53 protein-coding genes (1 of these 53 running past the window's edge) are annotated in these 56,129 nt (G+C 67.2%); 30 read left to right on the forward strand and 23 right to left on the reverse strand.

Annotation, left to right across the window (positions count from 1 at the left end):
- Positions 1 to 252: 252 nt before the first annotated feature.
- Positions 253 to 1,026 (forward strand): NAD kinase, encoded by a 774-nt coding sequence (locus tag WDC87_RS12810; RefSeq protein WP_069139728.1) that lies wholly within the window; start codon positions 253 to 255, stop codon positions 1,024 to 1,026.
- 47 nt (positions 1,027 to 1,073) lie between these two features.
- Entirely contained in the window at positions 1,074 to 2,018 is a 945-nt protein-coding gene (locus tag WDC87_RS12815; RefSeq protein ID WP_005417414.1) for a 5'-nucleotidase, read from the forward strand.
- Between the two features lie 60 nt (positions 2,019 to 2,078).
- Here WDC87_RS12815 and WDC87_RS12820 read toward each other — a convergent pair whose 3' ends face one another.
- The 12 genes from WDC87_RS12820 to asnS all read right to left on the reverse strand — a co-directional run bounded on the left by WDC87_RS12820 (position 2,079) and on the right by asnS (position 12,566).
- Positions 2,079 to 2,630 (reverse strand): DUF2939 domain-containing protein, encoded by a 552-nt coding sequence (locus WDC87_RS12820; RefSeq protein WP_072168155.1) that lies wholly within the window; start codon positions 2,628 to 2,630, stop codon positions 2,079 to 2,081.
- Positions 2,631 to 2,672: 42 nt separating this feature from the next.
- Entirely contained in the window at positions 2,673 to 3,665 is a 993-nt protein-coding gene (locus WDC87_RS12825) for an aldo/keto reductase (protein WP_088497049.1), read from the reverse strand.
- Positions 3,665 to 4,351 carry a DUF2461 domain-containing protein gene (locus WDC87_RS12830; RefSeq protein WP_053500718.1) on the reverse strand — a complete coding sequence of 229 codons (687 nt, stop codon included), beginning with the start codon at positions 4,349 to 4,351 and terminating at the stop codon, positions 3,665 to 3,667. The genes WDC87_RS12825 and WDC87_RS12830 overlap by 1 nt, the downstream gene beginning before the upstream one ends.
- Entirely contained in the window at positions 4,348 to 5,787 is a 1,440-nt protein-coding gene (gene sbcB / locus WDC87_RS12835; protein ID WP_252744951.1) for an exodeoxyribonuclease I, read from the reverse strand. The genes WDC87_RS12830 and sbcB overlap by 4 nt, the downstream gene beginning before the upstream one ends.
- Complete coding sequence (locus WDC87_RS12840) at positions 5,787 to 7,154, reverse strand: NAD(P)/FAD-dependent oxidoreductase (protein ID WP_252744952.1); 1,368 nt, start codon at positions 7,152 to 7,154, stop codon at positions 5,787 to 5,789. Before WDC87_RS12840 ends, sbcB begins: the two co-directional genes overlap by 1 nt.
- Positions 7,155 to 7,186: 32 nt before the next feature.
- Positions 7,187 to 8,461 (reverse strand): kynureninase, encoded by a 1,275-nt coding sequence (gene kynU / locus WDC87_RS12845; protein ID WP_252744953.1) that lies wholly within the window; start codon positions 8,459 to 8,461, stop codon positions 7,187 to 7,189.
- A 138-nt stretch (positions 8,462 to 8,599) separates the two neighbouring features.
- Positions 8,600 to 9,121, reverse strand: a complete 522-nt coding sequence (locus tag WDC87_RS12850) for a 3-hydroxyanthranilate 3,4-dioxygenase (RefSeq protein WP_072168182.1) — start codon at positions 9,119 to 9,121, stop codon at positions 8,600 to 8,602.
- Positions 9,122 to 9,141: 20 nt separating this feature from the next.
- Positions 9,142 to 9,804: a carbonate dehydratase gene (gene can, locus WDC87_RS12855; protein ID WP_005417406.1), complete on the reverse strand. Its 663-nt coding sequence runs from the start codon at positions 9,802 to 9,804 to the stop codon at positions 9,142 to 9,144.
- Between the two features lie 71 nt (positions 9,805 to 9,875).
- Positions 9,876 to 10,514 (reverse strand): FMN-binding negative transcriptional regulator, encoded by a 639-nt coding sequence (locus WDC87_RS12860; RefSeq protein ID WP_252744954.1) that lies wholly within the window; start codon positions 10,512 to 10,514, stop codon positions 9,876 to 9,878.
- Positions 10,515 to 10,521: 7 nt separating this feature from the next.
- The gene (locus WDC87_RS12865; RefSeq protein ID WP_005417404.1) at positions 10,522 to 10,836 is read right to left on the reverse strand and encodes a hypothetical protein; all 315 of its coding nucleotides are present in this window, start codon (positions 10,834 to 10,836) and stop codon (positions 10,522 to 10,524) included.
- 5 nt (positions 10,837 to 10,841) lie between these two features.
- Entirely contained in the window at positions 10,842 to 11,141 is a 300-nt protein-coding gene (locus tag WDC87_RS12870) for a hypothetical protein (RefSeq protein ID WP_005417403.1), read from the reverse strand.
- A 30-nt stretch (positions 11,142 to 11,171) separates the two neighbouring features.
- Complete coding sequence (gene asnS / locus WDC87_RS12875) at positions 11,172 to 12,566, reverse strand: asparagine--tRNA ligase (RefSeq protein ID WP_049415614.1); 1,395 nt, start codon at positions 12,564 to 12,566, stop codon at positions 11,172 to 11,174.
- A 128-nt stretch (positions 12,567 to 12,694) separates the two neighbouring features.
- Here asnS and WDC87_RS12880 point away from each other — a divergent pair, with 128 nt between their 5' ends.
- The 6 genes from WDC87_RS12880 to zipA all read left to right on the forward strand — a co-directional run bounded on the left by WDC87_RS12880 (position 12,695) and on the right by zipA (position 19,012).
- Positions 12,695 to 13,033, forward strand: a complete 339-nt coding sequence (locus WDC87_RS12880; protein WP_072168148.1) for an iron-sulfur cluster assembly accessory protein — start codon at positions 12,695 to 12,697, stop codon at positions 13,031 to 13,033.
- Between the two features lie 195 nt (positions 13,034 to 13,228).
- Positions 13,229 to 13,666 (forward strand): 30S ribosomal protein S6, encoded by a 438-nt coding sequence (gene rpsF / locus WDC87_RS12885; RefSeq protein WP_005410228.1) that lies wholly within the window; start codon positions 13,229 to 13,231, stop codon positions 13,664 to 13,666.
- An 11-nt stretch (positions 13,667 to 13,677) separates the two neighbouring features.
- Positions 13,678 to 13,908: a 30S ribosomal protein S18 gene (gene rpsR, locus WDC87_RS12890; RefSeq protein ID WP_002804494.1), complete on the forward strand. Its 231-nt coding sequence runs from the start codon at positions 13,678 to 13,680 to the stop codon at positions 13,906 to 13,908.
- A gap of 104 nt (positions 13,909 to 14,012) precedes the next feature.
- Positions 14,013 to 14,462 (forward strand): 50S ribosomal protein L9, encoded by a 450-nt coding sequence (rplI, locus tag WDC87_RS12895; RefSeq protein WP_065178618.1) that lies wholly within the window; start codon positions 14,013 to 14,015, stop codon positions 14,460 to 14,462.
- A gap of 259 nt (positions 14,463 to 14,721) precedes the next feature.
- On the forward strand, positions 14,722 to 18,225 hold the full coding sequence (gene smc, locus WDC87_RS12900; protein WP_252744955.1) for a chromosome segregation protein SMC: 3,504 nt from the start codon (positions 14,722 to 14,724) through the stop codon (positions 18,223 to 18,225).
- Positions 18,226 to 18,271: 46 nt separating this feature from the next.
- Positions 18,272 to 19,012, forward strand: coding sequence for a cell division protein ZipA (gene zipA / locus WDC87_RS12905; protein WP_061480035.1), 741 nt, complete (start codon positions 18,272 to 18,274; stop codon positions 19,010 to 19,012).
- Between the two features lie 93 nt (positions 19,013 to 19,105).
- Here zipA and WDC87_RS12910 read toward each other — a convergent pair whose 3' ends face one another.
- Positions 19,106 to 20,230 carry a pyridoxal phosphate-dependent aminotransferase gene (locus WDC87_RS12910; protein ID WP_252744956.1) on the reverse strand — a complete coding sequence of 375 codons (1,125 nt, stop codon included), beginning with the start codon at positions 20,228 to 20,230 and terminating at the stop codon, positions 19,106 to 19,108.
- 264 nt (positions 20,231 to 20,494) lie between these two features.
- Here WDC87_RS12910 and ligA point away from each other — a divergent pair, with 264 nt between their 5' ends.
- The 10 genes from ligA (at position 20,495) to WDC87_RS12960 (ending at position 33,262) form a co-directional block, all read left to right on the forward strand.
- The gene (gene ligA, locus WDC87_RS12915; RefSeq protein ID WP_111201554.1) at positions 20,495 to 22,960 is read left to right on the forward strand and encodes an NAD-dependent DNA ligase LigA; all 2,466 of its coding nucleotides are present in this window, start codon (positions 20,495 to 20,497) and stop codon (positions 22,958 to 22,960) included.
- A gap of 49 nt (positions 22,961 to 23,009) precedes the next feature.
- A complete protein-coding gene (locus WDC87_RS12920; protein WP_151355339.1) occupies positions 23,010 to 23,495 on the forward strand; it encodes a GNAT family N-acetyltransferase in 486 nt (161 codons plus the stop codon).
- Positions 23,492 to 24,448 carry an EF-P lysine aminoacylase EpmA gene (gene epmA, locus WDC87_RS12925; protein WP_151355340.1) on the forward strand — a complete coding sequence of 319 codons (957 nt, stop codon included), beginning with the start codon at positions 23,492 to 23,494 and terminating at the stop codon, positions 24,446 to 24,448. Before WDC87_RS12920 ends, epmA begins: the two co-directional genes overlap by 4 nt.
- A 138-nt stretch (positions 24,449 to 24,586) precedes the next feature.
- A complete protein-coding gene (locus tag WDC87_RS12930; protein WP_072168143.1) occupies positions 24,587 to 25,315 on the forward strand; it encodes a DUF3011 domain-containing protein in 729 nt (242 codons plus the stop codon).
- 47 nt (positions 25,316 to 25,362) lie between these two features.
- Positions 25,363 to 26,427, forward strand: a complete 1,065-nt coding sequence (gene mtnA / locus WDC87_RS12935) for an S-methyl-5-thioribose-1-phosphate isomerase (protein ID WP_111201551.1) — start codon at positions 25,363 to 25,365, stop codon at positions 26,425 to 26,427.
- 215 nt (positions 26,428 to 26,642) lie between these two features.
- Complete coding sequence (gene gyrA, locus WDC87_RS12940; protein WP_252744957.1) at positions 26,643 to 29,357, forward strand: DNA gyrase subunit A; 2,715 nt, start codon at positions 26,643 to 26,645, stop codon at positions 29,355 to 29,357.
- 130 nt (positions 29,358 to 29,487) lie between these two features.
- Entirely contained in the window at positions 29,488 to 32,016 is a 2,529-nt protein-coding gene (locus WDC87_RS12945) for a membrane-bound PQQ-dependent dehydrogenase, glucose/quinate/shikimate family (RefSeq protein WP_252744958.1), read from the forward strand.
- Between the two features lie 40 nt (positions 32,017 to 32,056).
- Positions 32,057 to 32,377, forward strand: coding sequence for a lysozyme inhibitor LprI family protein (locus tag WDC87_RS12950; protein WP_252744959.1), 321 nt, complete (start codon positions 32,057 to 32,059; stop codon positions 32,375 to 32,377).
- Positions 32,378 to 32,429: 52 nt separating this feature from the next.
- Complete coding sequence (locus WDC87_RS12955; RefSeq protein WP_252744960.1) at positions 32,430 to 32,930, forward strand: hypothetical protein; 501 nt, start codon at positions 32,430 to 32,432, stop codon at positions 32,928 to 32,930.
- Positions 32,931 to 32,977: 47 nt separating this feature from the next.
- On the forward strand, positions 32,978 to 33,262 hold the full coding sequence (locus tag WDC87_RS12960; RefSeq protein ID WP_072168137.1) for a hypothetical protein: 285 nt from the start codon (positions 32,978 to 32,980) through the stop codon (positions 33,260 to 33,262).
- Between the two features lie 294 nt (positions 33,263 to 33,556).
- Here WDC87_RS12960 and WDC87_RS12965 read toward each other — a convergent pair whose 3' ends face one another.
- Positions 33,557 to 33,964, reverse strand: a complete 408-nt coding sequence (locus WDC87_RS12965) for a DUF3037 domain-containing protein (RefSeq protein ID WP_061480045.1) — start codon at positions 33,962 to 33,964, stop codon at positions 33,557 to 33,559.
- Positions 33,942 to 34,718 carry a HipA family kinase gene (locus WDC87_RS12970; RefSeq protein WP_072168136.1) on the reverse strand — a complete coding sequence of 259 codons (777 nt, stop codon included), beginning with the start codon at positions 34,716 to 34,718 and terminating at the stop codon, positions 33,942 to 33,944. The genes WDC87_RS12965 and WDC87_RS12970 overlap by 23 nt, the downstream gene beginning before the upstream one ends.
- 239 nt (positions 34,719 to 34,957) lie before the next feature.
- On the opposite strand from WDC87_RS12970, the gene WDC87_RS12975 reads away from it, so the two are divergent.
- The 5 genes from WDC87_RS12975 (at position 34,958) to WDC87_RS12995 (ending at position 40,891) form a co-directional block, all read left to right on the forward strand.
- Positions 34,958 to 35,287 carry a hypothetical protein gene (locus WDC87_RS12975; RefSeq protein WP_088497063.1) on the forward strand — a complete coding sequence of 110 codons (330 nt, stop codon included), beginning with the start codon at positions 34,958 to 34,960 and terminating at the stop codon, positions 35,285 to 35,287.
- Between the two features lie 168 nt (positions 35,288 to 35,455).
- Positions 35,456 to 37,918: a prolyl oligopeptidase family serine peptidase gene (locus tag WDC87_RS12980; RefSeq protein ID WP_252744961.1), complete on the forward strand. Its 2,463-nt coding sequence runs from the start codon at positions 35,456 to 35,458 to the stop codon at positions 37,916 to 37,918.
- A gap of 180 nt (positions 37,919 to 38,098) precedes the next feature.
- Positions 38,099 to 39,916, forward strand: a complete 1,818-nt coding sequence (locus tag WDC87_RS12985; protein WP_252744976.1) for a M3 family metallopeptidase — start codon at positions 38,099 to 38,101, stop codon at positions 39,914 to 39,916.
- A 317-nt stretch (positions 39,917 to 40,233) separates the two neighbouring features.
- Positions 40,234 to 40,500, forward strand: a complete 267-nt coding sequence (locus WDC87_RS12990; RefSeq protein ID WP_188240829.1) for a hypothetical protein — start codon at positions 40,234 to 40,236, stop codon at positions 40,498 to 40,500.
- A gap of 70 nt (positions 40,501 to 40,570) precedes the next feature.
- The gene (locus tag WDC87_RS12995; RefSeq protein WP_072168131.1) at positions 40,571 to 40,891 is read left to right on the forward strand and encodes a hypothetical protein; all 321 of its coding nucleotides are present in this window, start codon (positions 40,571 to 40,573) and stop codon (positions 40,889 to 40,891) included.
- Positions 40,892 to 40,904: 13 nt separating this feature from the next.
- Here WDC87_RS12995 and WDC87_RS13000 read toward each other — a convergent pair whose 3' ends face one another.
- The gene (locus WDC87_RS13000) at positions 40,905 to 41,888 is read right to left on the reverse strand and encodes a hypothetical protein (protein ID WP_252744962.1); all 984 of its coding nucleotides are present in this window, start codon (positions 41,886 to 41,888) and stop codon (positions 40,905 to 40,907) included.
- 138 nt (positions 41,889 to 42,026) lie between these two features.
- Here WDC87_RS13000 and WDC87_RS13005 point away from each other — a divergent pair, with 138 nt between their 5' ends.
- From WDC87_RS13005 to WDC87_RS13015, 3 genes are all read left to right on the forward strand, one after another.
- On the forward strand, positions 42,027 to 42,992 hold the full coding sequence (locus WDC87_RS13005; protein ID WP_252744963.1) for a DUF2268 domain-containing putative Zn-dependent protease: 966 nt from the start codon (positions 42,027 to 42,029) through the stop codon (positions 42,990 to 42,992).
- 49 nt (positions 42,993 to 43,041) lie between these two features.
- Entirely contained in the window at positions 43,042 to 43,824 is a 783-nt protein-coding gene (locus tag WDC87_RS13010; protein WP_227836990.1) for an SGNH/GDSL hydrolase family protein, read from the forward strand.
- 141 nt (positions 43,825 to 43,965) lie between these two features.
- Positions 43,966 to 44,643, forward strand: a complete 678-nt coding sequence (locus WDC87_RS13015) for a hypothetical protein (protein WP_252744964.1) — start codon at positions 43,966 to 43,968, stop codon at positions 44,641 to 44,643.
- A gap of 3 nt (positions 44,644 to 44,646) precedes the next feature.
- On the opposite strand, the gene WDC87_RS13020 is transcribed toward WDC87_RS13015, so the two are convergent.
- A complete protein-coding gene (locus WDC87_RS13020) occupies positions 44,647 to 45,192 on the reverse strand; it encodes a thioesterase family protein (protein ID WP_088497069.1) in 546 nt (181 codons plus the stop codon).
- A gap of 69 nt (positions 45,193 to 45,261) precedes the next feature.
- On the opposite strand from WDC87_RS13020, the gene WDC87_RS13025 reads away from it, so the two are divergent.
- The 4 genes from WDC87_RS13025 (at position 45,262) to WDC87_RS13040 (ending at position 47,921) form a co-directional block, all read left to right on the forward strand.
- Positions 45,262 to 45,837: a TetR/AcrR family transcriptional regulator gene (locus tag WDC87_RS13025; protein WP_111201545.1), complete on the forward strand. Its 576-nt coding sequence runs from the start codon at positions 45,262 to 45,264 to the stop codon at positions 45,835 to 45,837.
- A 53-nt stretch (positions 45,838 to 45,890) separates the two neighbouring features.
- Entirely contained in the window at positions 45,891 to 46,274 is a 384-nt protein-coding gene (locus WDC87_RS13030) for a nuclear transport factor 2 family protein (protein ID WP_088497071.1), read from the forward strand.
- A 153-nt stretch (positions 46,275 to 46,427) separates the two neighbouring features.
- Positions 46,428 to 47,207, forward strand: coding sequence for a hypothetical protein (locus WDC87_RS13035; RefSeq protein WP_252744965.1), 780 nt, complete (start codon positions 46,428 to 46,430; stop codon positions 47,205 to 47,207).
- A 195-nt stretch (positions 47,208 to 47,402) separates the two neighbouring features.
- A complete protein-coding gene (locus WDC87_RS13040) occupies positions 47,403 to 47,921 on the forward strand; it encodes a hypothetical protein (RefSeq protein WP_188240834.1) in 519 nt (172 codons plus the stop codon).
- Positions 47,922 to 47,967: 46 nt separating this feature from the next.
- On the opposite strand, the gene WDC87_RS13045 is transcribed toward WDC87_RS13040, so the two are convergent.
- From WDC87_RS13045 to hutI, 6 genes are all read right to left on the reverse strand, one after another.
- Positions 47,968 to 50,076 (reverse strand): TonB-dependent receptor, encoded by a 2,109-nt coding sequence (locus WDC87_RS13045; protein WP_252744966.1) that lies wholly within the window; start codon positions 50,074 to 50,076, stop codon positions 47,968 to 47,970.
- A gap of 194 nt (positions 50,077 to 50,270) precedes the next feature.
- Positions 50,271 to 51,707 (reverse strand): serine hydrolase domain-containing protein, encoded by a 1,437-nt coding sequence (locus tag WDC87_RS13050; RefSeq protein ID WP_252744967.1) that lies wholly within the window; start codon positions 51,705 to 51,707, stop codon positions 50,271 to 50,273.
- A gap of 110 nt (positions 51,708 to 51,817) precedes the next feature.
- A complete protein-coding gene (gene hutU / locus WDC87_RS13055) occupies positions 51,818 to 53,485 on the reverse strand; it encodes a urocanate hydratase (protein ID WP_252744968.1) in 1,668 nt (555 codons plus the stop codon).
- Positions 53,482 to 54,336: an N-formylglutamate deformylase gene (gene hutG / locus WDC87_RS13060; protein ID WP_252744969.1), complete on the reverse strand. Its 855-nt coding sequence runs from the start codon at positions 54,334 to 54,336 to the stop codon at positions 53,482 to 53,484. The genes hutU and hutG overlap by 4 nt, the downstream gene beginning before the upstream one ends.
- Entirely contained in the window at positions 54,333 to 55,874 is a 1,542-nt protein-coding gene (gene hutH, locus WDC87_RS13065; RefSeq protein WP_252744970.1) for a histidine ammonia-lyase, read from the reverse strand. Before hutH ends, hutG begins: the two co-directional genes overlap by 4 nt.
- On the reverse strand, positions 55,871 to 56,129 hold the 3' portion of the coding sequence (hutI, locus tag WDC87_RS13070) for an imidazolonepropionase (RefSeq protein WP_252744971.1). Its footprint extends 965 nt past the window's final position; only the last 259 of its 1,224 coding nucleotides appear in the window; the start codon falls outside the window, past its right edge; the stop codon is at positions 55,871 to 55,873. The genes hutH and hutI overlap by 4 nt, the downstream gene beginning before the upstream one ends.

Genomic DNA, 56,129 nt, shown 5'->3' on the forward strand with positions numbered 1-56,129 from the left:
CCCCCCCCCCCCCCCCCCCCCCCCCCCCCCCCCCCCCCCCCCCCCCCCCCCCCCCCCCCCCCCCGCCCCCCCCCCCCCCCCCCCCCCCCCCCGCCCCCCCCCCCCCCCCCCCCCCCCCCCCCCCCCCGCCCCCCGCCCCCCCCCCCCCCCCCCCCCCCCCCCCCCCCCCCCCCCCCCCCCCCCCCCCCCCCCCCCCCCCCCCCCCCCCACGACCGGGTATGCTCTTGCTGGCACACCCACCCGGATCCACCGATGAGCGACACCCCCCGCATCGCTTTCCTGGCCAGCAGCACCGAACCTGCACAGATGGCCCGCGCGGCGATGATCTCGCGTTATGGCGATCACGCGCCCGAGCAGGCCGACGTGCTGTGCCCGCTGGGTGGCGACGGTTTCATGCTGCAGACCCTGCACCGGCACGGGCACCTGGGCAAGCCGGTGTTCGGCATGAAGCTGGGCACCGTTGGCTTCCTGATGAACCAGTACCGCGGTGACGATGACGTGCAGGCCCGCATTGCGCGTGCCGAGCCGGCCAACCTGCGCCCGCTGGAAATGGTGGCGCTGACCGAGTCCGGCACCAGCACCGGGTCGCTGGCCTACAACGATGTCTCGCTGCTTCGGCAGACCCGGCAGGCGGCCCATATCGGCATCGACCTCAACGGCCAGGAGCGGGTGGCCGAGCTGATCGGTGACGGCGTGCTGGTGGCCACCCCGGCCGGCAGTACCGCCTACAATTATTCCGCGCACGGCCCGGTGTTGCCGCTGGGGTCGCATACCATCGCGCTGACGCCGCTGGCTCCGTATCGGCCGCGACGCTGGCGCGGGGCGATCCTCAAGGCCGACACCGAAGTGCGCTTCCGCGTGCTCGATCCCTACAAGCGTCCGGTCAGCGTCACCGCTGATTCGCACGAGACCCGCGATGTGGTCGAGGTGACCATCCGTGAGTCGAGGGACCGTCGTGTGACCCTGCTGTTCGACCCGGAGCACAACCTGGAAGACCGGATCCTGAGCGAACAGTTCGTTTTTTGAGGACAATGGGCGGCCGGCCCCGCCGACCGCTTGAAGGACCCCCACCGATGGGCGACAACTCCCCCCGTTTGCTGACCGTCGCGGTCACCTCGCGCGCGCTGTTCGACCTCGAGGAAAGCCATGCGCTGTTCGAGAGCGATGGCGTGGCGGCCTATGCCGAGTTCCAGCGCCAGCATGAGGACGACATCCTCGGCCCCGGCGTGGCCTTTCCCGTGGTGCGCAAGCTGCTGGCACTGAACCAGGGTGCCAGCCCGGAGAACCCGCGGGTCGAGGTGATCCTGCTGTCGCGCAACTCGGCCGATACCGGCCTGCGCATCTTCAACTCGATCCAGCATTACGGCCTGGGCATCATCCGTGCGACGTTCACCGCTGGCGAGCCGACCTGGCCGTATGTGAAGCCGTTCGGCACCGACCTGTTCCTGTCGGCCAACCCGGAATCGGTGCGCAGTGCGCTGCGCCATGGCATCGCGGCGGCGACCATCCTGCCCAAACCACCGGGCGAGACCGCTGCGGCAGCGGCCGACCAGATCGATACCGGTCGCCCGGCCGGCCAGCTGCGCATTGCCTTCGACGGTGACGCAGTGATCTTCGGTGACGAGAGTGAGCGCATTTCGCGCGAGCAGGGCGTGGAAGCCTTTGGCCGCCACGAACGCGAACGCGCCCGCGAGCCACTCAGTGGCGGCCCCTTCCGCGGCTTCCTGTCGGCCCTGCACACGCTGCAGGAAGTGTTCCCGGCTGGCGACAGCGCGCCGATCCGTACCGCATTGGTGACCGCGCGGTCGGCCCCGGCGCACGAGCGGGTGATCCGCACCCTGCGGGAGTGGGGCGTGCGCCTGGACGAAGCGCTGTTCCTCGGCGGCCGGCACAAGGGGCCGTTCCTGCAGGCCTTCGGTGCCGACATCTTCTTCGATGATTCGCAGCACAACATCGACAGCGCCCGCGAGCATGTGGCTGCCGGCCACGTACCGCACGGCGTCGCCAACGAGGGATAGGGCGGATTTGACCGGTAGGTGCCAATCTTGGTTGGCGCTGCCGTCAGGCCACGGGTCTGATCAAGGGCTGCCCGACATCCCCAACTGCAGGTCCACCACTTTCCAGCGCAGGCCCTGCGGCTCCAGCACCACCTTCGTCGGTGGCTGGCCGGGGCCGCGATCCACATTGATCACGAAGCGATCGAACGCCTCGAAATGGTGCTCGGCGTGTTTCAACGGCCGCGCAGGTTCGGTCGCGCCGAAGGCGTCGCCACCCTGCAGTTCATTGCGGCCACGCTTCCACAGCACGTGGCCCTGCAGCATCGCGCCGATCCCGGTCGGGGTCACCATGGTTTCCACCGCGGCCCCCCCGAGCTGGTCGCCCAGGCCGTAGAGCAGGGCTCCGAACGGGCTGGCCGCCACGTCCGGGCCCGCCTGGCGCACCAGGTAATCATTGAGCTGCGCACGCAGGCTGCTGCGCACGCGCGGGAAATCGACGTAACGCTCCAGGCGCGCGGTGTCGCGCTGTTCGATGGCCTTGGACAAGCCATTGACAGTCAGGTACGGGCCGCCGAACCACCAGGCCGCCAAGGCCAGGACCAGCAGCACAAGCAGTGCGGTGAGCTTCTTCATGCCGGACAGACTGCCGCAACGGCGGCAGTGCCGGGTGAAGACTCACTGACTGGGCGAACCACGGCCATCACCGAAGGCATCGACCAGCTGTTGCCGTTCCGCCGGGCTCAGCGCCTCCACGCGCGTTGCCAAGACCTCGTCCAGGCTGCGGATGCGGGTGGTGCCGAGGATGCCGCTGGCCACACCGGGATGCCCCAATGCGTAGGCGAAGGCGGTCTGGGCCGGACGCTGGCTGTGGATCGTGGCCACCGCGCGCCGCATCTGGCGGGCACTGCGCATCAGATGGCGGCTGCTGGGTTTCAGCCAGGCGCGCGCCAGGTACCAGCCATCGGCCAGCCGTGGCAGGCGCGGGCGTGCGGGCAGCAGATGGCCCTGCGCCAGCACGGTGCCGGCCAGCACGCCGATGCCCACTGCCTGCAGCTGATCGATAAGCGGTTCGCGGTCCTGCTGTAGGGCGTTGTAGTCCAGCAGCACCACATCGAAGGCATCTGGATGGGCGATCATCCAGCGCAGGGTCGAGGCCGAGTGGGTGTTGATGCCGGTGAATCGGATCAACCCACGTTCGCGCAGGCGCTGCAGTGCCGCCAGCAGGTCGTCACTGATGTCGTGTTCGCTGGCGTCATGCAGCTGGTAGACATCAAGATGGCCCAGGCCGAGGTTGCGCAGCGACGCCTCGCAGCTGGCGGTGATGGCCGCGGGCGAGAAATTGCGTTGCTCGGCGACGCTGATGCCGGCCTGGCCGGTCAGCGTGCCGCCCTTGCTTGAGATCACCAGTGAATCGCGCGGGTACTGCTTCAGCAACGGGCGCAGGATGCGGCCCAGGCGCGGCTCGGCATGGAAGCCGGAATAGTTGTGACCGGTATCGAGCAGGTTCACCCCGTGGGCAAGCGCATGCTCGACCACAGCAGCCGCCTCATGCTCGGGGAAGCGGCGATGACCCCAGAAGCCGGAACAGCCCAATCCGATCGGTGAAACGGCCAGGCCGGTGCGGCCGAGCACGCGCCGCTGGCGGGCCAGCGGAAGATTCTGCGACATCAGAATTCCAGGTCCAGCGCAGCGCACAGGTAGTCGACGAACGGGCCGAGCGCGGCCAGGTCCTTGCCCAGCGTGGACAGCAGGCGTGGGCCGGTCATGGTGGCGTCGTCCAGCGAGCGCCACATCACCCAGTTGCGGTGCTTGAGGTCGTCGATGAACTCGAAGTCGGCCGGGAAGCCACGCGGGGGCCGCACCAGCTTCTCGCTCTCCTCGAAATCGAAGCGCTTGCGCAGGGCCGGCGCGTGCGCGGCGGCCTTCCAGCTGCCCGGGTTGTCGAGGATGAAGTGGCGCACGCGGCGCTGGGTTTCCGGTTCCGGATGCCACAGGCCGGCGCCGACGAAGCTCTCGCCGGGTTGCAGGTGCACATAGAAGGACGGCGCGGCCACCTCGCGGCGCCGCTCGTGGAACAGGCGCGCACCCTGCCAGGTCTTGTACGGTGACTTGTCGTTGGAAAAGCGCGCGTCACGGTGGATGCGGAACAGGGAGCCGCCGACGCCGCGGGTATCGGCGCGGAAGTGCTCGCTGACCTCGGCCAATGCCGGCTGCAGGTCGCCCAGCAGGCGCAGGAACGGCTGCCGAACGTGGTCTTCATACTGCTGGCGGTGGTCGTTGAACCAGGTCTTGTCGTTGTGCCGCGCCAGGCTGCGCAGGAACTTGAAGCTGGCGTCCGAGAAATAGGTACTCACAAGGTCTCCTGCAGGTGCTGGCCCCAGTCGCGCAGCGATTGCAGCAGGGCCTGGCGCCGCGCGTCGTCGGGCGACTCGGCGGCCAGCGCATCGAGCTGTTGCTGGTACTGGGGCAGGTTGAGTTCGCCCAGGCCGCCGTCGCCGAGCAGGCGCTGGCGCCGGTAATCCTGCCAGCGCTGGCGTTCAGCCGGCGCGAGGCTGTCGGGATGATTGCGCGCACGGTAGCGGAACAGCAGCTCCGGCAGGCGCGGGTCGCGGAAGCGGCCTTCCAGCGCGGCCAGCTGCTCCGGCGCGGTGGTGCGTGCCAGCGCCAGCAGCGGCTTGTCGCCATTGCCGAGGAAGCCGTCATACAGCGAGGCATCGACATCGGCCACGGTCGCGACGCGGGGCTGGTTGTAGACCTGGCGTGCCTTCTCGGCCAGCTGTGGAGCGAACGCGCGCAGCCGTTCCACCTTGGCTTCGATCGCGGCCACGTCCAGGCCGAGGCGCGCATGGTCATCGGCGCGCAGGTGGTTCCATGCGATCAGTGCCGGCACCTTGTTCAGGTGCACTTCCTTCAGCGGCACGCGTGCCACGCCTTCGGGCAGCTCGCTGGCCCGCATGTACAGGCGCTGTGCGATCACCTCGGCCGGCAGGTCGAGCAGGTCGTCGATCTCGCCCTCCAGGTCGAACACGATCACCCGGTTGTTGATGGTCGGGTGCACGGCCAAGGGCAGAACCGGTGCGGCGCACAGGCGGCTGGCAGGGTAGCGCATGGAAATGTGCAGAACCGGCTTCATCGCCGCCACGTCCAGCAAGCCGCCGACGAAGCGCTTGTCGCGCAGCTTCAGCGCGTACTCCCACAGCCGCGGCTGCGACTGCTTGAACAGCCGTGCCATGCCGATGGTGGCGCGCACGTCTGACAGCGCTTCGTGCGCATCGCCTTCGCGCACGTTGTTGGCCTCGGCCAGGTGCTCGAGCTTGAACGAGGTGGCGCCGTCCTCGCGCAGCGGCCACCGGATGCCGTCCGGGCGCATCGCGCGCATCAGCCGCAGCATGTCCAGCAGGTCCCAGCGCGAATTGCCGTTGCGCCACTCGCGTTCGTAGGGATCGTGGAAGTTGCGGAACAACCCGTAGCGGACGAACTCATCGTCGAAGCGCAGCGTGTTGTAGCCCAGTGCGCAGGTGCCGGATCGCGACATCAGTTCGTTGATGCGGTCGAAGGCTTCTGCCTCGCTGATGCCCTCGGCCAGGGCCTGCTGCGGGGTGATGCCGGTGACCAGGGTGGCCATCGGCGAGGGCAGCAGGTCATCGGCCGGGCGCACGAAGAAGCTGACCGGCCTGTCGATCTCGTTGAGGTCGGCATCGGTGCGGACCGCGGCGAACTGAGAGATGCGCGTGCGCCGCGGGTCCTGGCCGAAGGTTTCCAGGTCGTAGAACAGGAAGCTGTCGGCCATCAGTGCGCACCCTCCAGGACCGGCAACTGCGCGTGGACCTGCGCTTCCAGTGCGGCCCAGTCGATGTTGTCCAGTGAATCGTGACCGGCGGTGGCTGCAGCCAGCAGGTCGCGCTGCAGTTCGGTGCGGCGCAGCGCCTCGGCGTAGGGCGTGTGCAGGAAGGTGACCATCGTGTAATGCGGCACGAAGCGGGTCGGCCAGCGCCGCTGCAGTTCCTGCTCCAGCTCGCGTTGCAGCAGGAATGCAGGGTCGGCCACGCGGTCGCGCATCTCCAGGTAGTTCTCAAGCGCCATCTGCTGGATGGCACGTGCATTCGGTTTGCGCTCGGCCTCGAACGCGGCGAACGCACCTTCCAGATCATCCGCTTCCATCAGATGGCGGGACAGAGCCACGCAATCCTCGAACGCGCAGTTCATGCCCTGGCCGTGGAACGGCACCATCGCATGCGCAGCGTCACCGATCAGCACGGCGCGGCCCTGCTGATGCCAGCGGTCGAGGGTGAGCGTGCCGAGCAGGCCCGGCGGGTGCTGTTCCCAGTCCACGCGCAGGTTCGGGATCAACGGCAGCGCGTCGGCGAACTCGCGTGCAAACAGGGCCTCGGCCTGCGCACCGGTATTGACCGTGGCGAAGCTGGGATCGCCCTGGTTGGGCAGGAACAGGGTGACCGTGAAAGTGCCTTCGTGATTGGGCAACGCGATGCACATGTAGTGGCCGCGCGGCCAGATGTGCAGCGCATTGCGCTCGATGCGGAAGCCGCCATCGGCAGCCGGCGGGATCTCCAGTTCCTTGTACGAATGGTCAAGGAAGGCGATGTCCTCGCCCAGCGGCGCACGACGGTTCATCGCCGCGCGCAGTGCCGAGCCCGCGCCGTCGGCGCCGATCAGGGTGTCAAAGCGGATGTCGTGCGGGCTGTCGTCACGGTCATCGATGAAACGCGCGTAGCCCGCATCGAAATCCACGGTATGCAGGCGACGATGGAAATGCACGGTGGCACCGGCCTGTTCGGCCAGTTCCAGCAGCGTGGTGTTCAGATCGCTGCGATGGATCGACCAGATCACCTCGCTGTCGTCGCGGCCATAGCGCTGCAGCTGCGGTTCGCCGTCGCGTGGATGCACCATGCGCCCGCGCATCATCACCGCGCGCGCCATCACCTCGTCTTCCACGCCGGCCTGGCGCAGTGCATTGCGCCCGCGCTCGGCCAACGCCAGGTTGATCGAACGACCGCTCTCGTAGTCGGCAATGCGGGGATCGCCACGGCGTTCGTACAGGGTGATGCGCCAGCCTTGCCGTGACAGCAGGATGGCCAGCAGGGACCCGGCAAGGCCGGCACCGATAATGCTCAACGAGCGGGAGGCGTGTGCGATCAACGAACTGTCCAGCAGCAGGGGGAGGGGCCGGCTTACAGGCCGGCCCAGGCTTCCACTTCCTCGACGAAATGGTGCACGTCCAGGTAGCGGTTGTAGAGCGGGGTGGGCGAGATGCGGATCACGTCAGGCTCGCGCCAGTCGCCGAGCACGCCGATGCCGCGCAGGTGCTCGAACAGTGCACGGCCACGCTCGCGGCCACCGATCACGCGCAGCGACAACTGGCAGCCGCGGCGCTGCGGATCGGCCGGGGTAATGATGTCCAGCACCTGCGGCAGGCGTGCGCGGACCAGTGCTTCGAGCAGGCCGGTCAGCGCCAGCGATTTGCTGCGCAGCGCCTCCATGCCGGCACGCTCGAACAGGTCCAGCGAGGCACGCAGTGGTGCCAGGCCAAGGATCGGTGGATTGCTGAGCTGCCAGCCTTCGGCACCGATGGCGGGGGTGAACTGGGGCGCCATCTGGAAGCGGGTCGATTCCTCATGGCCCCACCAGCCGGCAAAGCGCGGCAGGGTGGTGTCGCGGTGGTGGCGCTCGTGCACGAACGCACCGGCCACCGCGCCTGGGCCGCTGTTGAGGTATTTGTAGTGGCACCACACGGCGAAATCGGGCGCCACGTCATGCAGGCGCAGCGGCAGGTTGCCAACCGAGTGCGCCAGGTCGAAGCCGATGCGTGCGCCCTGCAGGCGTGCGGCGCGGGTGATCGCATCGAGGTCGAAGGCCTGGCCGGTGCGGTACTGCACGCCGGGCCACAGCACCAGCGCCAGGCGCGGGCCGTGCTCGGCGATGGCGCGTTCGATCGCGGTCAGCGAAATCGTGCCGTTGGCTTCGTCCGGCTGCACTTCCACCAGACACTCGGCCGGGCCGAAACCATGGAAGCGGATCTGAGCTTCCACCGCGTGGCGGTCGGTCGGGAATGCGCCGGCTTCCATCAGGATCACCGGGCGCTGCGTGGTCGGCCGGTAGAAGCTGACCATCATCAGGTGCAGGTTCACGCTCAGCGTGTTCATCGCCACCACCTCGCTGGGCAGTGCGCCAACCACACGGGCCAGCTGCGCGCTCACCAGGCGGTGGTACGACAGCCACTGCGTCGGGCCGGTGAAGTGGCCTTCCACCGCCAGCTCGCCCCACTGCTTCATCACTTCCTGCACGGCGGCCTGTGCGCCGCGCGGCTGCAGGCCCAGCGAGTTGCCGACGAAGTAGGTCTGCTCGCCGCCACCATGGCGCGGAATCAGGAATTCGCCACGCAGCGGGCGCAGCGGATCGGCGGCGTCCAGGGCGATGGCGTGGGTGCGGCTGAGCAGGTCGGACATGGTCGGGCAACAGGCTGCAACGGGACCGCCAGTGTAGCGCCTGGCGGCGTGCCTGCCGCCGAACCTGTAGCGCCGAGCCCATGCTCGGCTGCCGGGCTACGAAGCCGCGCATGGGCTCGGCCCTACAGGGGCAGGTGCTCAGCCCGCCGCCGGCACCGGCAGCGGATCCACGTGCCCGCACTGGCTGCAGGTACGCAGTTCCAGGCTGGCGTGGTAGTGCGCAAACACCTTGGGCAGGTCGGTTTCGATGTTCTGCAGCGGGAAATACTCTTCGTGCAGCTTGTGGTTGCAGCGCTCGCAGTGCCAGATCACGCCGTCCAACTCATGCGGCAGCCGCTTGCGCTCGACCACCAGGCCGATGCCCCCGGGCGGGCGCCGCGGCGAGTGCGGCACCTTCGCCGGCAACAGGAAGATCTCGCCGGCGCGGATCGGAATGTCGCGTACCGCGCCGTCCTCCTGCACCTTCAGCACCATCTCGCCTTCGAGCTGGTAGAACCACTCGGGGCCTTCGTCGTAGTGGTAGTCGGTACGCGAGTTCGGCCCGCCGACCACCATCACGATGAAATCGCCGTTGTCGATCATCTTGTTGCCCACCGGCGGCTTCAGCAGGTGGCGGTTCTCTTCGATCCAGGCGTGCAGGTTGATCGGCGGAGCGAGCATGGTGGTCATCCGTGTGGGGATCAGTCGCGACGGCCCTTGCGCGGCACGAAGGACAACGCTTTTTCATACGCCGGCTGCAGCTCTTCCAGCGAACCGACGTCGATGCCCATTTCACGCACGCGGCCGTCCTTCAGGCTGTAGACCCAGCCGTGCACCATCAGCTTCTGGCCGCGGGCCCAGGCATCCAGCACGATGGTTGAGCGGCAGAGGTTGGCGACCTGCTCGATCACGTTCAGCTCGCACAGCCGGGCGTGCTTGAGTTCGTCGTCTTCGATGGCGTCGAGGATGCCCTGGTGCTTCTGCACCACGTCACCGACATGGCGCAGCCAGTTGTCGGCCAGGCCGACGCGGGTGTTGTGCAGGCAGGCATGCACGCCGCCGCAGCCGTAGTGGCCGACGATCAGGATGTGCTTGACCTTCAGCTGGTCCACCGCGTACTGCACCACGCTCAGGCAGTTGAGGTCGGTGTGGGCGACCACGTTGGCTACGTTGCGATGCACGAACACTTCGCCCGGCGCCATGCCGATGATCTGGTTGGCCGGCACCCGCGAATCGGAGCAGCCGATCCACAGGTACTCCGGGTGCTGCTGCTTGGCCAGCTGGTGGAAGAAGTCGGGGTCCTCCTTCTCGATGCGGTCGGCCCAGTCGCGGTTGTTCTGCAGCAGCTTGTGGATGTCTTTCATGTTCGGTCCCTGGCGTCGGGTGGGGGCGCACCGCAGCCATCCGGCTGCGACGTCGCGGGAATCTGGGGTGTTCAGCCGCTGCGGGCGGCCTGTTCGCGGTGCCAGCGCATCCACTGCGCCAACTCGGTGGAGGAAGGGGTGCCCAGCTGTTCCAGTTCGGCGATCACGGCGCGCTGGTTGGCGTCGGGATGGTTCTGGCTCAGCTTCAGCTTCAGCTGCACGTGTTCGACCTGGAAACGGAAGCCGACGATGGCACGCAGTTCCGGGCCATGTTCGGCGCGCGTGGCATCGAACTGCCAGGCCTGGCCGACACTGGCTTCAAAGTGATCGCTGATCGCGCCGACCAGTTCGGCCAGCGCATCGGTGTCGTCGAAGGTGTGCAACTGGCCATGCAGCTCGGCGGCGGCGTAGTTCCAGGTCGGCACCCGTGCGGCAGGCTCCTTGTCCGGGTACCAGCTGGCCGAGACGTAGCCGTGTGGTCCGTCGACCAGCACCTTGGCCGCACCGCTGTGGCGCGACTGCGGGTTGGCGCGGGCCCAGTGCCCGCGCAGCTCGATGCGCTCGCCCTCGCGCCGGTAAAGCACCGGCATCCGGGTCAGCTCCGGCAGGCCATCGCTGCCGGGGGTGAGCACGGTGACGAACGGATCGCGCGCCAGCAGGCGGTCCAGCCAGAGCAGGTCGGTCTCGGCGAAGGCGCGTGGAGTGAACATGCCTGGATCAGGCGCGCGCGCCCAGCGACTGGATCATGCGGCCGCGCAGGCCCTCGTCGTTGTCGGCCTGCGGCGGCTGCACTTCGTGCAGGCTGAAGCCGCGCACCAGCGCGTCTTCCTCGTCCAGGCCGTCATACTCGACGAATTCGGCGTCGAACAACTGCGAACGGGCGGTGTCTTCGCTGTCGTAGCTCAGCGTGTTGCCATCGCTGTCGAGCACTTCGGCGGTGCCGGCCGGGCGAACGCGCAGGCGCGCCCAGATCAGGGTGTTGCCGAGGCTGGCCAGCCACCAGCTGTCGCGCGAGGCAGAAATGTCATTCATGGGGGTTACCAGAGCGAGGCCAGCCAGAGCAGGGCGGCCATGCCCAGTCCGGCCAGCAGGGTCAGCAGCGATACCCAGGCCGGCGTCGCCAGCCCGGACAGCGAGCGGTCCGGCTGCTGGCGATAGTCGCGGCGCAGCAGCCAGGCCAGGGCATCGGGCTTGAGGAAGGCGCCGCTGCCGAAGCGCTCGGCGAGCGCCGGATGGCGGTCGCGCACGTGCACCAGGGTCAGCGGCCAGAAGATCACGAAGGCACTGAACCCGGCCACTGCAACGCCGACGAAACACAGGGCGAAGAACAGGGTCATGGGAGCCGTACCTCCGTGGTCGTGTGGGGCTTAGAAGTCCGCGCTGCCCGGGGCGCGCGGGTAGGGGATCGCGTCGCGGATGTTGGACAGCCCGCAGACGTACACCACCAGGCGTTCGAAGCCCAGGCCGAAGCCGGCGTGCGGCACCGAGCCATAGCGGCGGAAGTCGCGGTACCAGCTGTAGTGCTCGCGATCCAGGCCGAACTGGGCCATGCGCGCGTCCAGCACGTCCAGGCGCTCCTCACGCTGGCTGCCACCGATGATCTCACCGATGCCTGGGGCCAGCACGTCCATCGCGGCAACGGTCTTACCGTCGTCGTTCAGGCGCATGTAGAAGGCCTTGATGTGCTCCGGATAGTTGGTCACCACCACCGGACGGCCGACATGCTCCTCGGTCAGCCAGCGCTCGTGCTCGGTCTGCAGGTCCAGGCCCCATTCCACCGGGAAGTCGAACTTCCTGCCGGACTTCTGCAGCAGGCTGACCGCATCGGTGTAGTCGATGCGCTCGAACGGTGCGTTGATGAAATCTTCCAGCTTGGTGATCGCGTTCTTGTCCACGCGCTCGGCGATGAAGGCCAGGTCGTCGCTGCGCTCGTTCAGCACGGCGCGGAACAGGTACTTCAGGAACTCTTCGGCCAGGCGTGCGTCTTCGGCCAGGTCGGCGAAGGCGATTTCCGGCTCGATCATCCAGAATTCCGCCAGATGGCGGGTGGTGTGGCTGTTCTCGGCGCGGAAGGTCGGGCCGAAGGTGTAGACCTTGCTCAGCGCCAGGCAGTAGGCCTCGACGTTCAGCTGGCCGGACACGGTCAGGAACGTTTCCTTGCCGAAGAAGTCGCGGCTGAAGTCGATCGCGCCCTTCTCGTCACGCGGCAGGTTCACCATGTCCAGGGTGGACACGCGGAACATCTGGCCGGCGCCTTCGGCGTCGGAGGTGGTGATGATCGGGGTGCTGATCCAGTTGAAGCCGTTCTCGTGGAAGAAGCGGTGCACGGCCTGGGCCAGGCAGTTGCGGATGCGGGTGACTGCGCCGAACAGGTTGGTGCGTGGGCGCAGGTGCGCCACTTCGCGCAGGAACTCCGGCGACATCGGCTTGGGCTGGATCGGGTAGGTGAGCGGATCTTCGACCCAGCCGACCACTTCCAGGGCGCTGGCCTGGATCTCGAACGACTGGCCCTTGCCCTGCGACTTCACCAGGGTGCCGGTGCCGATGACCGAGCAGCCGCTGGTCAGGCGCTTGATCTCGTCGAAGTTGGCCAGGGTGTCGTTGGCCACGACCTGGATCGGGGCGAAGCAGGAGCCGTCGCTCACATTCACGAAGGCCAGATTCGCTGAACCGCGCACCGTGCGCACCCATCCGCGTACCGTGACTTCGCCGCCTTCCGGGATCTTCCCGGCAAGCGCATGTTCAACGCTGACCACCGTCATGACTTGAATCCTCTGCTGATCGACTCGATCTGTGAACACGGGAGTTTACCGGTTGCAGCGTTCTGCTTGCGAGGCATTTTTCGCGGCAACGGCTCCTTATAATGTTCCCGTACCTCTGGAGTAGCCCCATGGCCGTCAGCCTGACCCCCATTGCCTTCGAGCGCGTGCAGCGCTTTGTCGCCCAGACCCCAGGCGCGCTGGGCCTGCGTTTCGGCGTGACCAGGACCGGCTGCTCCGGTTGGGGCCACGTGACCGACCTGGCCCGCGACGAGCGCGAGGGCGATACCGTGTTCGAGCAGGACGGCGTGAAGATCTACGTCGACGCCAAGAGCCTGGCGCTGGTGGACGGCACCGTGATCGACTTTGGCAAGCAAGGCCTGAGCGAGACGTTCACGTTCAGCAACCCGAACGCCACCGCCGAGTGTGGCTGCGGCGAGAGCTTCACCACCGACGCCGACAAGGCCTGAGGCCGGTTCTGGCGCCCGCCGGGCATGGCCGGGCGCTGGGGGCAGGTTCAGCCGCCGCGGGCCGGTTGCCCGGCACCCTCATCTGCGCCATAATGCGCGGCTTCCTGCCTTCCTGGCGGGAATCCTTGCCCCACCGCGGTCTCAACGGCGGGGGGCTGTCCGGCCGCGAGGCCACATCCGAAAGGTAGAAAAAACATGAGTCGTCATTACGAAATCGTGTTCATGGTCCACCCGGACCAGAGCGAGCAGGTCCCGGCCATGATCGAGCGCTACAAGTCGCTGGTCGAGAACGGCAACGGCACCATCCACCGTCTGGAAGACTGGGGCCGCCGCCAGCTGGCGTACCCGATCCAGAACCTGGTGAAGGCCCACTACGTGCTGATGAACATCGAAGCCGACCAGGCCGTTCTGAACGAACTGACCGAGAGCTTCCGCTTCAACGACGCCGTGCTGCGCAACCTGGTCATCAAGCGTGACGAGGCTGACACCGAGCAGTCGCTGATCATGAAGAGCAAGGACGAGAAGGGTGACAAGCCGGAGCGCGGTGAGCGCCGTCGTCGTGACGACGAAGAAGGCGAGTCCAACAACACCGCTGACAACGAAGCCGGCGACGACGCCGCTTCCGCCGCCTAAGGAGCCTTCCCATGTCCAAGTTCTTCCGTCGCCGCAAGTTCTGCAAGTTCACTGCTGAAGGTGTGAAGGAGATCGACTACAAGGATCTCAACACCCTGCGCCAGTACCTGACCGAGAACGGCAAGATCGTGCCGAGCCGCGTGACCGGTACCAAGTCGAAGTACCAGCGCCAGCTGGCGACCGCCGTCAAGCGCGCTCGCTTCCTGGCCCTGATCCCGTACACCGACAACCACGACGTCTGATGCCGGCGGGGCGGCCCGGTGCCGCCCCCGCTGTGCCAGCTATTCGGACAGCCTTTGTTGCGGGGCATCGCCTCGCTAACGAATAACTCATCTGGAGCAATACCATGCAGCTGATCCTCCTGCAGAAAGTCACCAACCTCGGCAACCTGGGCGACCTGGTCGACGTGAAGCCGGGTTACGGCCGTAACTTCCTCGTGCCGCAGGGCAAGGCCGTGCCGGCCACCGAGAGCAACAAGGCCGAGTTCGAAGCCAAGCGCGCCGAGTACGAAGCCAAGGCCCAGGCCATCCACGCAGAAGCTGAAGGCCGCAAGGCCAAGCTGGAAGGCGCGAGCGTGACCATCGCCGCCAACGCTTCGACCGAAGGCAAGCTGTACGGCTCGGTCGGCCCGCGCGACATCGCCGAAGCCTTCACTGCCGCCGGCCTGCCGCTGGAAAAGAGCGAAGTCATCCTGGGTGAAGGCGCCTTCCGCAACATCGGCGAATACGACGTGCTGATCCACCTGCACGCCGACGTCGAGACCACCGTCAAGGTCGTCGTCGTCGCCGAAGCCTGATCCCACGCCGCAAGGCCTGGCATCACCGCAGAACGGGCGCCCGCAAGGGTGCCCGTTTTGTTTTATGGTTCCGTTTCGCCAGCTCGGGCCACGTGCGGCCGGCGGGGCAGGGCCGGGCAATGTTCCACGCCCATTCGTAGAACACGGCCACATCGGTATACTCAGGGCGTCACACCCGTTCCACGGGCATCGATCCCAACAGGATCAATGACTTGGAGGGTAAACGCAGGCCGCTTGCCGGCCCCAGTCCGGAACCCCTATGCGTCTTTCCACGATCAAGCTGTCCGGCTTCAAGTCGTTCGTCGATCCGACCACCCTGCACCTGCCGACCAACATGACCGGCGTGGTGGGCCCCAATGGCTGCGGCAAGTCGAACATCATCGACGCCGTGCGCTGGGTCATGGGCGAGAGCTCGGCCAGCCGCCTGCGCGGCGACTCGCTCACCGACGTGATCTTCTCCGGTTCCAACGCCCGCAAGCCGGTGTCGCAGGCCACGGTCGAGCTGATCTTCGACAACTCCGACCACACGATCTCCGGCGAGTACGCCGCGTTCAACGAAATCTCGGTCAAGCGCACGGTCAGCCGCGACGGTACCAGCAACTACTACCTCAACGGCACCAAGTGCCGCCGCCGCGACATCACCGACCTGTTCCTCGGCACCGGCCTGGGCCCGCGCAGCTACTCGATCATCGAGCAGGGCATGATCAGCCAGATCATCGAGGCGCGCCCGGAAGACCTGCGCGTGTACCTGGAAGAGGCGGCCGGCATCTCCAAGTACAAGGAGCGCCGCAAGGAGACCGAGACCCGCATCCGCCACACCCGCGAGAACCTGGACCGGCTGGGCGACCTGCGCGACGAGATCAGCAAGCAGCTGGAGCACCTCAAGCGCCAGGCCAAGCAGGCCGAGCAGTACCAGGCCCTGCAGGAAGAGCGCCGGGTCAAGGACGCCGAGTGGAAGGCGCTGGAATTCCGCGGCCTCGACGGGCGCCTGTCGAAGCTGCGCGAAGGCCTGTCGCAGGAAGAGACAAAGCTGCAGCAGCTGATTGCCGACCAGCGTGATGCCGAAGCCCGCATCGAAACCTCGCGTGCGCGGCGCGAAGAGGCTGCCGACGCGCTCAACACCGCGCAGGCGGCGGTCTACCAGGTCGGCAGTACGCTGGCGCGCCTGGAGCAGCAGATCCAGCACCAGCGCGAGCTGTCGCAGCGCCTGCACAAGGCGCGCGATGAAACGCAGCAGGCGCTGGCCGAACTGGGCCAGCACATCAGCGGCGACGAGGCCAGGCTGAGCGTGCTGCGCGAGGCGGTGGAGGCCGCCGCCCCGCAGCTGGAAGCACTGCAGGAAGAGAACGAGATCAAGCAGGAAAGCCTGCGCGAGGCTGAAGAACGGCTGGCCAGCTGGCAGCAGCGCTGGGAACAGCACACCTCGCAGAGTTCGGAGGCCTCGCGCGCCGGCGATGTCGAGCGCACGCGCGTGGACTACCTGGACAAGCAGATCCTCGATGCCGACCGGCGTCGTGAAGCCCTGGCCGCCGAGCGTGCCGGGCTGGACGTGGACGCGCTGGAAGAAGCCTTCGAGCAGCTGCACCTGCAGCACGACACGCAGAAGGCCGCGCTGGATGAACTGAGCGAAGACGTCGAGCTGCGCAAGCAGGGCGTGGCGGCGGTGCAGGAACAGCAGCGCAATGGCCAGAACGAACTGGCCGAACTGCGCAAGCAGGCCAACGGCCTGCGCGGTCGCCTGGCCTCGCTGGAAACCCTGCAGCAGGCCGCGCTGGGCCAGGAGCAGGGCGCGGCAGTCGCCTGGCTGAAGGCGCGCGGGCTGGATTCGGCGGCGCGTGTCGGCGAACGCCTGGATGTCGATGCCGGTTGGGAAAACGCGGTGGAAAGCGCGCTTGGCCAGTTGATCGAAGGCGTGCTGGTCGATGACCCGGCCAGCCTGGTCGACGCGCTGGGCGAACTGGGCGAGGGCCACATTGCACTGGTCGCCAACGATGGCGCGGACCTGAAGGTCGCGCCGACCTCGCTGGCTGCACGCGTGCGTGGCCCGGCAGCGATCCGGCGCCTGCTGGCGCACCTGCACGGTGCCAGGGATCTGGCCGAAGCCAAGGCGCTGCAGGCCAGCCTGCCCGAAGGCGATTCGATCATCACCCAGAGCGGCGAGCGCCTGGGCCGGGGCTGGCTGCGCGTGTCGCGCTCCGGTGCCGCCGAGCAGGGCGCGCTGCTGCGCGAACGTGAGATCCAGGAACTGCGCGAGCAGATCGAACAGCTGCAGGACCGCGAGGCCGAACTGGAAGACCAGCTGGCCGGTTTCCGCGAGCAGCTGCAGGCGGCCGAACAGCAGCGCGAGGACGCGCAGCGCGCGCTGTACCAGGCCCATCGCGCGGTGTCCGAACTGGCCGGCCAGTTGCAGGGCCAGCAGGGCAAGGTGGAGGCTGCACGCACGCGCATCGACCGCATCGAAGGCGAGCTGAAGCAGCTGCAGGAAACGATTGAAGCCAACAACGAGCAGGCGCGCGAAGCGCGCTCGCGGTTGGAGAACGCGGTCAGCAGCATGGGTGACCTGGAGTCGACCCGGCAGCGGCTGGAGGGCGAGCGCCGCCAGCTGACCGAGGCCCGCGACCTGGCCCGCGATGCCGCCCGTGCGGTGCGCGAGCGCTCGCATGCGCTGGCACTCACCCTGGAATCACAGCGCGCGCAGCTGGCCTCGTTGAGCCAGGCGCTGGAGCGCATGGGCACCCAGCGTGGGCAGTTGGATGCGCGACTGGGCGAGCTGCACTCGCAGCTGGACGAAGGGGATTCGCCGGTCGAAGCGCTGCAGGCCGAACACCAGAACGCGCTGGAAGAGCGCGTGCGCGCCGACCGCGTGCTGACCGAGGCGCGGACGCTGCTGGACGGCATCGACGCCGAGCTGCGCAACTACGAGCAGACCCGCCACCAGCGCGACGAACAGGCGTTGGCCCAGCGCGAGCGCATTTCGCAGCGCAAGCTCGACCAGCAGGCCTTGGTGCTCAGCGCCGACACCCTGCAGGCGGCGGTGGAAAAGGCCGGCTTCGTGCTGCAGGACGTGCTCAATGCACTACCCGAGGACGCCCGCCTGGGCGACTGGGAGCAGGCCGTGCACCAGATCGACGCACGCATGCGCCGGCTGGAGCCGGTCAACCTGGCCGCCATCCACGAGTACGGCGAGGCTTCGCAGCGTTCGGACTACCTGGATTCGCAGCACGCCGACCTGACCACGGCGCTGGAAACACTTGAGGATGCCATCCGCAAGATTGATCGCGAGACCCGCGGGCGCTTCAAGGACACCTTCGACCGCGTCAATGCCGGCGTCCAGGCGCTGTATCCGCGCCTGTTCGGTGGTGGCCACGCCTACCTGGAACTGACCGGAGAAGACCTGCTCGACACGGGTGTGACCATCATGGCGCGCCCGCCGGGCAAGCGCGTGTCCAGCATCTCGCTGCTGTCCGGCGGCGAGAAGGCGATGACCGCAGTGGCGCTGGTGTTCGCCATCTTCCAGTTGAATCCCGCCCCGTTCTGCCTGCTGGACGAGGTGGACGCGCCGCTGGACGAAGCCAACGTCGGCCGCCTGGCCAACATGGTCAAGGAAATGAGCGAGAAGGTGCAGTTCCTGTTCGTCAGCCATAACAAGGCGACCATGGAGGCCGCGCACCAGCTGTCGGGCGTGACCATGCGTGAGCCGGGCGTCAGCCGCTTGGTCAGCGTGGACCTGGAAGAAGCGGCGCGATTGGCGGGCGCGGCCTGACGTGCCATCCTAGTTACCTGAATGAATTAGCCGGAGAACCTATCGAATGTCCGACACGGCACTGTTGCGCATCGGCATCCTGGCCGCCGGCCTGCTGTTGATCGCCGCGATCTTCCTGTTTGGCCGTCCGAAGAAGAAGCCCCAGGGCCGTCGCGTGGAGAACACGGAACCGGCCAGTGGCGAGCGCCGCGAACCGGTCCTGGGCGAGGACGGCGTCGTGGTGGCTGAGGGCCGCGTCGAACCGGGCATGCGCGGGGAAGGCGAGCAGGCCGAACTTGGCCTGGCCGACACTGACCCGGGCGCGGCCAACGACCTCGGCAAGCGCACTACCCAGGATTTCGACAAGATCGTCTCGCTGTTCGTGGCCGCCCGTGCCGGCGAGCAGCTGCGCGGCGAAGACATCGTGGTGGCGGCCGAGAAGACCGGCCTGGTATTCGGCCACATGAACGTGTTCCACCGCCTGGTGGAAGGCCACCCCGAGCGCGGCCCGATCTTCTCGATGGCCAGCATCATGAAGCCGGGCAGCTTCGACATGGCCAACATCCGTGCCATGGAAACCCCGGCCATCGCCTTCTTCCTGACCCTGCCGGCGCCGCTGACCGCGCTTGATGCCTGGGAGAAGATGCTGCCGACCGTGCAGCGCATGGCCGAGCTGCTCGATGGCGTGGTGCTGGATGACAGCCGCAATGCCTTGGGCCGCCAGCGCATCGCGCACATTCGCGACGAGCTGCGTGCCTACGACCGCCAGCACCAGGCACCGCCGCTGACCAAGACCCCGCGCTGGTAAAGCCTGTTGTGCCGGCCAACGGTCGGCACCCACGCCGGTAGATCCACGCCATGCGTGGATGGAGCGAACCAAGGTTCGCCCCCGCCAACAGGGTCAGGCCGGTACGCCCGCCACCTTGGCGAACGCACGGCGGAATGCGGCCATCTCGTCTTCGGTGCCGACGGTCACGCGCACGCGCTGTGGCCAGATCGGCCAGCCGCGGCCAATGATCACGCCGTTGTCTGCCATCGCCTTGGCAAAGGCGGCACCGTCGCGCTGCACATCCACCACGAAGCAGTTCGCTTCCGACGGCACGCAGCTGAAACCACGCTTGCCCAGCCACGTGATGGTGGCCTGCCGCACCTGGGCATTCTGCAGGCGCCGCTGCGCGATCAACTGGGGATCCTGCAGGCTGGCCAGTGCCGCGGCCAGTGCTGGCACGGGCAGCGGGTTGTCGCCCAGGCTGGCCAGTTCGCGCAGGCGGTCGGGGTTTGCGGCCGCCACGCCCAGGCGCAGGCCGGCCATGCCGTACAGCTTGGAGAACGTGCGCAGCACGATCAGGTCATCGCGCTGCGTCACCCGGGTGATCAGGCTCGGCTGCTCGCTGTACTGCAGGTAGGCCTCGTCGACCAGCACGCGGGTCGATGCGGGCTTGTGGGCCAGCAGCCAGGCGAGCTCATCCGGTGGGCTGATCGAACCGGTCGGGTTGTTCGGATTGCACACGTACAGCAGCCCGGTCGGGCGTGCGTGCGCGGCGGCGACCATTGCACGCAGGTCATGCGCGCCGTCGTCGCGCAGCGGCACTTTCTGCACGTGCGCACCGTGTGCGGCGGCGACCTCGCCCAGCGTCTCGAAGGTCGGATCGGCGACTACCAGTCCTGCCTGCGGGCCGGTCCACACCATGGCGGCGCGGTTCAACGGCTCGCTTGAGCCGGGATAGAGGCGCACGTGGTCGGCCGGAATGCGTGCCTGCTTGATGAAGGCATCGCGCACCTGTGCAGCCAGGGCGAAGCGGTAGCGGCCGCAGCTGGCGATACTGTCGCGCGCGGCCTGCTGGGCCGCCGGCGAGGGGCCGTAGGGGCACTCGTTGAAGTTCAGCAGTACCACGCCTTCGGTGGGGGCAGGAGCGGCGGCCGTCGCGGGTTGGGTATGGCCAAGCTGCGGCAGCCCGCTGCCAGCGACGGCGAGGCCGGCACCGGCCAGTTGCAGGAAGCGTCGACGGGAAGCAGGCAGGGTCACGGGCACGATTCCGAAGGGCAGACCGTCGCACGCTAGCGCTGGTTGCGGTGGGCGGCAAGCCCGCTTTTTGTAGTACCGAGCCATGCTCGGCTGCAGGTGTGCCAACCAAGGTTGGCACCTGCCGGGGTGGGGAGAAGGTCGGCATCCACCAGGGCAGGGGAGCGCCCGTCGAGCATGGCTCGGCGCTGCGAAGGGGGGGGCATTACAGGGCCTGACGGCCGGGCGCGGTAGAATCCCCGGCCATCCCAGAACCACCGGATTCCGATGAGCTCCAGCCCCGCCGAACGCGCCGAAGATCTCCGCCGGCAGATCGCCCAGGCCAACCGCGCCTACCATGAGCTGGACGCCCCGGAGATCCCCGACATCGACTACGACCGGATGGTGCGCGAGCTGGAAGCACTGGAGCGCGAACATCCGGAACTGGCCCGGGCCGACAGCCCGACCCAGCAGGTCGGCGCGCGTCCCTCCGGCCGTTTCCCCGAAGTCCGCCATGCGGTGCCGATGTTGTCGCTGTCCAACGCCTTCAGCGATGAGGAAGTGGCGGATTTCGTGCGCCGCATTGACGAACGCCTGGGCCGCCGCAGCCTGCAGTTCTCGGCCGAGCCGAAGATGGACGGCCTGGCGATCAGCCTGCGCTACGAGGATGGTCATTTCGTGCTCGGCGCGACCCGCGGCGATGGCAGCACCGGCGAGGACGTGACCGCCAACCTGCGCGAGATCGGCGATGTTCCCAAGCGGCTGCACGGCAAGGACTGGCCGGACGTGCTCGAGGTGCGCGGCGAGGTCTACATGGCGCGTGCCGATTTCGAGGCCTACAACGAACGTGCGCGCCTGCACGGCGGCAAGGTGCTGGCCAACCCACGCAATGCGGCGGCTGGATCGCTGCGCCAGCTCGACCCGAAGATCAGTGCGCAGCGCAGGTTGAGCTTCTTCGCCTACGGTACCGGTGAAGTGCAGGGCGGCGAGCTGCCCGATACCCATTCGGGCACGCTGGCGCAGCTCGGCGCCTGGGGTTTCCCGGTCAGCGCGCTGTGCAAGGTGGTGGAAGGCACCGACGGCCTGCTCGGCTACTACCGCGATATCGGCGAGCGCCGCGACAGCCTGCCGTTCGATATCGATGGCGTGGTCTACAAGCTCGATGACCGTGCCGGCCAGCAGGCGATGGGCTTCGTCTCGCGCGCGCCACGCTGGGCCATCGCGCACAAGTTCCCGGCGCAGGAACAGAGCACTACCGTGGAGGCGATCGAGATCCAGATCGGCCGTACCGGTGCGGCCACGCCGGTCGCGCGCCTGGCGCCGGTGGCCGTGGCCGGCGTGATCGTGTCCAACGCCACCCTGCACAACGCCGACCAGATCGCACGCCTCGACGTGCGCGTCGGCGACAGCGTGATCGTGCGCCGCGCCGGCGACGTGATCCCGGAAGTGGTCAGCGTCATCCTCGATCGCCGCCCGCAGGGCACCACGCCCTGGCAGATGCCGACGCGCTGCCCGGTGTGCGGCTCGGAGATCGTGCGCGAGGAAGGGGCGGCCGCATGGCGCTGCTCGGGCGAGCTGTCCTGCCCGGCGCAGCGCAAGGAAGCCATCGCCCATTTCGCCTCTCGCCGCGCGATGGACATCGACGGCCTGGGCGACAAATACATTGAAACCCTGGTCGACGCGGGCATCGTCAAGAGCGTGGCCGACCTGTACCGGCTCAGTCGTGACCAGCTGCTGCACCTGAAGCTGGTGCTGGACGCTGAAGATCCCTCGGCGCTGGCCGCCGCACTGAAGCTGCACCTGCCGGCCGAAGGCAGTGGCGCGGTGCTCAATGCGGTGCTCAGGCTGGACGGCAACGATCCGGGCTGGCGCGCGCAGGCGCTGGCGCAGCCGGCCCGCTTCGAATGGAACACGAAGAAGATCGCGACCAAGTGGGCCGACAACCTGATCGCGGCCATCGACGCCAGTCGTGCCGCCACGCTGGAACGGCTGCTGTTCGCGCTGGGCATCGAGCACGTGGGCGAGAGCACGGCCAAGGCGCTGGCGCAGTGGTTCGGTGACCTGGAACTGATCCGCCACCTGCCGTGGCCATTGTTCAAGCGCGTGCCGGACATTGGTGGCGAAGTGGCGCGCTCGCTCGGCCACTTCTTCGAACAGCAGGGCAACCAGCAGGCCATCGATGACCTGCTGCAGGTCGGCCAGGTCCGCATCAGCGATGTGCACGCGCCCAGCGCGAGGCTGCGCGAGGGGCTGGACCTGGCGCAGCTGTTGGTCGAATCAGAGATTCCCGGCATCACCCGCCTGCGCGCGGAAAAACTGGTGGCCGTGTTGCCCGGTGCCCAGGCGGTGCTCGACGCCGAGCATGGGCAGTTCGTCAACGCCGGGTTGCCCGACGACACCGCGCGTGGCCTGGCCCAGTGGCTGGACAGCGAGGGCCATGGCGCGATGCTGCTGGCAGCCGAGAAGGCGATGCAGCAGATCCTGGCCAAGGCACCGGCGTTGGCCGAGATCGTGGCCGGCCCGCTGGATGGGCAGACCGTGGTGCTGACCGGCACCCTGGCCCAGCTCACCCGCGATGCCGCCAAGGAGCGCCTGGAAGCCCTCGGTGCAAAGGTCTCCGGCAGCGTCTCGAAGAAGACCAGCTTCGTGGTCGCCGGTACCGAGGCCGGCTCCAAGTTGGATAAGGCGCAATCGCTGGGCGTGCCGGTATGGGACGAAGACCGCCTGCTGGCTTATCTGGCCGAACACGAATGATGACCCCGCCGGGTGCATGGCGCCCGGCATGAAACACAAAGGAACACCGATGCAGACCGCCCCGCTGGATTTCCGCCTGGCCACCCGTGCCGACGAGGAGCTGTTGATCGCGCTGATGCGCGAGTTCTACGCCGAAGACAGGATCGACTTCGATGACGCGCGCGTGCGTCGCGGCGTGGACGCGCTGCTGGCCGATCCGCGCAATGGCGAAGTGCTGTTGTGGATGGACGAGGCGGGCGAGGTGGTCGGCTACGCGGTGATCGCGATGGGCTTCAGCCTGGAGCAGGGCGGCCACTTCATGCTGCTGGACGAACTGTACCTGAGCCATCGCGCGCGCGGTCGTGGCCGCGGCAAGCAGGCGCTGGCCATCTGCGAACAGCGCGCTCGTGCTCGTGGCGTCAGCCGCCTTCGCCTGGAAGTGAACCACCACAACGAACTGGCCCGACGCCTGTACCTGGCCAGCGGCTACATCGACGATACGCGCGATCTGCTGACCCTGCCGCTCGACCATCCGCGCCCGGAGGGCATCCTGTGAGCGAAGCCCTGCTGCGCGCGCTGCAGCAGCGCGCTGCGCTCAACGCGCTGGTGCGCCGCTTCTTTGCAGAGCGCGATGTGCTCGAGGTGGAGACGCCGATCCTGTCGGTCGCGGGCAACACCGAGCCGAACATCGACAGCTTCCATACCGACTTCACCGGCCATGTCGATGCCGGCGGACGCCGCCGCTGGCTGCGCACCTCGCCGGAGTATCCGCTCAAGCGCCTGCTGGCGGCCGGTGTGGGCGACTGCTACGAACTGGGCCGGGTATTCCGCAACGGTGAGGCCGGCGGCCGCCACAACCCGGAATTCACCATGCTGGAATGGTATCGGGTCGGTTGGGACCACCATCGGCTGGTACAGGAGGCCGCCGAGCTGATCGGCCAGGCGCTGGCCCTGGTGGGACGCCGTGCGACCCTGCGCGTGCTGAGTTACCGCGAGCTGTTCCAGCAGCACCTTGGCGTGGATCCGTTCGAGGCGGATGAGTCCACGCTGCGTGCCGCGTTGGGCGAGGTGCACATTGACCCGGTCGGATTGACCCGTGATGACTGGCTCGACCTGTTGATGACCCATCGTATCCAGCCGCATTTCGATGACGCGGTCATGACCGTGGTGCATGACTGGCCAGCCAGCCAGGCCGCGCTGGCACGCATCCGCGCCGGCACGCCGCCGCTGGCCGAGCGTTTCGAGCTGTACCTGGGTGCAGTGGAGCTGGCCAACGGCTATCACGAACTGAACGACGCCGACGAGCAGCGCGCCCGCTTCCAGCGCGACCAGCAGCGCCGCCACGAACGTGGGCAGGTGCAGCCGCCACTGGATGAGGCGCTGCTGGCGGCGTTGCCAGCGTTGCCGGCCTGTGCCGGCGTTGCGCTGGGGATCGACCGCCTGCTGATGGCGATGAACCGCACACCCCGCATTGCAGATGTGTTGGCCTACGACTTCGCCCACGCGTGACCATCACGCGTTGCTGAACATCCCAGGCTGAACGAAACGCGGGTTCTGCGCGCTTGCGTCGGCAAGCGGGATGATGCTTTTATCACGGCCAATGCCGGACACTGGCATGCAGTTCATCCATTCCTGCTGGGGAAGGCTTTGGTCAAGTGGTTTGCGGTTGTCGCTGCACCGGTGTACTCCATCGCGCTCTGGGGTGCCTGGCTGCCGTCGCCGGCGTCGGCCCAGCAGGTGGGCTACGACGATGAAGTGGTGACCTGCGAGTCCCACGACATGGGCTGGGTGCACTGCGACATCGATGTGGCCAACGGCGTCGATCTGGTGCGCCAGCTGTCGAGCAACAGCTGCATCCGCGGTAGCGAGTGGGGCACCGACCGCAGCGGCGTGTGGGTCACCCTTGGCTGCCGCGCCGAGTTCCGTGCGCGCCGTGCGCAGGGTGCGGCACCTGCGGCAACGGAAGGCAAGCGCCTGGTGCGCCGCGTGGTGCGCTGCGAATCCAATGGCCGTCCGCAGAGCTGCCCGGTGCGCCTGGATGGCGCCCCCGTGCGCCTGCTGCGCCAGCTGTCGGTGCTGCCATGCCGCGAGGGGCAGGGCTGGGGCTACAAGCGCAATGAGATCTGGACCAGCCGTGGTTGCCAGGGCGATTTCGAGGTGGCCGACGAGGATGGCCGCTTCGTCGATGTGCCGCGTCGCCTGACCTGCGAATCGAAGTCGAAGAAGCGGCGTTTCTGCGGCGCCAGCATCTCCGTTGGCGCGGTCGTTTCCGAGCAGCTGTCGAGCACGCCCTGCGAGGAAGGCAGTACCTGGGGCTGGAGCCGCAACGGCATCTGGGTGGACGGCGGCTGCCGCGCCGAATTCTCGGTGAATTGAGCCCGGGCGGGCTCCAACGCTGCCGGGCGTGGCCCTACAATGGGCCCATGAACACTGCCTCCGACATCGACTACGCCCGTTATGACCACATCCGCCCGATCCTGTGGACCGGCGATGCCCTGCAACTGCTGGACCAGCGCAAGCTGCCGTTCGTGGTCGAGCATGTGGTCTGCCACGACAGCGACGAGGTTGCCAGCGCCATCCATGCGTTGACCGTGCGTGGCGCGCCGGCGATCGGCATTGCCGCCGCCTGGGGCGTGGTGCTGGCCGCGCGCGAGGTGCAGGCCGCAGACGGTGCGCACGCGCTGCAGCAGCTGGAACCGGCACTGCAGCGCCTGAACGCATCGCGCCCCACTGCGGTCAATCTGGCCTGGGCGCTGGCACGCATGCGCCGTTGCCTGCACGCCGCCGGCGCCGACTGGAAGGCACTGCTGGAGGCCGAAGCGCAGGCCATCGCCGAGGAAGACCTGGCCGCCAACCGCCACATGGGCGCGCTGGGCGCTGGCTTGATCGAGGCCGGCAGCGGTGTGCTGACCCACTGCAATACCGGCTCGCTGGCCACCGCCGGCTTCGGTACCGCGCTGGGCGTCATTCGCGCCGGCATGGCCCAGCACCGCATCGCGCGCGTGTTCGCCGGCGAGACCCGGCCGTGGCTGCAGGGCGCACGCCTGACGGTGTGGGAGCTGCAGCAGGACGGTATCGATGCCACCCTGATCGCCGACTCGGCGGCCTCGCACCTGATGAAGACCGGTGCCGTGCAGTGGGTGATCGTGGGCGCAGACCGCATCTGCGCCAATGGTGATACCGCCAACAAGATCGGCACCTACCAACTGGCCATTGCCGCGCGCCACCATGGCGTGAAGTTCATGGTGGTGGCGCCGTCCTCGACCGTGGACATGGAGACCGTGGACGGCAGCCAGATCGAGATCGAGCAGCGCGACCCGGGTGAGCTGTATGGCGTGGGCGGCACCCGCACCGTGGCCGAAGGCATTGCCGCCTGGAACCCGGTGTTCGACGTCACCCCGGGCGAGCTGATCGACGCCATCGTGACCGAGCGCGGGGTGATCCTGAACCCGACCGCCGAGAACATGCGCGCCGCCTTCGGCGGCTGAGGCGCAGGGGAGGGGCGGCGCGACCGCCGCCCCCGGTAGTGCCGGCCGCTGGCCGGCAACCCTAAGTTCCTGATTTGTGCCGGTAAAATCCCCGTAAAGGCAGGCGGAAAACAGCCCGTTGTGGTAGTATCCACAGGTTGAATCGAGGTTCCGGCGCGACCCCCTCCCGCAGAGGGCTGCGCCGGACTGGACCGCTACCAGACAACGGAACCCGAATGGCAGAAACCGCCAAGGAAATCATCCAGGTCAACCTGGAAGACGAGATGCGCAAGAGCTACCTCGATTACGCCATGAGCGTGATCGTGGGCCGCGCGCTGCCGGATGCGCGCGACGGCCTCAAGCCGGTGCATCGTCGCGTGCTGTACGCGATGAATGAACTCAACGCGCACAGCAACAAGCCCTACTTCAAGTCGGCGCGTATCGTCGGTGACGTCATCGGCAAGTACCACCCGCATGGCGATCAGTCGGTGTACGACACGCTGGTGCGCCTGGCACAGCCGTTCTCGCTGCGCTACATGCTGGTCGACGGCCAGGGTAACTTTGGTTCGATCGACGGCGACTCCGCCGCGGCGATGCGATACACCGAGGCGCGCATGTCGCGCCTGGCGCATGAGCTGATGGCCGATATCGACAAGGAAACCGTCGATTTCCAGCCCAACTACGACGAAAAGGAACTGGAGCCGACGGTCATGCCGACCCGGTTCCCGAACCTGCTGGTCAACGGCTCGGCCGGTATCGCGGTGGGCATGGCGACCAACATCCCGCCGCACAACCTGAGCGAATCGATCAACGCCTGCATTGCGCTGATCGACAACCCGGAGATCGACGTCGACGGCCTGATGGAGTACATCCCGGGCCCGGATTTCCCGACTGCCGGCATCATCAACGGCACCGCCGGCATCGTCGCCGGCTACCGCACCGGCCGTGGCCGCGTGCGTATCCGTGCCAAGGCCGACATCGAAGTGGCCGATAACGGCCGCGAGTCGATCATCGTCACTGAAATTCCTTACCAGGTGAACAAGGCGCGTCTGATCGAGAAGATCGCCGAGCTGGTCAAGGAAAAGAAGATCGAAGGCATCAGCGAACTGCGCGATGAGTCCGACAAGGACGGCATGCGCATCTACATCGAGATCAAGCGCGGCGAATCTGCCGAGGTTGTGCTGAACAACCTGTACCAGCAGACGCAGATGGAATCGGTGTTCGGCATCAACATGGTGGCGCTGGTCGACGGCCGCCCGCAGTTGATGAATCTGAAGCAGATGCTGGAGGCGTTCGTCCGCCACCGTCGCGAAGTGGTCACCCGCCGCACCGTGTTCGAGCTGCGCAAGGCGCGCGCCCGTGCCCACGTGCTGGAAGGCCTGACCGTCGCGCTGGCCAACATCGACGAGATGATCGAACTGATCAAGACCTCGCCGAACCCGAACGAAGCACGCGAGCGCATGCTGGCGCGCGTGTGGGAGCCGGGCCTGGTCGGTGCGATGCTGGGTGCCGCCGGTGCCGAAGCCTCGCGCCCGGAAGACCTGCCCAAGGGCGTGGGCCTGATCGAGGGCGGCTACCAGCTGACCGAGATCCAGGCCACCCAGATCCTGGAAATGCGCCTGCACCGCCTGACCGGGCTGGAGCAGGACCGCCTGACTGACGAGTACAAGCAGCTGCTGGAAGTGATCGCCGGGCTGATCCACATCCTGGAAGATCCCGACCGCCTGCTGCAGGTGATCCGCGAGGAGCTGGTCAACGTCAAGGCTGAGTTCGGTGACGAACGTCGCACCGAAATCCGCCACAGCGAAGAAGACCTGGACATCCTCGACCTGATCGCACCGGAAGACGTGGTGGTCACCGTGTCGCATGCCGGCTACGTGAAGCGCCAGCCGGTCAGCGTGTACCGCGCGCAGCGCCGCGGCGGCCGTGGTCGCAGTGCGGCGGCGACCAAGGAAGAGGATTTCATCGAACAGCTGTGGCTGGTCAACACGCACGATACGCTGCTGACGTTCACCAGTTCGGGCAAGGTGTTCTGGTTGCCGGTCTACCAGCTGCCGGAAGCGGGCTCCAACGCCCGCGGCCGCCCGATCATCAACTGGATTCCGCTGGAACCCGGCGAACGCGTGCAGGCCGTGCTGCCGGTGCGCGAGTACGCCGATGGCCAGTTCGTGTTCTTCGCCACGAAGAACGGTACGGTCAAGAAGACCCCGCTGGGCGAGTTCGCCTTCCGCCTGGCCCGCGGCAAGATCGCGATCAACCTCGATGAGGGCGATGCCCTGGTCGGCGTCGGCCTGACCGACGGCCAGCGCGACATCCTGCTGTTCGCCTCCAATGGCAAGACCGTGCGCTTCGGCGAGGACAAAGTCCGCTCGATGGGCCGTACCGCCACCGGCGTGCGTGGCATCAGGATGCCGGCCGGCGAGGAAGTGGTCAGCCTGATCGTGGCCGAAAGTGCCGGTGGCATCGAGGACGAGAACGAGGACGACAACGGTGTCGAGGAAGCCACCGCCAATGGCGATGCGGTGATCGATAGTGCCGACGATGCCAGCGTGCAGTACATCCTCACCGCCACTGAGAACGGCTACGGCAAGCGCACCCCGCTGCCCGACTACCCGCGCAAGGGCCGTGGCACGCAGGGCGTGATCGGCATCCAGACCACCGAGCGCAACGGCAAGCTGGTCGCCGCAGTGCTGATGGGCTCCCGCGACGAAGTCCTGCTGATCTCCGACGGCGGTACGCTGGTGCGTACGCGTGGCTCGGAAATCAGCCGCGTCGGCCGCAACACCCAGGGCGTGACCCTGATCCGCCTGTCCAAGGACGAGAAGCTGCAGGCGGTGGAGCGCATGGATGCCTCGATCGACGAGGACGAGGACGAGGTGGCTGCCGCCGCCCCGGCCACGACCGACGGCGCACCGGCTGCGGCCAGCAGCGAGGACGCCGCGCAGGAGTGATCCTGCCGCGAGCCTGGGTACCCGACGACGCCGGCCCTGTGCCGGCGTCGTCGTATCCGGATGCCACGCATACGCGCGCGCTTCACACAGGCGGTGGGATAACGGCGCATGCTGCCCCCGGAGATCGACGATGTCCGCCACGCCGCAGTCCGTTCCTGCTCCCGTCCGCGCCTCACGGCACCCTCTCGTTACCGTGCTGTCGCTACTGCTGGTCGTACTCGGCCTGGTCATCGGCGGGCTCGGCGCGTGGCTGCTCAGCCTGGGCGGGTCGGCGTACTACGCCATCGCCGGGGCCGGCCTTCTGGCCAGTGGCCTGTTGTTGTTCGGCAATCGCCGCAGCGGCGCGCTGCTGTACGCGCTGGTGTTCGTCGGCACGCTGCTGTGGACCTGGTGGGAATCGGGAAGCGACTACTGGCGCTGGGTGCCGCGGCTGGGCCTGGTGACCACGCTCGGCATCGTGCTGGCGCTGCTCGCGCCGACCCTTCGCGAACCGGTTTCAAAGCGCCTGTCGCGCAGCGTGGCGGGCGTCCTGATGCTGGTGTTCGTCGCTGCCTTCGGGTTGGCGTTCGCACCGCATGGTGAAGTGGACGGGCACCAGCCGTTCCCGGAAGGCGCGGCCAGCGCCGGACTGGAACCCACGCGGGATACCACCGGCCTGCAACCGGCCGACCAGCCTGCCGAGGGAGACTGGCCGGCGTGGGGGCGCAGCAATGCAGGCACCCGCTATTCGCCACTGCAGCAGATCACCCCGGCCAACGTGGCCACGCTGCAGCCCGCCTGGCAGTTCCGCACCGGCGATATGCCGAAGAAGCGCTGGGGTGCGGAAACCACGCCGCTGAAGATCGGCGACCGCCTGTACCTGTGCACTGCCCGTAACCGCCTGACCGCGCTCGACGCCGCCAGTGGCAAGGAAGTGTGGCGCTTCGATCCGAAGGTGAAGGACGCCTCGATCCCGTACACCGCCGCCTGCCGTGGTGTGAGCTACTACGAGCAACCGGCAACGCCGATCCTGGCCGATGCCACCCTGGCCGATGCCGCGGCCGATCTGGCGTTGCCCGAACCGCCGCCCAGCGTGAGCCGCAGCGCTGCACCGGGCAGTCGTCCGGCGTGCTGGGCGCGCATCATCGAAGGCACGCTGGACGGGCGCATCATTGCAGTGGATGCAGATAGCGGCCGTCCCTGCGCGAATTTCGGCAACAACGGCCAGGTCGACATCACCCTCGGGATGGGTGAGGTGCCACCCGGCTACGTGTCGATCACCTCGCCCCCGGCCATCGTGCGCGGCGTGATCGTCACCGGCCACCAGGTGCTGGATGGTCAGCGCCGCGACGCGCCATCGGGCGTGATCCAGGCGTACGACGCGATCACCGGCAAGCTGCGCTGGGCGTGGGACATGGACCAGCCCGAGCGCAGCGGCCTGCCGCCGCATGGGCAGACCTACACGCGCGGCACGCCGAACATGTGGACCACCGCGACCGGTGATGAGGCGCTGGGGCTGGTCTATCTGCCGCTGGGCAATTCTGCGGGCGACTACTGGAGTGGCTCGCGTACGGAAAACCAGAACCGCTATGCGACGTCGCTGGTGGCGATCGATGTGGCCACTGGCAAGCCGGCCTGGCATTTCCAGGCCGTGCGCAAGGATGTGTGGGACTACGACCTCGGTTCGCAGGCCAGCCTGATCGACTACCCGACGGCGGCAGGCAAGGTGCCGGCGATCCTGCTGCCGACCAAGCAGGGTGACATCTACATTCTCGACCGCCGCAACGGCCAGCTGCTGACCGCTGCCGAAGAGCGCAAGGTGCCGGTCGGCGGTGTCGAACCGGAACAGCGTTCACCCACCCAGCTGTTCTCGCTGTACCACACGCTGCGCCGCGAGCATGATCTGACCGAGCGCGACATGTGGGGCATCACCCCGATCGACCAGCTGATCTGCCGCATCCAGTTCCGCAAGGCCTATTACGAAGGCTTCTACACGCCGCCGAGCAGTGATCGCCGTTCCATCGAATACCCCGGCTACAACGGCGGTTCGGATTGGGGCAGTGTGTCCATCGACACGCGCCGCGGCGTGATCGTGGCCAACTACAACGACATGCCCAACTACAACCGGCTGGTGCCACGTGCCGAAGCCGACCGCCTGGGCTGGCTGCCGCGCGAAAAGATCCGTGCCGACAGGGGCGGTGGCGAGGGCGCCGGCGATCCGCAGGTGGGAACGCCGTATGGCATCCAGGTCAACGCTGGCTGGCGGCTGCCGTTCACGGGTCTGCTGTGCAAGCAGCCTCCCTACGGCGGCATCCGCGCCATCGACCTGCGCACCGGCAAGCTGTTGTGGGATCGTCCGTTTGGCAGTGCGCGCGGCAATGGGCCGTTCGGCATCCGTTCCGGCCTGCCGATCGAGATCGGCACGCCGAACAACGGCGGTTCGGTGGTGACCGCCAGCGGGCTGATCTTCATCGCCGCCGCCACCGATGACCTGCTGCGCGCCATCGACCTGAAGACCGGCAAGGAGCTTTGGCATGCCAAGCTGCCCGCGGGCGGGCAGGCTACGCCGATGGTGTATGAACAGGACGGACGCCAGTTCGTGGTGATCATGGCCGGCGGCCACCATTTCATGGAAACCCCGAACGGCGATTACGTGATGGCGTTCGCGCTGCCGAAATAGCGGTTGCCGGCCTGAACATGGGCGACGGGGGCCGTGACCGATGTCGCTGCCCAGTGGTGCCGAACTGATTGCCGGCGATGCACGCTTTCTGAGCCCTGCGTATGCGCCCTGCATGGCGGCCGCGGGCACCGCACTGGAGGCCCGTCGTCGTTGTGTCGACGCTGAATTCAAGGTGCGCGACGATGCGCTCAACGCCGCCTACAGTGCGGCGCGCTCCACGCTGACCGCCAGTGATCAGCAGGTGCTGCGCGATCTGCAGCGGCAATGGCTGCGCCAGCGCGACAGTCGTTGCCCGGAAGGCGGCACGGCCGTTGCCCAGCTGGATTCACAGCAGTGCCGCACGCACATGTGCCGCGCCTGACAAGCAGGGCAGGATCGTCCTGCGGCCCGGCGAGGGCAGGATCACGCCTGCATTGCAGGTGGTCTTCCAGGTGGCCGACTGCGGCGGCGCCGACAACGTGACGACCTGCCGGGTGAGGAGCATGGGCGTGACCCGTGGCGGGCGCAACGTGGCGGTCACGGACGTGCAGCCGCGCCTGACCCGCGCTGGCGCCGATGCCCAGGGTGCGGTGGCCGTGCTGCTGACCGTTTCGGATTTCAATGGCGATGGCGTGCCGGACCTGCAGGTGTGGCAGGACAACAACGGTGTCTACAACGTTCCGGTGCATGCGTTCTACCTGTTCGACGCCAAGGTCAACCGCTATGTGCGTGCCAAGGCATTGGAAGCGGCCATCGGCGGGCGCGACATCGACCGTATCGACAATGGGCGGTTCGTGCTGCGCGCGAAGGTCAGCCCGTGCGCGCGCGAGGACAAGGTCATCCAGCTGCGCGGAACCGGGCCGCGCACGCTGCTGCAGCGCCGCTATGACACCTGCAGGGACGAGGCCCCTACCGAATCGGACCTGCTGAAGTAGGTCTTTCCCCGACGAACGGATGCGTTCCGGAACTGGAGAGCTGAAGGATGAGCGAAGGCTATGGAAAAGGTGGGGTGGGCTTCGGCCTGACCCGGGACCAGTCGGTCGAGATGATCGTGCGTACCTGCATCGACAACGGCATTACCGTCCATCGGCAGATTGCCTATGTGCTGGCCACAGCGCAGCACGAATCGCGTGATTTCTCCGCGCCCGAGGAAGCGGTGCGGTACCAGATCGGCATGGGCGTGGAATCGCTGCCGCAGGAGCGGAGCGAATGGCATCGCATCGAGGCGTTCGCCGTCACGGTCGAGGTGTTGCGGCAGCGTCCCTAGCGTGGATGCAGCTGGGGGGACGACCGTCATGGACCTGGCCAATCTGCGGCAGGTGAAGCGGTTCCAGATCGTGGGCGCTGAAACGCCGGACAAGATGAAGCTCGCCCAGGCCTGCAAAGCGGAGCGCTGGTCTCACCTGCATTGCTGCAGCGGGCCACCACGGCGCAGAACCACGAGGGCTGGTATGGCTTGGTTTCGTGGTGCAGGGCGAGGGTAGGGAGCACCGGTACGGCCACGAAGACGGTGCGCCTGCTTCCCGCGAACGGCAGTCGACCAGCGGTCGACTCTACCCAATCAATGTTGCTCGGTTGGTGCCGGTACCCGCACCATCTTCGTCATCAAGTGTTCCACCACACCCGCCGGGTCCGCAGTGCGGCCGACATGCGTGCTCGACATCTGCACAACCGAGCTGCGCTTGGCGGTGAGGAAATGAAAGCGGGCGCGCGCGGGCAGCTGTGCGATCGGTCCGGCGCTGGCGTCGCCACGGCAGATGGCCACGATCGCATCCAACCACGGTTGCAACGCATCCTGATCAAGCGCTGGAGCGAACGCGTGCAGGCGTGCCGGATCGATCTCGATGGCCGCTTCCAGATGGCGCGCGCCGGGGCAGGAGACGATCACTCCGACGTTGATGAACTCCTCGCGTTCCACCCGCGGTACCACGCGGATGACCGCATAGTCATACGTGTGCAGCGTGGGCACGGACGGCCTCCTGCACGAACACCGCACGCACTTTCAGGCGGTGCTTGAGATAGTCGATGTAGCCTTGGCGATAGGCCTGCGGACTGTCGAATGCCGGCTCGTTGACCAGCCAGCTGTCCGGCACCAGGCCGACGATGCGCTCGATCTCGGCATCGCTCAGGCGCGCGGCCAGTTCGGTATCCACCTCGGCGATGCGGCTGGCGAACGACAGCAGCACATGGTCGCGGATCAGCACGAACGGCTTTTCGCAGGCATCGCCGGCATTGGCCCAGTCGTGGTGGAAGTACATCGCCGCGCCGTGGTCGATCAGGTACAGCTTGCGGTGCCACACCATCAGGTTGGGGTTGCGGGTGGTGCGATCGACATTGCTGGTGAACGCATCGAACCAGACGATGCGGGAGGCAAGGTCGGCGTCCACCGGCATCGCCGCCGGATCGTAATTGATCGCACCCGGCAGGTAGTCCAGGCCCAGGTTCAGGCCCTCGCTGGCGCGGATCAGCTCCTGGATCTCCGGGTCGGGCTCGGTTCGGGCGAACTCGCGATCCAGCTCGACGAACAGGATTTCCGGAATCGGCAGGCCCAGCGTGCGTGCCATCTCACCGGCAATCAGCTCGGCGATCAACGCCTTCGGGCCTTGGCCGGCGCCGCGGAACTTCAGCACGGCCATGCCGTCGTCGTCGGTCTCGACCACGGCCGGCAGGGAGCCGCCTTCCCGTAACGGGGTGATGTAGCGGAGGGCATGTACGGTGCGCATGGGCGCATTCTAGCGTGGGTGCAGGTACAACCCTCTGATCGGCGAGGACCGATTTCGGCCTTCACCTGTCCCTTCCGCCTGCGATGGCAGCATCGTGCTCCAGGAACCCTTGGGTTCATGGGCGCACTGGCACTCTCGATGCCGAGGCTTCGGGCTGGGCACCTGCTCGGCTGCCAGCGACGCGCACTGCGAAGCGGAAACCTCATCCACGATGTCCAGCAGGCTACGGAGGTGCACCGATGAGCGATGAATTCACTCCCATGCTGCCGCCCTTGGACGATGCCAAGGCGGAAGAAATGATCGGCAAGGTCGTACTGGTAGGTGTGACCCGCTATGGCGGCGACGGCCAGGTGAAGGGGCTGGAGCAGTACGCCGGCACGGTGTTGCGCATCAGCGCCGACGAGGGCGTGGTGCTGGCCGACGAGAATGATGGCCACGAGCGCTATCTGCCGCCGATGCTGGACCAGTACCTGCCCGCCGAGCCCGGCGAGTACCGCATGCGGAACAGTGGCATGATCGTGGTCGACCCCGATTACCTGACTGCCTGGGACCTGCACGCCCAGCAGTGACGACAGACCACACCTGGCAGATGCCGGTCCATTGCCGGCCTCTCCGGGCGTGTCCCACTTTGCCCCATCCGGCCACTAGCCCTTCCGGCCCATTCACGACAACCCCTGCGGTGCTAGATTCGGGACCTTGCCCGATTCCGGGTACCCATTCACACCCAGGGGATAAGGATGCTCATCCGTCGAACCTCTCTGGCGGCGGCCGTTGCCGTTGCCACCTTCGGCCTGCTGGCCGCTGGCCCGGCGCTTGCAGACTACGCGAAGCCGCCGGAGCACCTGCTCAAGGTGTTGAAGGCACCGCCGCCGCCGGCGCCGAACGTGGCCCCGGGTGGCCAGCGCCTGCTGCTGACCACTGCGCAGACCTACCCGTCGATCAGCCGTGTCGCCCAGCCGTACCTGAAGCTGGCTGGCGTGCGCCTGGAACCGAAGAACCGCAGCCGCCATGACACCCCCGGTGGCTATGGCATCCCGGCCTGCGTGGCCGACTTCACCCTGGTCGACATCGGCAGTGGCCAGCAGACCAAGGTCAACCTGCCGCAGGGCTGTGCCACCGGCGCGCTGTGGTCGGCCGATGGCAGCCACTTTGCGTTCCAGAACGCGGTCGATACCAGCGTGCAGCTGTGGGTGGGCGATGCCGCTACCGGCCAGGTGAAGCAGGTGCCGAACGTTCAGCTGAACCCGATTTTCGGCTACACCGTGCAGTGGCTGGGCGGCAGCCAGAACCTGCTGGTGAAGCTGGTGCCGGCCAACCAGGGCCCAGCACCGTCCAACGGTGGCGTACCGACCGGCCCGGATGCACAGGAGTCGCTGGGCAGCAGTGGCGAGAGCAGCACCTACGAAGCCCGCGATACGCTGACCAGCGTGCATGACGAGAAGCTGTTCGCTTATTACGGCGCCTCGCAGCTGGCCGTGGTCGATACTGCCGCCAACAGCGTGCGTCCGGTCGGGCAGCCGGCGCTGTTCAACGAAGTCAGCGCCGCGCCCGATGGCGTGCACGTGCTGACCGAGTCGATCAAGGCGCCGTACTCGCATGCGGTGACCTACCAGCGCTTCGCCAACGACGTGGCCGTGCTGGATATCGCCAGCGGCAAGTCCACGCCGATCGCCAGCCTGCCGCTGGCCGACCGCGTGCCGGTGCACGGCGTACCGGAAGGCCCGCGTGGTTTCGACTGGCGTGCCACCGATCCGGCCACCCTGGTCTATGCCGAAGCGCTGGACAAGGGCGACTGGAAGGTGAACGTGCCGCATCGCGACCGGGTGCTGATGCTGAAGGCGCCGTTCAACGGCAAGCCGGTCGAGATCACCCGCACCGCACAACGCTTCGAAGGCTTCGCATGGACTGCCGATCCGGCCGTGGCGTTCCAGTTCGAGAACGACGAGAACCGCCACTGGATGCAGACCCGCATCGTCGATGTGGACCAGCCGAAGAAGGAAGGCCGCCTGCTGTGGGACATGTCCAGCGATGAGCTGTACGGCAACCCCGGCAACCTGGTCTTCACCCGCCTGCCGAATGGTGCGCAGGTCGTGCGCCGTGAGGGCAACCATGTTTTCCTCAGCGGCCGTGGTGCCTCGCCGCAGGGCGACCGTCCGTTCCTCGACCGCCTCGACCTCGGCACGCTGAAGAGCGAGCGCCTGTTCCGCAGCAGCGCTGATGCCTACGAGCAGTTCCTTGGTTTCAGCAATACGCCTGGGCGCTACCTGACCTGGCACCAGTCGGTGATCGATCCGCCGAACGCCTTCATCCGTCAGCAGGGTGAGGCGGTGGCCGATGCGAAGACCGGCGAGGCGCAGTTCGCGTCCACCGCGACCGCGCTGACCAAGCTGGTCGACCCGACTCCGGAAGTGCGCCAGATCAAGAAGCAGCTGGTGACCTACAAGCGTGCCGATGGCGTGGACCTGTCGTTCACCCTGTACACGCCGCCGGGCTACAAGGAAGGCCAGCGCGTGCCGGCGATCCTGTACGCCTACCCGGCCGACTTCGCCAACGCCGCGCAGGCGGGGCAGGTGTCCGGTTCGCAGCAGACCTTCACCCGCCTGCAGCCGTACCGCCTGATGCTGCTGGCCGGCTACGCGATCATCGACAACGCCTCGTTCCCGATCGTGGGTGACCCGAAGAACGCCTACGACACCTACCTGGAACAGCTGGAAGCCGACGCCAAGGCAGCGGTGGACAAGGCGGTGGACATGGGCGTGGTCGATCGCAACCGCATCGGCGTGACCGGCCACAGCCATGGCGGCCTGATGACCGCCAACCTGATCGCCCATACCAACCTGTTCAAGGCTGGCGTGGCGACCAGCGGTTCGTACAACAAGACCTTTACCCCGTTCGGCTTCCAGAACGAGCGTCGCTCGGTGTGGCAGGCGCAGGACGTGTACCTGAAGGCCTCTCCGTTCTTCTATGCCGACAAGATCAAGCTGCCGCTGCTGCTGGTCCACGGCGAGGACGACGCCAACCCGGGCACTGAGCCGTTCCAGTCGCGCAAGCTCTACCAGGCGATCCGAGGCAACGGCGGCATCACGCGGCTGGTGATGCTGCCGAACGAACCGCACTGGTACACCGCGCTGGAATCGAACGAGCAGCTGGTGGCGGAAATGCTGAACTGGTTCGATACCTACGTGAAGAACGCCAAGTAAGGAGACGGGAAGGCCGCCCCAGGGCGGCCTTGCTGTATCGGGATGTGAGTGGGTAGACGGCCTGGATCCGGATGCGGAATCGGGAGTCGGGAAGCCACCTGCCATGCGGCATCCGGGTCCACCCGGGCTGCTAAGCTGGGAGTGGAAACAGACCAGGAGACATCGATGCATCGCAATGGGATGCGCGCCATCACTTTTGTCATCGCGACGCTGTTGGCCGGGATGACACACGGAGTGGAAGCGCAGGCTCTGCGGGCAGATGACCGCAGCTACTTTGGCAGCGCCTCCCAGGAACGTGAGGCGTGGCAGAACCTCGAGCGGAGGACCCATGCCCTCAAGGCACTTCATGCGCCGCCAGACGTGAGGTTCCAGCAGGCCGAACAGCTGTATGGCGAGTGCCTCCGGCACCATGGCTACCTGCATCTTCAGGCAGCGCGCAATGCCGACGATGCCCGGCTGGCCAACACCCAGGGCGAAGTCGCCAGCACATGTGGACGCATCGCGGCGATTGCCAAGCAGGCATTGCGTGATGCGCCCGCGCACGCTGCCTGGATCGCGCCGCATGCCGACCTGCGTGAACGGGCGTTGCGGGAGGATGTGCAGCCGGCCAATGCAGCGCTGGTGGATGCGGTCGACACGTTGGCTGATCCGGCGCTGGACAGCTTCGGCCGTCTGCACCGGCAGCTGCTGCAGTCGGCCCCCTTTGCGCGTTTCGAACATGAAGGCCGCACGCTCGACAGCCGCACCGACGCGCGAGCCCTTTCCCGCCTGCCGGACCGTTCACTGCGCGAAGCGGCATGGCGTGCCTACTGGCAGGGAACGGCGTCGCGGCGCAGCGAAATGGCAACGGTGCTGCTGGGCCTGGTCCGCCTCAACGAGCATGCGTCGGAACTGCAGGGCGATGGAACTGCGCCTGACCGCAGCTACCGGCACATGGGCCTGGATCAGGCCGCCGTCGACGCGACACTGGCGGCGGTAGCGCGCCACGCGCTGCTGCGGCGGAACTACCAGCAGATGCAGTTGACCCATCTTGAGCGCATGGGCCAGGCGTCTCCACAGATCTGGGACATGGACCTGCCTGATGCGGGCTATATTCCTCCGCCGCTTGACCTGGCGCAGTTGCGTGATGCGGCGGCGGCATCAATGCAGGTGCTGGGGCCGGATTACGTGACAGGGCTGCGCGGGCTGCTCGATCCTGCGGGCGGACGCATGGATCTGGGCGGATCGGCAGGGCGGCGCGCGATGGATGCGTTTTCGATCAGCGCCCCCGGTGTGCCTTCGTTGCTGTTCGTTGGCCATCGCCAGGGCGATCTGGAGGGGGATGTCCAGATCGCTCACGAAGCCGGCCATGCCATGCATGGCCAGTGGATGCAGCGCGGCGGCGCGTCATCATTCCAGCGCAACGGCAACAAGTGGTTGACCGAGGCCTTCGCCATCTACAACGAACTGAAGTTCCGCGATCAGCTCTACCGGCAGGCCAGTGATCCACGTGCCAAGGCGTATTACCTGAAGTCGTTGCTCGATGACATCATCCTGCAGCTGTTCGTATCGTCTGAAGAGGCCGATCTGGAACAGTCCATCTATCAGGAGGTGGCCGCCGATGAGGTTGGCAACGCAGACGCGCTTGATACGCTGACGATGAAGGTGCTGGGCAGGTACGGGGGCGCATCGGAGCAGTATCCCGAGCTGCGCAGCACCTGGATATCCAAGCGGCTGATGTATGAGGATCCGCTTTACCTGGCCAATTACCTGTATGCAGGACTGATTGCGGTGCAGCTCTTCGCACAGGACCGGCAGGATCCGGAGGGATTCAGGGAACGCTACCTGGCCGTCCTGGGCGAGGGGTTTGATCGCCCGCCGCAGCGGCAGGTCGAGCAGTTGCTGAATGTGAAGCCCGACTGGTCACGCCTGGTCGAGGAGGATCTGGACGTTTTCCAGCAGTACCTGGCGCAGCTGCAGGGACTGCACGCGGAAATCGAGCGCCAGCGCAGTCGCTGAACAGGCAACGGGGAACGCAGGCCTCGCAGGCGGCGATGCGTCTGCGTTTTGCCCCTGCGATGAACAAGAACCGGCTGGTGGCCGGCATCCTGTTGCTGCAGGTGCTCACCGCGACCGCCTGCATCACTGATATACCTTCCTGCTTGCGCAGCAATTGGAACACTCGCCTACGACACCGGACTGCAGGAGCAGGGGCTCGGCATCATCGAAACCGAGTTTGTCAGCAGCGCAGCTGCCAACGCCGCAGCTGCGGTGAAGGCGGACATGCAGGCGCTGCAGGGTTACGCCGGTCTCTACGAGGTCAGTGAAGCCATCTGATGCTGACCTTCGTCGGCGCGCTCGCTGGCAGTGTGCTGGCATTGGCGTTGAATGTCTGGGTTTCGCGCTACTACGAGGTACCTCGCATCGATCCCGGGTACCTGGTGCTGGGCGTCGGGCTGGTGTTCACCCTGGGGCAGCTGGCTGCCTGGGTACCGGCGCGGCGGGCGGCGCGCGAGGCGCCCGTGGCGGTTCTCAACAGTACCGGATGGATCCGGAGGGTGACCTCGTGTCATTGGCCGTTGCGATTGCGTAACCATATGTGATGCGGGTGCCATGGCGTGCGGACGCTGCGATACGCTGCAGGCCTGTTGCTGTCTGCCACGGGTTTCACCTATGAAGTCCAAACGTGTTGTCGCAGTGTTGGCGCTGGTGATGACGCCGAGCCTGCATGGCCAATCACTCCCCTCCGAACTGGCGCAGCTGGGCATTGTCGCCGGCATGCCTTATGCCAAGGCCAAGCGCCTCATGGATGCGGCAGGGTGGCAGGCGAGTCCGGTCCAGCGCGCGCCTGAGTCACTCGAGGGCTTTCCGGAAGTTGGATGCCAGAAGGGCGCCAAGCAATGCGCCACGACCTTCGAAAAGGAAGGTCAGCAGATCGCGGTGCGGCTGGGCGTTACCCTGGCAGGGCAGCCGTTCGTGCAGGGCGTGGACTGAGCGCTCACTGCGTTCAGGCCAGCGGTAACCGGTCCTGAGCGTGCGACAGCCGATCGTGCAGCTCGCGCACATGCTCGGCCTTGGCATGCACCCGGGAGGTGTCGCCGAAGCTGCGCAGGTAGGTGCACGCGGCAAAGCCGGCACTCTTCTTTTCGTACTCGGCAATCCAGGCCAGTCGATCCGGATTGTTGGCCTGTTCGGCTGACCACGCGGCCACAGGCGGCCGGATGCGGTACTTCAGGCCGACGCGCCATGGCTTCGGTGTCAGTCGCGCACGGAAACAATGCTGCAGCCGGCACGTGCGCGCGTACAGGGTGTCGGTGCCCAGTGCCTTGAAGAATGCCTGGAGCTGCTCGTCCTCCGGTGAGAACGTGGCATGCATCGCCAGCACGCGCAGCCCGGCGGGTGTGCGGTAGGCACGCAGGTGCCAATCGGGATGCTGTTCGCTGAAGGCGTCCACGCGTTTCAGCGCAAGCCCTTCAGCACCGCCGGCGGCGGCCAGGCGCTGCTTCCGCCGCATCAGCAGTGCCGCGTTGACCAGCAGCACTGCCGCCACGCCCAGTACCAGGCCCACCAGCCAGTGCCAGAGCAGGGTGCCGATGATGGCGCCGGCAAGCAGCACGATCGCAGCGACGATGGCCGGTATCACGCATCCGGCCGGTGGCTGCGCATGATCGATGTCGGCAAACAGCACGTCGGGGCTGTTGAGACACAATGCGCCATAGCTGTTGCGGGTGATGATGACATCGCCGTCGCGCTGCACGATCTGCTCGCGGATTGGCACACCCTCCACGCCATAGTTGCTGCGCACTTCGCGACGCGGCAGCACCTGCCCGGCGAGGATGGCATTGAGGGCTTCGTTGGCGCGGCGGTCGGCGTGGGCCTGGGCCTCGGCAGGTCCCTCATCGGACCAGCCGAAGCGGCGCACGACCACCGGCCGGCCACGGAAACGGGCCTGCAGGCGGGCTTCGGCCCAGTACGCGGGAACGATCATCATCGTGCGGTGCTCCATCATCCATGGCAGGTGCCTGAGTGAGTCTGGCACAGCCCCGAAGGGCCTGCATGTGCCCGCTGCGGTGGCCGGGGCGGAGTGATAGATTGCGCGCTTCGCATGCACTCCACCAAGGACGGAGCGATGTCCAGTTTCCTGCGTTGCCTGCTTGCCCTTGCCTGTGCCGGGGCGGTCGGCGTGGCACAGGCGGGTACCCCGCCGGGGCCGCAGATCCTCACCACCGATGCCAGCCGCTTCTACGCGCTCTACGACAGCACCGGCGGCAAGCCCAGCGTCGCCCAGCTGGCCGGTTACCTGGCCGAAGGCAGTCCGGGCCTGGGTGAACTGGCGAAGGCGCGCCGGGTCACGCCCGAACGCATGGCCGAAGCCATTGCCAGCCAGCCCGGGGTGTATGCGCAGGGCCGCAGCTGCCTGGCGGAGCTGCCGGCGGTGAAGCAGCGCCTGGTGCAGGTGTTCGGCAAGCTGCAGGCGATCTATCCGCAGGCCGCGTTTCCTCCGGTGACCCTCGCGGTCGGCCGTGGTCGGCCGGTCGGGTTGACCTCGAAGAGTGGGGTGATCATCGGCCTGGAAGCGCTGTGTGCAGCCGATTTCATGAATCCCAACGTGCAGGACCGCTTCGTGCACGTGATCGCGCACGAGTACGTGCACATCCAGCAGACCGGCCTGAACGATTTCGAGCCCGGCGACCCGCATGCGACGGTGCTGCGTGTTTCGCTGGGCGAAGGTATCGCCGAATTCATCGCCGAATTGATTTCCGGCAACGTCGGCAACAGTCGCCATGCGGCGTGGACGCGCGGCCGCGAGGTCCACATTGAAAGCGCCTTTGCGCTGGATGTGGACAGTACCGATCTGTCGCCGTGGCTGTACAACTACAAGCCCGGTTCGCAGGAGCCCTATGACCTCGGGTACTGGGTGGGCTACCGCATCGCCAAGGCCTATTACCTGCAAGCCAGGGACAAGCGCGATGCGGTGCGTGCGCTGATCCGGCAAGACAACCCGAAGGCGATCCTGGCCGCCAGCGGCTGGACGCCCGGCATGTGGATGCCGGCCAAGGTGACCGGCGTGGCCGCGCGGTCTGCGGCGCGGTAAGCGCGAGGCCGCGCGCTAGACTGGCCCGGACATTCAAGGGAGAGACCCCATGCGTTCCTTGTCCGGCGGCCTGGCCGCAGTTGCCCTCGGTATCGCGCTGAGCGCCCACGGGGGGGCGGCCGAGATGCCCGCAATCAACCCGTTACTGCTGGAGCCTGTCGAAAGCCTGCGCGCGGACGAAGTGCGCTTCATGCAGCAGCGCCTGGCCGATTGGCCGCAACTGCAGCGTTATCGCGACGCCAACGCGCGACTGCCTGCCGCTGTACCGGGGCAACCACGCGTGGTGTTCTACGGTGATTCCATCACCGAAGGCTGGGGCAGGGAAGGCAGCGCATCGTTCTTTCCCGGCAAGGGCTGGCTCAACCGCGGCATCAGTGGCCAGACCACGGCGCAGATGCTGGTGCGGTTCCCGCAGGACGTGCTGGCCCTGAAGCCACAGGTGGTGGTGATCCTGGCCGGCACCAACGACATTGCCGGCAACACCGGCCCGTCCACGCAGGCGATGATTGAAGACAACCTGCACGCGATGGTGGACCTGGCACGCGCACATGGCATCGCCGTGGTACTGGCATCGGTGCTGCCGGTCAGCGATTACCCGTGGTTGCCGGGCACGGCACCTGCTCCCAAGGTGCGCGCATTGAACGCGGCATTGAAGCGCTATGCCGATGCGAAGCAGCTGGTCTATCTGGACTACTACACGCCGATGACCAATGCCGCCGGAGGGCTGGATCCGCAGCTGGCCGAGGATGGCGTGCATCCCACGGCGAAGGGCTATGCGGTGATGGCGCCGCTGGCGGAGGCTGCAATCAGGCGCGCAATGGCGCCGGACTAGGCACCGCACCCGCAATGCACAGCATCCAGCCCGTCGAGGTAAAGTGGCCCCGGAGCCGGCCACGCAGCGTGGCCGCCAGGGACGATGGGGTGGGTGATGCGGAAGGGAATCCAGGGATGGCTGCGCCGTAGCGGCGCAACGATGGCACTGCTGCTGGCGGCCGTGCCGGTGTTCAGTGCAGACACGGCGGCGCTTTCGCCGCTGACGCGTGAACCGGTGGCCGGCGTTTCGTTGGCCGAATGGACCGCCCGCTGGTGGCGCTGGGCCGACGCCCAGGGCGGCGCGCCCTATCTCGACCCGGATGGCCGTGTGTGTGATCTGGGCCAGGAAGGCCCGGTCTGGAACCTGGCCGGCACCAATGGCCGTTTCCGGCCACATCGCGAATGCGTGGTGCCGACGGGCAAGTACCTGTTGCTGCCGATCATCAACATGGCGCACTACCAGGTGGATGAGTCTGTGTCCTGCAAGGAGCTGCAGGCCGGGGCGGCGGTCAACAACGATTACCTGATCAGTGCAGTGGTGCTGCTGGATGGGCAACCCCTGGGCGACATGCGCATGCATCGGGTGCGCAGTGAAGGCTGCTTCCGCATGGATGCCGATGACGCAGACTCACGGCTGGCCGCCGCCGACGGCTACTGGGTGATGCTCAAGCCGTTGCCGCCGGGCCGGCATACCCTCAGCGTGGGTGCCAACTACGGCGTGCCGGAGGGCGGCGCGTACAGCCGCATGCGGCAGTCCTTCGAGTACGTGCTGCACGTGGGAGGGCGTACCCAGGTCGTATCGCGCGGACAGCACATGATGCCGGTGGCGGCTCCCTGAGGCTCAGGCGTCGTCCTGCTTCAACGCTGCGTCGGCGGCCAGCAGCGCTTCGGCGGCCGCACTGAGCGGCGGCGAGGGCGGGGCGACCACGCCGATCGCTTCCATCATCTTCGGCATGCCCAGGAACTTGCGCGCGCGACGGTCGTAGATGCCGGTGACCAGCAGCGCGCGCGTGGCGATCTTCTGCTCGGCACCGATCAGCACGCGCTGCTCCATGATGCCGCGCGAGCCGACCCAGCCCACCAGTCGTGTTTCCAGGGTGAAGCGCTGGAACGGCTTCAATTCGCGGCGGAACTGGATGGTGCCGGCGCCGACGATCGGCGCCCATTTCTCGCGCAGCGCCACCTGGCCCAGGCCCATGCGCAGGATCAGGTCCAGCCGGCCCAGGTCGAAGATGTTCCAGTAGCGGCCGTTGGTCATGTGCAGGTTGCTGTCCAGGTCGTTGGGCAGCACCCGGAACTGCAGCCGCGAGACGCCGAACGGGGCCTCCAGCTTCGGCCGGAACAGGCTGCACAGCAGCAGGTGGAGCAGACGGAACCAGAGATTCATGGCTATGACGACTGTTATAGAATCGCCGGTACGCTAATCTATGACGATTGTCTTAGCAAGGAGACCGCCGTGAGCCCGCGACCGTCCGATGCCCCACAGCGCGTGATCGATGCCGCGGCGCAGATGCTGGCGCGGGTAGGCCTCAATGCCACCAGCATCCGCGAAGTGACCAAGCTGGCCGAGGCGCCGTTGGGTTCCACCTACCATCACTTTCCCGGCGGCAAGCAGGAGCTGCTGGCGCGCGCTACCCACATGGCCGGCGACAAGGTGGAGGTGCTGCTGATGGAGCTGCTGAAGGATGGGGCGGTGCAGGGCCTGCAGCAGTTCCTGGCGATGTGGCGCGAGCGTCTGCTGCGCTCCGATTTCCGCGCCGGCTGCCCGGTGCTGGCCGCTGCCGTGGAGGAGCCGGTGGAGGCCACGCCCAGCCAACCCCGCGCGGCGGCGGCCGAGGTGTTCATGCGCTGGCAGGGGCATCTTGCCTCGGCGTTCGTCGCTGAAGGGCATGTCCCGGCAGCGGCGGGTGAACTGGCCAGCCTGGTGATCGCCAGCGTGGAGGGCGCGGTAGCGATGTGCCGTGCGCTGCAGGACATCGCCCCGTTCGACCAGGTGGCAGTGCAGCTGCTGAAGGCGGCCACGCGGCCTTGATCGGCCGGTGCGGGCAGGCCAGACTCGCCAGCAGCCCGCGACTGGATGCCGCCATGGACGAATTGCACCATCGTCAGTTGATCGAGCACTACCTGCAGGCCTACAACCGCTTCGATATCGACGCCATGCTGGCCGTGCTGGCGCACAACGTACGCTTCGAGAATCACAGTGGCGGCCAGCTGACGATGGCCACCGAAGGCGTCGATGCCTTTGGCGAGCTGGCACGCCAGTCTGCGCGCCTGTTCCGGGAGCGCGAACAGCGCTTGCTGGCGCTGGTGTTCGATGGTGATCGGGCGACGGCGACGATTGGCTGGCGCGGCGTGTTCGCGCAGGATGTTCCCGATGGACCGCGTGCGGGCACCGAGCTGGAACTGCAGGGCCAGAGCGAGTTCGTGTTCGCGGGAGGCCGCATCGAACGGATCATTGATCGCAGCTGAGGATCGGCCGCTTGGAACCGCCGTCTGGACAGCGGAGCTGCCCGCGGTAGAATCCGCCCAACACCGCCTACGCGTGCCCGGCAAGGATGTCCGCATGCAGCATCAGGTTCCCGAGGTCCCTGGCCGCGATGCCTCCCGCCCCCTGGCGGCGGCATGAAGCGCTCGCGCCATTTTTCACGCAGCCCACTGACATTGCCGATGAACCGCGGCAGCGAAGTCGTGCGTGCGCGCAGGCACTTGCAGCAGCGCGGTTGGCCACGCCTGCAGATGGCGCTGATCGTCGCCCTGACCGGCGCTGCAGGTTTTCTTGCCTCGCACCTGCTGCGCCTGGCCGGTATCGACGCGATGTGGTTTCGCTACCCGATGGCCGTAGTGCTGGCCTACGGCGTGTTCCTGCTGCTGATGTGGATCTGGATCCGCTGGCGTTGGGACAACGTGCTGGATGGCCTGTCGCCGGATGTGGGCGGTGGCAGCCCAATCCCTCGCGGCAGTGCCGTGGAATCACCGTGGAGCGGCGCCGGCGGCCGTTCCGGCGGTGGCGGTGCGTCGGCCTCGTGGAACGGGCCGGCATCGGTGAGCAGTGGCGATGCCGGAGAGCTGCCGTTGACCGGGCTGGCTGAAGACGAAGCGGGCCTGCCGCTGCTGGCCATCCTCGGCATCGTCGCGCTGGTGGCGACCGTCCTGCTGGCCAGCGTATGGGTGGTGTGGTCGGCGCCGGTGCTGATGGCCGAACTGCTGGTGGACGCGGCCATCGCCGGCGGCCTGTACCGGCGCATGCAGGGCATGCACGAGCAGGGATGGTGGCGGGTATGCGTGTCGCACACGGTCTGGCCGCTGATCGGCCTGTTGCTGTTCTTCGCGGCGCTGGGCTGGCTTGCTCAGGAACTCGTGCCAGGTGCGAGCCATCTGCTGCAGGTCATCCAGGGGCTGTAATGCGGTTGCTTCCTTCATATGGCCCGGTCCCGACCGGTTTTCAGCCGCAATGAACAGTGGGCTATGATCGCGGTCGCCGAGGATTCGTGTCCTGGCGGTTTCACCTATCGGGAGCTTGTCATACTGCTTCGGGAACCGGGGCGCTGGATGGCCGAACGCCCACTGAGACACACAACCACTGACGAGGAAGAGCGCATGGATGTCGCTGCACGCAGGAACAGGACGTTGTTTCGTTGGATCATGGTGACGCTGCTGGCGGTGTTGTTGCCGTTTGCAGCACTGGCGCAGCCGGCAGCCGGGCAGGGCGATGGCGCTGAAGCCGCCACTGCCGCGGAAGAGACGCAATGCCGTGCCTGCGCCTATGAGCGCATTGGACCGAAGGTCGATATCGGCCTGGTGGCACTGGTGTCGCTGCTGGTGGTGGGTCTGCTGGTAGCGGTGTCCCGCGAGTGGGGAACCACCTCGCAGCGCTGGACCTGCCGTACCCTGGCCCTGCTGCTGGTGGGCATCGGCCTGGCGTTGTTGTGGTGGGCTGGCAGCGTCGTCTACCTGGGCTACAACCCGTGGCAGGAGCCGCTCGCACCCGGCGGCGGCTCGCTCGGTTCGACGCTGCTGAGTACGTCGCCGAAGTGGCTGGCGGCACTGGTGCTGGTCGGCTTCGCGCCTTCCATCTGGAAACGCAGTGAGCGCCTGCCAGCGTGGCGTATCGGCTGACCCAGGAACGGCGGCGCCGGATCACGCCCGGCGCCGCCTTCTGCCATCAATCAAAGCGCCAGCGCACACCTGCGTAGACGCCACGACCTTCGCCCGGTGTCGAGCGGGCGACATCCCTGCCGGCATCGTCGTAGCCCGGTGTGACCGTGGCGGCATAGTGGCGGTTGCCGATGTTGCGCATCTCCGCCCAGGCCTGCCAGCGACCGCCGGGGGCGTCGTAGCCGATGCGGCTGCCGAAGATCACATGGCTGTCGGCCCAGTAGCTGTTGGCATAGTCCACCGCGATGCGCGAGGCGTATTCGGTGTTCAGTGCCGCGTACAGGCCGGATGCATGATCGAAGCGCAGCTCGGCCTGGTAGGCGTGGCGCGGCAGGCCGGGCAGGCGGTTGCTGCCGAAACGTGCATCGTGGCGGTAGCGGAAGTCGCTGAAGGTATACGCCTGGCGCAGCGACAGGCGGCCCGGTGCAGCCTGCCACAGCGTGCTGTCCAATCCGGCCTCGATACCGCGGTGCACGGTGGGGCTGGCATTGTTCTCGGCGATGAACAGGTTCGGCAGCGGTTGCAGTTCGACGCTCAGCAGTTCGTGGTTCACGTGGGCGTAGTAGCCGGTCAGTTCCCAGCGGCCCAGCGCCGCGTCACCGCGCGCGCCCAGTTCCAGCGTGGTGGCGGTCTGGTTCTGCATCGGCACCGGCGCGCGCTGGCGGCCGGTAGACGGGCCATTGCCCGGCCCGAAGTACTGGTTCGAGCCCCAGATCATCGACCACGGATGCGGTGCCTCCACTGAACGGCTGAGGTTGCCGAACCACTGGGTCTGCGCGCTGTGCTGCCAGGTGAAGCCCAGTCGCGGTGCGTAGTCCCAGTCCTGCTCGCGCAGGCGGCCGCCGCTGCTCGGCCAGGTCACCTGCACATCGCGGCGGGTGTTGATCAGTGCCAGCCCAGCCTGCATGCGCAGGCGATCATTGAAGGCGAGGGTGTTGCTGACGTGCAGCGTGCTGTCGGTGCCGTGGTGGCGGAAGTCACGCGTGCGCGTGCCGGCGGCATAGCCGTTGCTGGCAAAGCGCAGCGACTCGCGCACATCGGCGTCCAGGTCATGGGTGACGCGCAGGCCGACCGTGGTCTCGCTGTCCAGGCCGAACAGCCGGTGGCGGCGGCGGTAGTCCAGTGTGGCGTTTAGGTTGGCGTAGTCCAGCTGCTGGCGATACAGGCTCTCGTTCAAGTCCATCGGGTAGGTGTGGTAGACCAGCCCGGCCTGCAGCGACGAGTCCTCATCGATCTGCAGCGTGGTGACATTGCCCACCCAGGTGCTGCCCGGCTGCGGGCGGCGCGCATCGATGGCCAGGTTGGCCGCATTCGCGGCATGTGGATCGTTGCGGATCTGGTCGCGGGTCAAGCGACCGGGTGTTTCGTGATTGGTTTCGCGGTAGCGCACGAAGAAGCGCGTCTGCAGATCGGGCGTGATCTGCCAGCCGATGTTGGCCATCGCGCCCTTGCCGTCGCCGTGCGCATGGCGCTGGTAACCGTCGAACTCGGTATCGGTGTAGGCCAGGAAGTAGTCGACATCTCCGTTGACGCCGCCCCAGCTGAGGCCGCGCTTCTGGTAGCCACGGCTGCCGGCTTCGTAGTGCAGCTGCACGCCCGCCGAATCACGGCCGCTGCGACTGACGTAGTCGATGGCACCGCCCAGCGCCAACGCGCCGCGCTCGAAGCCGTTGGCGCCGCGCAGGACTTCCACGCGCGACAGCCACAGCGGTTCCAGCAGCTCGTAGGGCGTGCCACCTGGGCCGGTCAGCGGCAGGCCGTCGATCGACACCGCAATGCCCGAGGCATGCGCGCCCGGCCCCCGGTTGATGCCCGACCCACGGATCGAGATCTTGGTGCCCTCGTTGCCCGGCGACTGCGCGCTGATGCCCGGCTGATAGGCCAGCACATCCGCACTGGAGGACAGTCGGCTGTCGGCCTTGGCCACGTCGATGACGTTGCTGGCGCCGGGCACCCGCTTCAACGCCTCGCGCGCCTGCGCGCTGGCATCGGCAGCAGTGACCTGTACGGCATCCAGCGTGGTGGCCTGCGGGGCTGCAGCGGCAGTGGAGGCGAGGCCAAGGGAAACGGCCAGAGACAGCAGCGAGGGGATGGGGCGGTACGACGAGAGCGACATGCGGGAATGCTGTAAACCACGAAAGTGGCGCGCAAGTTAACAGGTCGACGGCGCCACGTCACCCATCGGCGGCGTATGGCCGCCCGCCGCGTTCCTGTAGAGCCGAGCCCTCGCTCGGCTAATCGCGCGCAGCGCGGGTTGTCTGCCATCGCGACGAAGAGCAGCCGAGCATGGGCTCGGCTCTACAGCAGGGTTTATGGCGAGGGTTTCGTCAGCGTCTTCGACTTTGCGTAGAACTGATCAGCTGCTTCCTTCTCGCCCAATGCCGCATGACACTCGGCCAGGCTGTCCCACACATTGGCCGAATCCGGATACAGCTCGGTGTTGAGGGCGAATACCTTCAACGCCCTGCGTGCACCAAGGCTCTCGCGGATGGCATAGCCGCTGGCGTTGATCGCTCGTTCCAGCTCGCTGCCCGCCACCCGGTTGTTATCGCGCAACCAGCTGCGTATCGCCTGGGCAGCGCCTGCATCATCATCCAGCGCATACGCGACCAGCCCCTCGGACAGCACCGCGTGCGGAAACGCCTGCGGCGCCGCGACCGCCATCGTGCTCTCCACCAGCGTGCTGGACCAGACATTGCGGGCGCTGCCGTTGGTCAGGTACACGAACACCCAGTAGCCGTCGGCCAGCGTGTCCTTGTAGGCCAGCCGCGCACGTACACGGGTGCCACCATCGTGACCGACCTGGGTGTAGCCGTCGCTTCGGGTGGTGTCCCATCCCGTGGAGAAGAAATTGCTGCCGCCACCGCTCAGTTTCTGCGGCTGCCAGAGCTTTTCCAGGGTCTCCGTACGCACCAGCGTGCCGGTCGCCAGCGCCTGCAGGAAGCGGTTCATGTCGCCCACGGTGGTCTGCAGATCGGCATGGCCCCAGCCGTAGTCCGGCCAGGGATCTTCATTGGCAGGCTGCAGTTGGCCATCCTTGCCGATGTACGGCACCGCCGCGCGCCGGGCCGGCACGCTGGCAACGCCCCACGAGGTGCTGGCCATCTTCAATGGCTGCAGGATGCGTTCGCGCGCGATGGCCGGGTAGGGCTTGCGGTAGTGCGCTTCCAGGAACGCCGTCAGCACCAGGTAGTTGGCCTGGGTGTACTGCACGCGGCTGCCGGTGGCGAACTGCAACGGTGCAGCGCCGGCCACCTTCAGCGCAGTGCCAAGGTCAGGCGCTACACCGGGGTAGCCCTTGCTCACCCAGCGGTTATCCACCCGGTTGTAGTACTCGCCGATACCCGAGCTGTGGTTGAGGAAATCACGCACGTGGATCGCCTGCCATGCAATCGGCAGGTCCGGAACATAAGGGCTGGCCGGCGCGTCAAGATCCACCTTGCCCTGGTCCACCAGTTGCATCACCAGCGTGCTTGTCAGCAATTTAGCCATGGACTGCGCGGCGAAGATGGAATCGACGGCGGCAGGTGTGTGCGTAGCGCGATCACGTTCGCCGCTGGCGCCCTGGTACAGCACCTGACCGTTGTGGGCGACCAGTACCGCCTGACCGGCGATGCCGTAGCGTTCGAGGTTGGCCTGCAGTTGGGCGTCGAGCTGGGTAGAGAGGCCGGCGGAGAGGTCACTCGCTGATGCGGGCGGAGCAGCGAACAGGACGCAGAGCAATGCAGCAGCAAAGGTGCGGTACATCGCGGTGATCCATCAGCGGTGATGGCGCATGGTGGTCAAGACGGAAGAGCGGGTCAAGGGCACCGATTCCCGCATCAGGGAGTGCCGGCCGCGGGCCGGCACCCCTGCGATCAGCCCAGGATCGCCGGCAGATCCAGTCCCTTTTCCTTCGCACAGTCGATCGCGATGTCATACCCCGCATCGGCGTGGCGCATCACGCCGGTGGCCGGGTCGTTCCACAGCACGCGGCCAATCCGCTTCGCCGCTGCCTCGGTACCGTCGCAGACGATCACCATGCCGGCATGCTGGGAGAAGCCCATGCCCACGCCGCCGCCATGGTGCAGCGAGACCCAGGTCGCGCCGCTGGCGGTGTTGAGCAGGGCGTTCAGCAGCGGCCAGTCGGACACCGCGTCGGAGCCATCGGCCATCGCTTCGGTTTCGCGGTTTGGCGAGGCCACGCTGCCGCTGTCCAGGTGGTCACGTCCGATCACCACCGGCGCCTTCAGTTCGCCGTTGGCGACCATCTCGTTGAACGCCAGTCCGAGTCGATCGCGATCACCCAGGCCGACCCAGCAGATGCGCGCCGGCAGGCCCTGGAACTTGATCTTCTCGGCGGCCATGTCCAGCCAGCGGTGCAGGTGGGGATTGTCCGGAATCAGTTCCTTCACCTTGGCATCGGTCTTGGCGATGTCTTCCGGGTCGCCACTCAGTGCCGCCCAGCGGAACGGGCCGATGCCGCGGCAGAACAGCGGGCGGATGTAGGCCGGCACGAAGCCGGGGAAGTCGAACGCGTTCTCCACGCCTTCTTCCAGCGCCATCTGCCGCAGGTTGTTGCCGTAGTCCACGGTCGGCACGCCGAGTGCGTGGAAGCCGAGCATGGCGCGGATATGGTTGGCCATCGACGCGCGCGCTGCTTTCTCCACTTCCTTCGGCGCGGACACGCGCTTTTCGTCCCATTGCTCGACGGTCCAGCCCTGCGGCAGGTAGCCGTTCACCGGGTCGTGCGCGGAGGTCTGGTCGGTCAGCAGGTCCGGCTTCACGCCGCGCTTGAGCAGTTCGGCCAGCACGTTGGCGACGTTGCCGAGCAGGCCCACGGACTTCGGCGTACCGGCCTTGCACGATTCGTCGATCAGGCGCAGCGCTTCATCCAGATTGTCGGTCCAGGTGTCCAGGTAGCCGGTGCGCAGGCGCATGTCGATGCTGCTCTTGCGGCACTCCACGGCCAGGCAGGAGGCGCCCGCCATCACCGCGGCCAGCGGCTGTGCGCCGCCCATGCCGCCGAGGCCACCGGTGAACAGCCACTTGCCGGTCAGGTCACCACCGAAATGCTGGCGGCCCATTTCCACGAAGGTTTCGTAGGTGCCCTGCACGATGCCCTGCGCGCCGATGTAGATCCAGCTGCCTGCGGTCATCTGGCCGTACATGGCCAGGCCCTTCCTATCCAGCTCGTTGAAGTGGTCCCAGTTGGCCCAACGAGGTACCAGGTTGGAATTGGCGATCAGCACGCGCGGCGCATCAGCGTGGGTGCGGAACACGCCCACCGGCTTGCCCGACTGCACCAGCAGGGTCTGGTCGTCGTCCAGGCGCTTGAGCGTTTCGACGATGGCATCGAAGCTCTCCCAGTCGCGTGCGGCGCGGCCGATGCCGCCGTACACCACCAGTTCCTGCGGGCGCTCGGCCACATTGGGGTGCAGGTTGTTCATCAGCATGCGCAGCGGCGCTTCGGTCAGCCAGCTCTTGGCGTTCAGCGTGGTGCCGGTCGGCGCGGCGAGGGTGCGGGACGGGTCGTTGCGGGTCATGCGGCGCTCCGGTTCGTAGCGAATTCGAGGCAGGCGTTGAGCACCTGCGGCAGGGTGTGGCGCAGCGGTGCGGCGTGGTCGGGGTCGAGCGGGGTGGGCCAGCTGTGCTCGTCCACCTGATCTGGCGGGGGTTCGTGCATGTAGCCGCGGCAGGCCAGCTCCATCTGCAGGCTGTGCACACCGCCGGCGATGTTGCTGTAGTGGCGGGTGATCCAGCCACCTTTGAAGCGGCCGTTGCGCACCTGGCTCATGCCACTGATCTTCAGCAGGTTCTCCACCACGTCGCTCAACGCGTTATCGCAGGAGGTGTCCGGCGCGCCGGTCGGGCCAGCGGTACCCAGGTTGAACTGCGGCAGTTCGCCGTCGAACAGGTGCGGAATATGTGAGCGGATCGAATGTGCGTCGTACACCACCACCGTGCCGAACTTCGCGCGCAGGCGAGTGATCTGCGCAGCCAGCGCATCGTGGTAAGGCAGGAAATAGGTGTCGCGGCGACGGGCGATTTCCGCATCATCCGGTTCGCGTCCGGCGTGGTACAGCGGCTGGTTGTCGAAGGTGGTCAGCGGGCACAGGCCGGTGGTGTTCTGGCCCGGGTACAGTGAGACCCCGCTGGGGTCTCGGTTGAGGTCGATCACCGAGCGCGAGATCGCCGAGCGCACCGTGGTCGCGCCCATGCCACGCACAAAGTCGTACAGCTCGTGCACCCACCAGTCGGCATCGCGACGGGCCAGCCACGGCGAGTGGTAGTCGCCGATCAGGTCGTGCGGCAGCTCGCTGCCGGTATGCGGGAAGCTGACGATGACGGGGGCGTCGCCCTCGTGCACGGTCAGCCATTCGGGATGGGTATTCATGCCTGCGGCTCCACGGTTGGCAGCAGGTCGGTCAGGCCCTGCGCCAGCGCGCCACTGCGCACCAGATTCGTGGCGGTCACCATGTCCGGATGGAAGTAGCGGTCTTCTTCCAGCGTCGGCACCTGCGCACGCAGGGTGGCGCGCACGATTTCCAGCGCGGCGCTGGAGCGCAGCGGGGCGTGGAAGTCGCAGCCCTGCGCAGCGGCCAGCAGCTCGATGCCGATCACGTTGGCGGCGTTCTCGGCCATCTGCATCAGCCGGCGCGCGCCATGCGCGGCCATCGACACATGGTCTTCCTGGTTGGCCGAGGTCGGGATCGAATCAACGCTGGCGGGGTAGGCGCGCTGCTTGTTCTCCGAGACCAGCGCGGCGGCGGTCACCTGCGGAATCATGAAGCCGGAATTCAGGCCGGGGCGCGGGGTCAGGAATGCAGGCAGGCCGGACAGCGCAGGGTCGACCAGCATCGCCAGGCGGCGCTCGCTGATCGAGCCGATCTCGCACACCGCCATCGCCAGCATGTCGGCCGCGAAGGCCACCGGCTCGGCGTGGAAGTTGCCACCGGACAACGCTTCGCCGGTATCGGTGAACACCAGCGGATTGTCGGACACTCCATTGGCTTCGATTTCCAGCGTGGTCGCGGCCTGGCGCAGGATGTCCAGCGCCGCGCCCATCACCTGCGGCTGGCAGCGCAGGCAGTACGGGTCCTGCACGCGCACGTCGTTGTCACGGTGCGATTCGCGGATCTCCGAGCCGTGCATCAGCGCGCGCAGCGTCGCGGCGGTGGCGATCTGTCCGCGCTGGCCGCGGATGGCGTGGATGCGCGGGTCGAACGGCGTGTCCGAGCCCTTGGCCGCTTCCACCGACAGCGCGCCGGCGACCAGTGCCGCCTGGAACACGGTCTCGATCTCGAACAGGCCGGCCAGCGCGTAGGCGGTGGAGAACTGGGTGCCATTGAGCAGCGCCAGGCCTTCCTTCGCTCCCAGTTCGATCGGCTGCAGGCCGGCACGTGCCAGCGCATCGACCGCCGGCAGGCGCTCGTCACCGATGAAGGCTTCACCGACGCCCAGCATCGCGCTGGCCAGGTGCGAGAGCGGCGCCAGGTCACCCGAGGCACCCACCGAGCCTTGTGCCGGCACCACGGGCAATACGCCCTTGACCAGCATCCCTTCGAGCAGCAGCAGGGTTTCCTCGCGGATGCCCGATGCACCCTGCGCCAGGCTGACCAGCTTCAGCGCCATCATCAACCGCACCACGCTGGCCGGCATCGGCTCGCCCACGCCGGCGGCATGCGAGAGCACGATGTTCCGCTGCAGGGTGGCCAGGTCTTCGCGCTCGATGCGCACGCTGGCCAGCTTGCCGAAGCCGGTGTTGATGCCATACACCGGTGCGCCCTCGGCGACGATGGCGGCCACCGCCGCAGCGCTGGCGCGTACCACCGGCAGGGCGGCCGGGTCCAGTGCGAGCGGCGCACCGCGATAGACCTGCCGCCACTGGGCGAGAGTGACATGGCCGGGGCGAAGAACCAGGGTGTTGCTCATGTGTTGCTCCAGGAGGCAGGCAGGTCGGGCTGCCCGCGCACCACGCGCGCGTGCAGCGGGTTGAATCCAATGCGATAGACCAGGTCAGCGGGCGCATCGATGTCCCAGATCGCCAGGTCGCAGTCCATGCCCGCGGCCAGGCGACCGATGCGCTCGCCGTGGCCCAGTGCGCGCGCCGCTTCACGGGTGAAGCCGGCGATGCACTCATCCACGGTCAGGCGGAACAGGGTGGCGCCCATGTTCATCGCCAGCAGT

Source organism: Stenotrophomonas maltophilia group sp. Smal12 (assembly GCF_037079935.1).
GTDB lineage: Bacteria > Pseudomonadota > Gammaproteobacteria > Xanthomonadales > Xanthomonadaceae > Stenotrophomonas > Stenotrophomonas sepilia.

Excerpts from the sequence above, each read along its gene's own strand:
- WDC87_RS12810 (WP_069139728.1), top strand. The coding sequence starts at position 253 with ATGAGCGACACCCCCCGCATCGCTTTCCTGGCCAGCAGCACCGAACCT.
- WDC87_RS12815 (WP_005417414.1), top strand. The coding sequence starts at position 1,074 with ATGGGCGACAACTCCCCCCGTTTGCTGACCGTCGCGGTCACCTCGCGC.
- WDC87_RS12820 (WP_072168155.1), bottom strand. The coding sequence starts at position 2,630 with ATGAAGAAGCTCACCGCACTGCTTGTGCTGCTGGTCCTGGCCTTGGCG.
- WDC87_RS12825 (WP_088497049.1), bottom strand. The coding sequence starts at position 3,665 with ATGTCGCAGAATCTTCCGCTGGCCCGCCAGCGGCGCGTGCTCGGCCGC.
- sbcB (WP_252744951.1), bottom strand. The coding sequence starts at position 5,787 with ATGGCCGACAGCTTCCTGTTCTACGACCTGGAAACCTTCGGCCAGGAC.
- kynU (WP_252744953.1), bottom strand. The coding sequence starts at position 8,461 with ATGTCCGACCTGCTCAGCCGCACCCACGCCATCGCCCTGGACGCCGCC.
- WDC87_RS12850 (WP_072168182.1), bottom strand. The coding sequence starts at position 9,121 with ATGCTCGCTCCGCCGATCAACCTGCACGCCTGGATCGAAGAGAACCGC.
- can (WP_005417406.1), bottom strand. The coding sequence starts at position 9,804 with ATGAAAGACATCCACAAGCTGCTGCAGAACAACCGCGACTGGGCCGAC.
- WDC87_RS12860 (WP_252744954.1), bottom strand. The coding sequence starts at position 10,514 with ATGTTCACTCCACGCGCCTTCGCCGAGACCGACCTGCTCTGGCTGGAC.
- WDC87_RS12865 (WP_005417404.1), bottom strand. The coding sequence starts at position 10,836 with ATGAATGACATTTCTGCCTCGCGCGACAGCTGGTGGCTGGCCAGCCTC.
- WDC87_RS12870 (WP_005417403.1), bottom strand. The coding sequence starts at position 11,141 with ATGACCCTGTTCTTCGCCCTGTGTTTCGTCGGCGTTGCAGTGGCCGGG.
- asnS (WP_049415614.1), bottom strand. The coding sequence starts at position 12,566 with ATGACGGTGGTCAGCGTTGAACATGCGCTTGCCGGGAAGATCCCGGAA.
- WDC87_RS12880 (WP_072168148.1), top strand. The coding sequence starts at position 12,695 with ATGGCCGTCAGCCTGACCCCCATTGCCTTCGAGCGCGTGCAGCGCTTT.
- rpsF (WP_005410228.1), top strand. The coding sequence starts at position 13,229 with ATGAGTCGTCATTACGAAATCGTGTTCATGGTCCACCCGGACCAGAGC.
- rpsR (WP_002804494.1), top strand. The coding sequence starts at position 13,678 with ATGTCCAAGTTCTTCCGTCGCCGCAAGTTCTGCAAGTTCACTGCTGAA.
- rplI (WP_065178618.1), top strand. The coding sequence starts at position 14,013 with ATGCAGCTGATCCTCCTGCAGAAAGTCACCAACCTCGGCAACCTGGGC.
- smc (WP_252744955.1), top strand. The coding sequence starts at position 14,722 with ATGCGTCTTTCCACGATCAAGCTGTCCGGCTTCAAGTCGTTCGTCGAT.
- zipA (WP_061480035.1), top strand. The coding sequence starts at position 18,272 with ATGTCCGACACGGCACTGTTGCGCATCGGCATCCTGGCCGCCGGCCTG.
- ligA (WP_111201554.1), top strand. The coding sequence starts at position 20,495 with ATGAGCTCCAGCCCCGCCGAACGCGCCGAAGATCTCCGCCGGCAGATC.
- WDC87_RS12920 (WP_151355339.1), top strand. The coding sequence starts at position 23,010 with ATGCAGACCGCCCCGCTGGATTTCCGCCTGGCCACCCGTGCCGACGAG.
- mtnA (WP_111201551.1), top strand. The coding sequence starts at position 25,363 with ATGAACACTGCCTCCGACATCGACTACGCCCGTTATGACCACATCCGC.
- gyrA (WP_252744957.1), top strand. The coding sequence starts at position 26,643 with ATGGCAGAAACCGCCAAGGAAATCATCCAGGTCAACCTGGAAGACGAG.
- WDC87_RS12945 (WP_252744958.1), top strand. The coding sequence starts at position 29,488 with ATGTCCGCCACGCCGCAGTCCGTTCCTGCTCCCGTCCGCGCCTCACGG.
- WDC87_RS12950 (WP_252744959.1), top strand. The coding sequence starts at position 32,057 with ATGTCGCTGCCCAGTGGTGCCGAACTGATTGCCGGCGATGCACGCTTT.
- WDC87_RS12960 (WP_072168137.1), top strand. The coding sequence starts at position 32,978 with ATGAGCGAAGGCTATGGAAAAGGTGGGGTGGGCTTCGGCCTGACCCGG.
- WDC87_RS12970 (WP_072168136.1), bottom strand. The coding sequence starts at position 34,718 with ATGCGCACCGTACATGCCCTCCGCTACATCACCCCGTTACGGGAAGGC.
- WDC87_RS12975 (WP_088497063.1), top strand. The coding sequence starts at position 34,958 with ATGAGCGATGAATTCACTCCCATGCTGCCGCCCTTGGACGATGCCAAG.
- WDC87_RS12980 (WP_252744961.1), top strand. The coding sequence starts at position 35,456 with ATGCTCATCCGTCGAACCTCTCTGGCGGCGGCCGTTGCCGTTGCCACC.
- WDC87_RS12985 (WP_252744976.1), top strand. The coding sequence starts at position 38,099 with ATGCGCGCCATCACTTTTGTCATCGCGACGCTGTTGGCCGGGATGACA.
- WDC87_RS12990 (WP_188240829.1), top strand. The coding sequence starts at position 40,234 with ATGCTGACCTTCGTCGGCGCGCTCGCTGGCAGTGTGCTGGCATTGGCG.
- WDC87_RS12995 (WP_072168131.1), top strand. The coding sequence starts at position 40,571 with ATGAAGTCCAAACGTGTTGTCGCAGTGTTGGCGCTGGTGATGACGCCG.
- WDC87_RS13000 (WP_252744962.1), bottom strand. The coding sequence starts at position 41,888 with ATGATGATCGTTCCCGCGTACTGGGCCGAAGCCCGCCTGCAGGCCCGT.
- WDC87_RS13005 (WP_252744963.1), top strand. The coding sequence starts at position 42,027 with ATGTCCAGTTTCCTGCGTTGCCTGCTTGCCCTTGCCTGTGCCGGGGCG.
- WDC87_RS13010 (WP_227836990.1), top strand. The coding sequence starts at position 43,042 with ATGCGTTCCTTGTCCGGCGGCCTGGCCGCAGTTGCCCTCGGTATCGCG.
- WDC87_RS13015 (WP_252744964.1), top strand. The coding sequence starts at position 43,966 with ATGGCACTGCTGCTGGCGGCCGTGCCGGTGTTCAGTGCAGACACGGCG.
- WDC87_RS13020 (WP_088497069.1), bottom strand. The coding sequence starts at position 45,192 with ATGAATCTCTGGTTCCGTCTGCTCCACCTGCTGCTGTGCAGCCTGTTC.
- WDC87_RS13030 (WP_088497071.1), top strand. The coding sequence starts at position 45,891 with ATGGACGAATTGCACCATCGTCAGTTGATCGAGCACTACCTGCAGGCC.
- WDC87_RS13035 (WP_252744965.1), top strand. The coding sequence starts at position 46,428 with ATGAAGCGCTCGCGCCATTTTTCACGCAGCCCACTGACATTGCCGATG.
- WDC87_RS13040 (WP_188240834.1), top strand. The coding sequence starts at position 47,403 with ATGGATGTCGCTGCACGCAGGAACAGGACGTTGTTTCGTTGGATCATG.
- WDC87_RS13045 (WP_252744966.1), bottom strand. The coding sequence starts at position 50,076 with ATGTCGCTCTCGTCGTACCGCCCCATCCCCTCGCTGCTGTCTCTGGCC.
- WDC87_RS13050 (WP_252744967.1), bottom strand. The coding sequence starts at position 51,707 with ATGTACCGCACCTTTGCTGCTGCATTGCTCTGCGTCCTGTTCGCTGCT.
- hutU (WP_252744968.1), bottom strand. The coding sequence starts at position 53,485 with ATGACCCGCAACGACCCGTCCCGCACCCTCGCCGCGCCGACCGGCACC.
- hutG (WP_252744969.1), bottom strand. The coding sequence starts at position 54,336 with ATGAATACCCATCCCGAATGGCTGACCGTGCACGAGGGCGACGCCCCC.
- hutH (WP_252744970.1), bottom strand. The coding sequence starts at position 55,874 with ATGAGCAACACCCTGGTTCTTCGCCCCGGCCATGTCACTCTCGCCCAG.